General features: G+C 61.7%; 43 protein-coding genes and 1 pseudogene. 14 read left to right on the forward strand and 30 right to left on the reverse strand.

Annotation, left to right across the window (positions count from 1 at the left end; translation table 11 throughout):
* From CKO36_RS05930 to CKO36_RS05940, 3 genes are all read right to left on the reverse strand, one after another.
* On the reverse strand, window positions 1-490 hold a 490-nt coding region (locus CKO36_RS05930; RefSeq protein WP_476705510.1), incomplete at its 3' end, for a transposase.
* A 116-nt stretch (window positions 491-606) separates the two neighbouring features.
* Window positions 607-1,398: a hypothetical protein gene (locus tag CKO36_RS05935; protein ID WP_200281886.1), complete on the reverse strand. Its 792-nt coding sequence runs from the start codon at window positions 1,396-1,398 to the stop codon at window positions 607-609.
* Window positions 1,304-1,927: an AAA family ATPase gene (locus CKO36_RS05940; protein WP_200281887.1), complete on the reverse strand. Its 624-nt coding sequence runs from the start codon at window positions 1,925-1,927 to the stop codon at window positions 1,304-1,306. Before CKO36_RS05940 ends, CKO36_RS05935 begins: the two co-directional genes overlap by 95 nt.
* A gap of 135 nt (window positions 1,928-2,062) precedes the next feature.
* On the opposite strand from CKO36_RS05940, the gene nifL reads away from it, so the two are divergent.
* The 8 genes from nifL to recD all read left to right on the forward strand — a co-directional run bounded on the left by nifL (window position 2,063) and on the right by recD (window position 18,115).
* On the forward strand, window positions 2,063-3,724 hold the full coding sequence (nifL, locus tag CKO36_RS05945) for a nitrogen fixation negative regulator NifL (protein ID WP_200281889.1): 1,662 nt from the start codon (window positions 2,063-2,065) through the stop codon (window positions 3,722-3,724).
* A 52-nt stretch (window positions 3,725-3,776) separates the two neighbouring features.
* The gene (nifA, locus tag CKO36_RS05950) at window positions 3,777-5,306 is read left to right on the forward strand and encodes a nif-specific transcriptional activator NifA (protein WP_200282004.1); all 1,530 of its coding nucleotides are present in this window, start codon (window positions 3,777-3,779) and stop codon (window positions 5,304-5,306) included.
* A 99-nt stretch (window positions 5,307-5,405) separates the two neighbouring features.
* Window positions 5,406-5,705, forward strand: coding sequence for a FeoA family protein (locus CKO36_RS05955; protein ID WP_200281891.1), 300 nt, complete (start codon window positions 5,406-5,408; stop codon window positions 5,703-5,705).
* A gap of 4 nt (window positions 5,706-5,709) precedes the next feature.
* Complete coding sequence (feoB, locus tag CKO36_RS05960) at window positions 5,710-8,130, forward strand: Fe(2+) transporter permease subunit FeoB (RefSeq protein ID WP_200281893.1); 2,421 nt, start codon at window positions 5,710-5,712, stop codon at window positions 8,128-8,130.
* Between the two features lie 25 nt (window positions 8,131-8,155).
* The gene (locus CKO36_RS05965) at window positions 8,156-8,389 is read left to right on the forward strand and encodes a FeoC-like transcriptional regulator (protein ID WP_200281894.1); all 234 of its coding nucleotides are present in this window, start codon (window positions 8,156-8,158) and stop codon (window positions 8,387-8,389) included.
* Window positions 8,386-11,982, forward strand: coding sequence for an exodeoxyribonuclease V subunit gamma (recC, locus tag CKO36_RS05970; RefSeq protein ID WP_200281895.1), 3,597 nt, complete (start codon window positions 8,386-8,388; stop codon window positions 11,980-11,982). Before CKO36_RS05965 ends, recC begins: the two co-directional genes overlap by 4 nt.
* A gap of 11 nt (window positions 11,983-11,993) precedes the next feature.
* Window positions 11,994-15,929 carry an exodeoxyribonuclease V subunit beta gene (gene recB, locus CKO36_RS05975; RefSeq protein WP_200281896.1) on the forward strand — a complete coding sequence of 1,312 codons (3,936 nt, stop codon included), beginning with the start codon at window positions 11,994-11,996 and terminating at the stop codon, window positions 15,927-15,929.
* A complete protein-coding gene (recD, locus tag CKO36_RS05980; RefSeq protein WP_242469417.1) occupies window positions 15,926-18,115 on the forward strand; it encodes an exodeoxyribonuclease V subunit alpha in 2,190 nt (729 codons plus the stop codon). The genes recB and recD overlap by 4 nt, the downstream gene beginning before the upstream one ends.
* 4 nt (window positions 18,116-18,119) lie before the next feature.
* Here the strand turns inward: recD and CKO36_RS05985 are convergent, their stop codons facing one another.
* The 9 genes from CKO36_RS05985 to CKO36_RS06025 form a co-directional block, all read right to left on the reverse strand.
* Window positions 18,120-19,160, reverse strand: a complete 1,041-nt coding sequence (locus CKO36_RS05985) for a succinylglutamate desuccinylase/aspartoacylase family protein (RefSeq protein WP_200281897.1) — start codon at window positions 19,158-19,160, stop codon at window positions 18,120-18,122.
* Between the two features lie 36 nt (window positions 19,161-19,196).
* On the reverse strand, window positions 19,197-22,166 hold the full coding sequence (locus CKO36_RS05990) for a PAS domain-containing hybrid sensor histidine kinase/response regulator (protein ID WP_200281899.1): 2,970 nt from the start codon (window positions 22,164-22,166) through the stop codon (window positions 19,197-19,199).
* Window positions 22,167-22,679: 513 nt separating this feature from the next.
* Window positions 22,680-23,255, reverse strand: coding sequence for a hypothetical protein (locus CKO36_RS05995; RefSeq protein WP_200281901.1), 576 nt, complete (start codon window positions 23,253-23,255; stop codon window positions 22,680-22,682).
* Between the two features lie 173 nt (window positions 23,256-23,428).
* Window positions 23,429-25,561, reverse strand: a complete 2,133-nt coding sequence (locus tag CKO36_RS06000; protein WP_200281903.1) for a TonB-dependent receptor plug domain-containing protein — start codon at window positions 25,559-25,561, stop codon at window positions 23,429-23,431.
* A 32-nt stretch (window positions 25,562-25,593) separates the two neighbouring features.
* On the reverse strand, window positions 25,594-26,838 hold the full coding sequence (locus tag CKO36_RS06005; RefSeq protein WP_338053429.1) for a malic enzyme-like NAD(P)-binding protein: 1,245 nt from the start codon (window positions 26,836-26,838) through the stop codon (window positions 25,594-25,596).
* Between the two features lie 36 nt (window positions 26,839-26,874).
* On the reverse strand, window positions 26,875-27,870 hold the full coding sequence (locus CKO36_RS06010) for a uracil-DNA glycosylase (protein WP_242469418.1): 996 nt from the start codon (window positions 27,868-27,870) through the stop codon (window positions 26,875-26,877).
* 41 nt (window positions 27,871-27,911) lie between these two features.
* Entirely contained in the window at window positions 27,912-29,462 is a 1,551-nt protein-coding gene (locus CKO36_RS06015; protein ID WP_200281905.1) for a 2-isopropylmalate synthase, read from the reverse strand.
* 16 nt (window positions 29,463-29,478) lie between these two features.
* Window positions 29,479-30,816 (reverse strand): HlyD family type I secretion periplasmic adaptor subunit, encoded by a 1,338-nt coding sequence (locus tag CKO36_RS06020; RefSeq protein ID WP_200281907.1) that lies wholly within the window; start codon window positions 30,814-30,816, stop codon window positions 29,479-29,481.
* Between the two features lie 95 nt (window positions 30,817-30,911).
* A complete protein-coding gene (locus CKO36_RS06025; protein WP_200281909.1) occupies window positions 30,912-32,666 on the reverse strand; it encodes a type I secretion system permease/ATPase in 1,755 nt (584 codons plus the stop codon).
* A 426-nt stretch (window positions 32,667-33,092) separates the two neighbouring features.
* Between CKO36_RS06025 and CKO36_RS19595 the strand changes: the two genes are divergently transcribed.
* The 3 genes and pseudogenes from CKO36_RS19595 (at window position 33,093) to CKO36_RS06040 (ending at window position 35,573) form a co-directional block, all read left to right on the forward strand.
* Window positions 33,093-33,722 carry a GDP-mannose 4,6-dehydratase gene (locus CKO36_RS19595; protein ID WP_242469421.1) on the forward strand — a complete coding sequence of 210 codons (630 nt, stop codon included), beginning with the start codon at window positions 33,093-33,095 and terminating at the stop codon, window positions 33,720-33,722.
* Window positions 33,649-34,906, forward strand: a pseudogene (locus tag CKO36_RS06035) (ISL3 family transposase). The gene CKO36_RS19595 and the pseudogene CKO36_RS06035 overlap by 74 nt, the downstream one beginning before the upstream one ends.
* A 4-nt stretch (window positions 34,907-34,910) precedes the next feature.
* Window positions 34,911-35,573, forward strand: coding sequence for a GDP-mannose 4,6-dehydratase (locus tag CKO36_RS06040; RefSeq protein ID WP_242469419.1), 663 nt, complete (start codon window positions 34,911-34,913; stop codon window positions 35,571-35,573).
* A gap of 15 nt (window positions 35,574-35,588) precedes the next feature.
* Here CKO36_RS06040 and mutM read toward each other — a convergent pair whose 3' ends face one another.
* The 7 genes from mutM to rpmB form a co-directional block, all read right to left on the reverse strand.
* Window positions 35,589-36,455, reverse strand: coding sequence for a bifunctional DNA-formamidopyrimidine glycosylase/DNA-(apurinic or apyrimidinic site) lyase (gene mutM / locus CKO36_RS06045; protein ID WP_200281911.1), 867 nt, complete (start codon window positions 36,453-36,455; stop codon window positions 35,589-35,591).
* Window positions 36,439-37,038 (reverse strand): hypothetical protein, encoded by a 600-nt coding sequence (locus CKO36_RS06050; RefSeq protein ID WP_200281913.1) that lies wholly within the window; start codon window positions 37,036-37,038, stop codon window positions 36,439-36,441. The genes mutM and CKO36_RS06050 overlap by 17 nt, the downstream gene beginning before the upstream one ends.
* Before the next feature lie 15 nt (window positions 37,039-37,053).
* Window positions 37,054-38,517, reverse strand: coding sequence for a GldG family protein (locus tag CKO36_RS06055; RefSeq protein WP_200281915.1), 1,464 nt, complete (start codon window positions 38,515-38,517; stop codon window positions 37,054-37,056).
* Complete coding sequence (locus tag CKO36_RS06060) at window positions 38,514-39,266, reverse strand: ABC transporter permease subunit (RefSeq protein WP_200281917.1); 753 nt, start codon at window positions 39,264-39,266, stop codon at window positions 38,514-38,516. The genes CKO36_RS06055 and CKO36_RS06060 overlap by 4 nt, the downstream gene beginning before the upstream one ends.
* Before the next feature lie 11 nt (window positions 39,267-39,277).
* On the reverse strand, window positions 39,278-40,225 hold the full coding sequence (locus CKO36_RS06065) for an ABC transporter ATP-binding protein (RefSeq protein ID WP_200281919.1): 948 nt from the start codon (window positions 40,223-40,225) through the stop codon (window positions 39,278-39,280).
* A gap of 150 nt (window positions 40,226-40,375) precedes the next feature.
* Window positions 40,376-40,543: a 50S ribosomal protein L33 gene (rpmG, locus tag CKO36_RS06070; protein WP_200281922.1), complete on the reverse strand. Its 168-nt coding sequence runs from the start codon at window positions 40,541-40,543 to the stop codon at window positions 40,376-40,378.
* Between the two features lie 52 nt (window positions 40,544-40,595).
* Window positions 40,596-40,832, reverse strand: coding sequence for a 50S ribosomal protein L28 (rpmB, locus tag CKO36_RS06075; RefSeq protein WP_200281925.1), 237 nt, complete (start codon window positions 40,830-40,832; stop codon window positions 40,596-40,598).
* A 321-nt stretch (window positions 40,833-41,153) separates the two neighbouring features.
* Between rpmB and CKO36_RS20395 the strand changes: the two genes are divergently transcribed.
* Together CKO36_RS20395 and CKO36_RS06085 are read left to right on the forward strand one after the other, a co-directional pair.
* Complete coding sequence (locus CKO36_RS20395; RefSeq protein ID WP_200281928.1) at window positions 41,154-44,099, forward strand: methyl-accepting chemotaxis protein; 2,946 nt, start codon at window positions 41,154-41,156, stop codon at window positions 44,097-44,099.
* A 12-nt stretch (window positions 44,100-44,111) separates the two neighbouring features.
* Window positions 44,112-44,663, forward strand: a complete 552-nt coding sequence (locus tag CKO36_RS06085; RefSeq protein ID WP_200281931.1) for a chemotaxis protein CheW — start codon at window positions 44,112-44,114, stop codon at window positions 44,661-44,663.
* A 19-nt stretch (window positions 44,664-44,682) separates the two neighbouring features.
* Here CKO36_RS06085 and CKO36_RS06090 read toward each other — a convergent pair whose 3' ends face one another.
* The 7 genes from CKO36_RS06090 to CKO36_RS06120 all read right to left on the reverse strand — a co-directional run bounded on the left by CKO36_RS06090 (window position 44,683) and on the right by CKO36_RS06120 (window position 52,894).
* Window positions 44,683-46,620: a BatD family protein gene (locus CKO36_RS06090; protein WP_200281933.1), complete on the reverse strand. Its 1,938-nt coding sequence runs from the start codon at window positions 46,618-46,620 to the stop codon at window positions 44,683-44,685.
* A gap of 45 nt (window positions 46,621-46,665) precedes the next feature.
* A complete protein-coding gene (locus CKO36_RS06095) occupies window positions 46,666-48,651 on the reverse strand; it encodes a VWA domain-containing protein (protein ID WP_200281936.1) in 1,986 nt (661 codons plus the stop codon).
* A gap of 70 nt (window positions 48,652-48,721) precedes the next feature.
* Complete coding sequence (locus CKO36_RS06100; protein ID WP_200281939.1) at window positions 48,722-49,714, reverse strand: vWA domain-containing protein; 993 nt, start codon at window positions 49,712-49,714, stop codon at window positions 48,722-48,724.
* A gap of 34 nt (window positions 49,715-49,748) precedes the next feature.
* A complete protein-coding gene (locus tag CKO36_RS06105; protein ID WP_200281942.1) occupies window positions 49,749-50,306 on the reverse strand; it encodes a DUF4381 domain-containing protein in 558 nt (185 codons plus the stop codon).
* Window positions 50,303-51,283: a DUF58 domain-containing protein gene (locus CKO36_RS06110; protein WP_200281945.1), complete on the reverse strand. Its 981-nt coding sequence runs from the start codon at window positions 51,281-51,283 to the stop codon at window positions 50,303-50,305. Before CKO36_RS06110 ends, CKO36_RS06105 begins: the two co-directional genes overlap by 4 nt.
* 39 nt (window positions 51,284-51,322) lie before the next feature.
* Complete coding sequence (locus CKO36_RS06115; protein ID WP_200281948.1) at window positions 51,323-52,390, reverse strand: AAA family ATPase; 1,068 nt, start codon at window positions 52,388-52,390, stop codon at window positions 51,323-51,325.
* A gap of 75 nt (window positions 52,391-52,465) precedes the next feature.
* On the reverse strand, window positions 52,466-52,894 hold the full coding sequence (locus tag CKO36_RS06120; protein ID WP_200281951.1) for a hypothetical protein: 429 nt from the start codon (window positions 52,892-52,894) through the stop codon (window positions 52,466-52,468).
* Between the two features lie 131 nt (window positions 52,895-53,025).
* Here CKO36_RS06120 and mtgA point away from each other — a divergent pair, with 131 nt between their 5' ends.
* A complete protein-coding gene (mtgA, locus tag CKO36_RS06125) occupies window positions 53,026-53,820 on the forward strand; it encodes a monofunctional biosynthetic peptidoglycan transglycosylase (protein ID WP_200281954.1) in 795 nt (264 codons plus the stop codon).
* Here the strand turns inward: mtgA and CKO36_RS06130 are convergent.
* Genes CKO36_RS06130 through miaB form a run of 4 tightly spaced genes read right to left on the reverse strand, consistent with a single transcriptional unit; the run spans window position 53,796 to window position 57,612 of the window.
* Window positions 53,796-54,680 (reverse strand): HlyC/CorC family transporter, encoded by an 885-nt coding sequence (locus CKO36_RS06130; protein WP_200281968.1) that lies wholly within the window; start codon window positions 54,678-54,680, stop codon window positions 53,796-53,798. The genes mtgA and CKO36_RS06130 overlap by 25 nt on opposite strands.
* A complete protein-coding gene (gene ybeY / locus CKO36_RS06135; protein ID WP_200282016.1) occupies window positions 54,670-55,203 on the reverse strand; it encodes an rRNA maturation RNase YbeY in 534 nt (177 codons plus the stop codon). The genes CKO36_RS06130 and ybeY overlap by 11 nt, the downstream gene beginning before the upstream one ends.
* Window positions 55,204-55,219: 16 nt before the next feature.
* Window positions 55,220-56,239 carry a PhoH family protein gene (locus CKO36_RS06140; protein WP_200281970.1) on the reverse strand — a complete coding sequence of 340 codons (1,020 nt, stop codon included), beginning with the start codon at window positions 56,237-56,239 and terminating at the stop codon, window positions 55,220-55,222.
* Window positions 56,236-57,612, reverse strand: coding sequence for a tRNA (N6-isopentenyl adenosine(37)-C2)-methylthiotransferase MiaB (gene miaB, locus CKO36_RS06145; RefSeq protein ID WP_200281972.1), 1,377 nt, complete (start codon window positions 57,610-57,612; stop codon window positions 56,236-56,238). Before miaB ends, CKO36_RS06140 begins: the two co-directional genes overlap by 4 nt.
* Between the last annotated feature and the right edge of the window lie 59 nt (window positions 57,613-57,671).

Genomic DNA, 57,671 nt, shown 5'->3' on the forward strand with positions numbered 1-57,671 from the left:
GAGGGTGAGAACAAGCCGGGCGTACCACAGCGCTTCTTTGTCGCGAGGTGTTCGCGTGCCGGTTGATTTTCAACGGCGGATCGGGGCCATCGCAACCGCTCGCCACAGAGGTCAGCGGGAATTGCTGAGCGATGAACGCCGACAGGCCACTGAGTTCCAAAAACTCAACGATCACCCGAATACCCGCTCCCGCGCGCTCCCCAATGCACCAGTGCGCCGCACTCTCAACCCGGCTCAGCCAGACCACGCCCTCAGGCGTCTCGACAAACCGCGCCAATCCAGCCGGAGCCTTAATCGCTTGACGCCCCGTCCAATGGCGCAGCGTGCTGCGTGCCACACCCGCACTCAGCGCCGCCTCACGTTGACTTTGCCCGCTCTGCTCAGCTTCAGCCACGGCCACGAGCCGTTCGGCACGACGGCGGCGATCATGCATCGGCGTGGAAGAGCGATTTGCGCTAGAGTTGGTCTTGGCAGGAGCTTCTTCGGGCATCGGCGCTGTCCTTGGGTTGGGTTGCACCTCCAAGACTACGCCTTTCCCGGACTCCTGCCGCCCCGTGCCTCGCGCTGATCACCTACTGAAATCGTTGGTTTTGGACCGAGGGATGATCAAGGCCCAATGCAGACCAAGGCATGGGTGCGCAGTTTGAGCTTGTCTCCGTAAAGGCCCTCCAGCGTCTGGCGGTAGCCGGTGAGCTGAGTCTGCGCCTCGCTTAGCAGGCGCGCCACTTCGGGGCGTGCGCGCAGCGCTTCCCTTGGCATGGTCGCCAGCGTCGTGCTGTCGAGGTCGGGCAGGTCACTGATTTTCAGGTGTTTGAATTCGATCAGGTGATCCAGCAGGGCGTATTGGCGCCGATCCGGGCGCACGATCAGCGACAGGTCGCAATAGCCCCGCGCGATGGCGGTCTCCGAGTCCATGATGTAGGCGATGTCGTTGAACAGGGTGATCAGGAAAGCGGTCTTGACCACCAGCTCGTTGGACCAGCGCAGATCGCGGTTATCGAACGCTGGCAGATAGCGTTGCTCAATGAAGTCGCACAGGGGTTCCAGCTCGCCCGCCGCGTAGAAGCGCTCGCTGACGGCGCGCCGTTCGCGATCCAGGTCGTAGCCCGGCAACAGGGCTTCCTGGATGCGCTCGATGTAGAGCTTGCGCACCACCAGGTTGGGAATACTCAGTTGCAGATTGCCCAGCGGGTCGCGACCGCTGTAGGTGAGCACGCCGAAGAAATACAGCAGGGAAGCGAGGAAGCCGTGGGTCTGTGGGGCGTGGAGCATGCGTTCGACGCCGAAGCGCTGCTCCAGGTCGTCAATGGTGATGGGGTGTGTGGAATCCAGGGCGGCGGTTACCAGATCCTCGCCGTGGGGCAGACGGGCGATGTATTCGATGCGGTTGCGATCCATGGTCAGATTGTTGTCCAGCATCGCCCGAGGGTAGGCGCACCGCTCGGTCAGATGTTTGAAGAAATACAGCGCCAGGGTCGGGTTGTAGATCTGCCCGCCCTCGGGTTCGAGGGAGGACAATGTGGCATTCTTCCTCGTGGAAACCGCATAGGTCGGCGTAGTCCGGCTCGCTGGAGATGTCTTCGACCACGTTGTAGCCGCTGGTGATATCCGCTAGCACCAGCGGCGATACCCCAGTGATGAACACCCGATCCAGGCCGCGTCCCTCGGCGGCATCCTTGACCGCTTTGAACAGGGTCTTGATGGCGCCCTCGCCGCCAACCAATTCCTGATAGCGACCTTCGCCCTGCTGGTGGCTGACCAGCACCTCGTTGGCGAAGTTGTCGTATTCGTCGATCAGCAGGTACAGCCGGTGGGGGGTCTCAGTGATGGCGGCCAGCAGGGATCGAAATGAGGCGATGGCGTCTTCTTGCAGATAGCCTTCTTCGACGATGGCCTGGAAGTTGGCGAGACCGTAGGGAAAACGCATGATGCTGACTCATTCCTTACATAATAAGTTTTGTATGCGATAGGATACTAATGCTGGCCTGGAGGTGGCGCGGCATGCGTCTTGCGACAGCCAGAGACCGCACCCATGTAACGATGCACCCTTAGGAGCCCACCCGTGGCTGTAGAAGATTTCGCCCCCGCTAAGCGAGTACCCGTGTCGGAGCAAACGCATGCGCTCTCAAGCGCCATTGGGCGCTTCCTGGCGCAGCCACCGGCTAATACGCCGCCCGAAGTATTGCAGGTGCTTACGCTGATGGTGGGCGATCCCAACGAGCCGCTGCCGCCGCGTCTGTATTTCGAGGCGGTGGAACAGGCGCCAGTGGCCATCTCCATTACCGATGACAAGGCTAATATTCTCTATGTCAACGCGGCTTTCGAGCAGCTGACCGAATACAGTCGCGATGAAGTCATCGGCTGCAATGAGTCGATTTTGTCGAATAATGCCACGCCGAGCTCTATCTATAAGGAGTTGTGGGGCACCATTCAGAACAAACAAACCTGGAAGGGCATCCTGGTCAATCGTGCCAAGGGCGGCGGGGATTATCTAGCTGAACTGATGATTGCTCCGGTGCTGGATGCCAGCGGTAAGATTCGCTTTTTCCTCGGCATGCACCGTGATCTGACCAGTCAGCATCAGCTGAAAATGGATTTGCGCGCGCAAAAGACCCGCATCGAGGCGGTACTGAATGCTGCGCCAGTGCTGGTCGCCTTGCTGGATACCCAGGGTCGGGTGCTGCTTGATAACATGGAGTATAAAAAGCTGCTGGGCGATCTGCGTGGCGAGGAGCCAGTACAGCGGTTATGCCAGGCGCTCATTGAGCAGGCCGGATTCGACCCGCTCGAACGGGTGCTGCATGGCGATGGCTTCAAGGATGTCGAAATCAGCCTGCTGCTGCCGGGTGCCAGCGCGCCGCGCTGGTTTTCCTGCTCCGGGGTGGCGGTGAATGAATCCGACGCCAGCGCGCGCGGCTATTTCGGTGCGGCAGACGCCGCTGAGCATCGCCTGCTGCTGCTGGCGAATGAAGTCACCGCGCGCCGCCGCGAAATCGAACGCGCCCATCTGGAGCATTTACGCGCCCGTCTGGCCGAGCAACAGCTCACCGAGGGCGTGCGTGAGGCGCTGGCGGCGGCCAGCTATCAGATCGAACAGCCTCTGAACCTGATTCGTGCCGCCACCGCCATGTTTGGCGATCAGGACGGCGAGCTGGCGGTCTTTGTTGATCATCTGCGCCAAATCAGTGCAGCCAGCGAGAAAGCCCTGGCGAATCTGCGCGCGGCGCTGCCGAGTGAGTCCCTGGAAGCTGGCGCCATGGTCAATGTCAACGAGTTGCTGCGTCATGTCTTGGAGTTGGAAACGGATCGGCTGCTGGCGGCCGGTGTGGTGGTGGACTGGCAGCCGGCCTTGCAGTTACCGGAGCTGTCCGGACATCGCAATCCGCTGCGCTCGCTGTTCAAATACTTGATCGACAACGCCTTGCAAGCGCTGCATGAAAGCCGGCGCGCGCAGCGTGAGCTGCATCTGTCCACGCGCACGCTGGAGGATTCCGTCGAGGTGATTGTGCAGGACAATGGCCCCGGGCTGCCCGCCGCGCATCGCCTCAAGGCGTTCGAGCCCTTTTTCATCGGTTGGCGGCGCCGGCGCGGGCGCGCGGGTATGGGGCTTGCTTTAGCCCAGGAGATTGTGAATCAGCATGGCGGCACCATTGAGATTGATGAGGCTTTCCATGAGGGCTGCCGGATCAAAGTGATCCTGAGCCACGTCCCGTCACAGGAGTAAGACAGCCACCGTGGTGGAAAAACGATCGCAAACCAGCGCCGGGGATTCGCCCATGCGCGGGCGCCTGGCTCATCTCGAATCCCAGCTTGAGACCCTGTTCGATGTGAGCCGGGTGCTGAGTCGTTCGCTCGACCTGCACGAAACCCTGCGCGCACTGTTGAAGACGCTGCATGAACGCGGCGGATTGGAACTCGGCATTGTATGTCTAATGGACGAAGACAGCGGCGAGTTACAGCTAAACGCCCTGCATGGCGATATTACCGAGCCGTTTGAGTCCATTCGCTACCGTCCAGGTGAGGGGGTGCTCGGGCGCATTCTGGAAACAGATGAGCCGTGGATTCTGCCCCGAGTCGCCGATGAGCCGCGCTTTCTTGATCGCCTCAGTTTGTATGATCGCGATCTGCCGTTTATCGGCGTGCCGGTCCGCTTGGGTGAGGAGGGTGCCATCGGGGTGCTGGCTGTGCAGCCACCGGAGCGCGATGGATTGCTCGAGGAACGCGCGCGCTTTCTGGAGATGGTCGCCAATCTAATTGGCCAGGCCGTGCGACTGGCGCGCACCGTGGCCGCCGAGCAGAGCGCCCTGCGCGAAGAACGCGACAAACTGCGTCGGCATCTGAAGGGCGCGCATGGCTTCGAGAACATCATCGGCCACACCCAACGCATGCGGGTGGTCTTTGACCAGGTGCGTCAGGTCGCCAAATGGAATACTACGGTACTGATCCGTGGCGAATCCGGCACCGGCAAGGAGCTGATCGCCAGCGCCATTCATTACAACTCCCCGCGCGCACGCGGCACCTTCGTCAAGCTCAACTGCGCCGCGCTGCCGGACACTCTGCTGGAATCCGAACTGTTCGGCCATGAAAAAGGCGCCTTCACTGGTGCCAGCGGTCTGCGCAAGGGGCGTTTCGAGCAGGCCGACGGCGGCACCCTGTTTCTGGACGAAATTGGCGAAATCAGTGCGGTCTTTCAGGCCAAATTGCTGCGCGTACTCCAGGAAGGCGAGTTCGAGCGCGTCGGCGGCAGCCGCACGCTTAAGGTCGATGTGCGGGTCATCGCGGCGACCAATCGCAACCTGGAACAGGAAGTCAAAGCCGGTCAGTTTCGCGAGGATCTCTACTACCGACTCAACGTCATGCCGATCTATATGCCGGCCCTGTGCGAGCGCCTGGAGGACATTCCCGATCTGGCACGCTTTCTGGCGGCAAAAATCGGTAAGAATCAGGGGCGCACGCTGGAGATCACCGACTCGGCGGTGCGCGCGCTGATGCGCTATGACTGGCCTGGCAATGTGCGCGAGCTGGAAAACTGCATGGAACGTGCCGCTGTGATGAGCGAGACCGGGGTGATCGACCGCGATGTGATCGACCTCACCGGCCTGCGGCTCGAACCCGGCGCGGATACACCCGCACCGACTCCGACGCTCGACCTGCAAGACCCCGAGCTTGACGAGCGCGAACGGGTGATTGCCGCGCTGGAACAGGCCGGCTGGGTGCAGGCCAAGGCTGCACGCCTGCTTGGCATGACACCGCGCCAGATTGCCTACCGCATCCAGACGCTGAACATTCGCGTCAAGCAGTTTTAAGCACGACTCCAGCCGATCCGTCACTTGATACTGTCAGGTACGGATCTTAATTGATATTGATTCCTGATACGGTTGCCGGCCTGGCATAGAATCCTGCCCATGAACCAAGAAAACACGCTCGCTTCCTGTCTTCCCCCGACGCATCTGACCGATCTGCCGCTCGGCGCCCGAGGGCGCGTCATTGGTATTGATGGCGGCCGTGAACTCAACCGGCGCCTGCTGGCGCTGGGGGTGCGCCTGGGCACTGAGCTGCGGGTGGAGCATCATCGCGGTCGGGGTCGGGTGGTCTCCATTGGCCCGTCTCGTGTGGCGCTGGGCGGCGGAATCGTGGAGAAACTGCGCATTGAACGCCTTGACCCGGTCGCCACCGGCGAGCGCGAGGCCGAGCCGTCGGATTAACATCATGGGTAGGCATTCCAAGATATCGGAGCAGACGCGCGGCATCAAGCGACAGGAAACCGGGGCGAATGGCTCGGACAGCGCCGCCGCACCGGATCGACCACTCACCTTGGCCTTGGCCGGCAATCCCAATTGCGGTAAATCGGCGCTGTTTAATGCCCTGACCGGCATCCGCCAGACCACTGGCAACTGGCCGGGGGTGACGGTGGAGCGCAAGGAAGGGCGCTGCGAACTCGATGGTCGCGCGGTGCGGGTGATCGATCTGCCGGGGATTTATTCGCTCGATGCCAGCTCACTCGATGAGCAGGTCGCGCGCGATTATCTGCTCTCGCGTGAGGCGGATGTGATCGTCAATGTGGTGGATGCAACCAATCTCGAGCGCAATCTGTACATGAGTGTACAGCTGCTGGAGATGGGCGTGCCCATCGTGATTGCGCTCAACATGATGGATCTCGCCCGGCGTCGGGGCCTGGAGATCGATGCGGCCGCACTAGCGCGCGAGCTGGGTTGTCCGGTGGTGCCGGTGGTGGCTGTCAGCAAGGAGGGACTGACGGAACTGAGTGCGCGCGCGCTGGCAGTGGCCTGTGGGCAGGAGTCAGCCGGCTTCGGCCTGGCGCAGGATGAGTGCGTTGAACAAGGCGTAGCGGCGCTCAGCGCGGCCATTCAGGCGGACAAAACCCACGCACCGGATGATCTTCCACCCAATGCGCGCTGGCTGGCACTCAAGCTGCTGGAAGACGACGCCTTTGCCGTCGCCCAGGTGGACAGCTCGGTGCGGGCGCTGGCGGCGCACTGGCGCGCCGCCATTGCCGAGCGCTCCGGCGAGGAGCCGGACATCTATATTGCCGATTCGCGTTTCGGTCATGCCCATGCGCTGGCGGCGCGGGTGCAGCGCTGTCGCGGGCAGGCGGGCGGCACGCTGTCGGATGCCATCGACCGGGTGGTGCTGAGCCGCTTGTGGGGGGTACCGCTGTTTCTGTTGGTGATGTACCTGATGTTTGTCTTCACCATCAACATCGGTGGCGCCTTTATCGACTTTTTCGATGGCGTTGCAGCGGCGCTGTTCGTCGATGGCTTGGGTACGCTGCTGAATCGCTTCGAGACCCCGGATGTGCTGCGGCTGCTGCTGGCGGATGGGATTGGTGGCGGCCTGACGGTGGTGGCCACCTTTATTCCGGTGATTGCCAGCCTGTATATTTTTCTCTCGGCGCTGGAAGATTCCGGCTACATGGCGCGCGCGGCCTTTGTGATGGATCGTTTTATGCGTTCCATCGGGCTGCCGGGCAAGGCTTTCGTACCGCTGATTGTGGGCTTTGGCTGCAATGTGCCAGCGGTCATGGCCACGCGCACGCTGGAGAATGAGCGCGAGCGCAAGCTGACCATTCTGATGAATCCCTTCATGTCCTGCGGCGCGCGGCTGCCGGTGTATGTGCTGTTCGCGGCCGCCTTTTTTCCCCATTCAGGACAAAACGTGGTTTTTGCGCTCTATCTGACCGGCATTGCCGTGGCCCTGCTCACCGGGTTGATCATGAAGCGCACCCTGCTTGCTGGCAGCAGCACCGGCTTCATGATGGAGCTGCCGCCCTACCATCTGCCCACATTGCGCGGGGTGCTGCTGCGCACCTGGGATCGGGTGCGGCTGTTCCTGCGCGAGGCCGGGCGCATCATTGTGGTCATGGTAGTGGTGCTGAATCTGCTGGGCGCTATCGGAACCGATGGCAGCCTTGGCGAGACGGACAGCGATGCCTCGGTGCTCAGTGCCGCGAGCCGCCTGACCACGCCGCTGTTTGCACCTATGGGCATTGAAACGGACAACTGGCCGGCAGTGCTGGGGATTGTCTCGGGCGTGCTGGCCAAGGAAGTCATTGTTGGCACTCTGGATACTGTCTATGGGCAACTGGCGGTTGATGCCTCGCCCGGGGATACGGATGCGGCCGCCCCTTATCATCTGCTGGCGGCTCTGAGCCAGGCTCTGGCCACCATTCCGGCCAATCTCGGCGAGGCCCTGGGCAGTCTGACCGATCCGCTGGGACTTGGCAGCCTGGATGAGGCCGCAAGCGACCCAGGTGTCTCTGCTGGTGCCTTTGGTGCCATGGAGGCCCGCTTTGATGGGCGCGCCGGTGCCTTTGCCTATCTGTTGTTTGTGTTGCTGTATTTCCCTTGCATCGCCACCATCGGGGCCATCGTGCGTGAGGCTGGTGGCGCCTGGGCGGCCTTCGTGGCGGCCTGGACCACGGGGATTGCCTATATCACGGCGACCTTGTTCTATCAGACCGCTACCTTCGCGCGCCATCCCTGGTGGTCGGGCAGCTGGATTGCTGCGGGCGTGCTCGCGCTGATTGTGGTCTTCATTGGCTTGCGCATCTGGGCGCGACGGGGGCGCGAGCCGGGAGCTGACGCGGCTGTGCAAAAAACGCCCGTGTGATGATAACCCGTGTGACCGCCTGCCGATGCTGACTGAGCTGCGAGCCTATCTGCGCGAGCGTCCGTTTGCCAGCCTGAGCGACATTGCCCTGCATCTGCGCGTGACGCCCGAGGTGGCCAGAGACCTGTGTACTGTCTGGATACGCAAGGGCCGGGTCGAGCGCATTGACTGCGGCAGCGGCTGTGCCAACTGTCAGCTCTGCCAGGGACCGCCAGCGGAGTATTATCGCTGGCAGTCGCAGCCGCTGGATAACACATGAATACAACCGCCGAGCTGCAACCCGGTTTTATGCTCATTCAGGGCAATTGCCTGGAGGCCTTGAGTGATGTGATGACCGCCTGGGTGCAAGCGTATCCGTTGCGCCCGCTTGAGAATGAAGTGATTCTGGTGCAGAGCAATGGCATCGGTCAGTGGCTCAAGTTGGCGTTGGCGGCGCCGTTGGAGCCGGGTGGTCAGGGCGGCTGGGGCATTGCGGCGGCTGTGAAGCTGATGCTGCCGGCGAGCTTTGTTTGGCAAAGCTATCGGGCGGTGTTGGGACATTTGCCGCATGCGTCAGCTTACGACAAGGCGCCGTTGACCTGGCGGCTGTATCGGCTGCTGGGCGATCTCGATGCCTTGGCCGAGGGGCCGGAACAGAACAGCTGGCTCGCTGCGCTGCGGGGGTTTCTAAGGACGGATCGGGATCCGCGTCGTCGGCATCAGCTCGCCGAGCGTCTGGCCGATCTGTTCGACCAGTATCAGGTCTATCGCGCCGACTGGCTGGAGGCCTGGGCGCGCGGCGAGGATGTCTTGATTCGCCCAGACGGCAACCGCGAAGCTTTACCGGCATGGCAGCGTTGGCAGCCGCTGCTGTGGCGGCGTCTGCAACAGGACTGTCGTGCGGACTCCCCAGTATCAGCCTCGGCAGTGGCCGCGAAATCACCGCTGGTGGGTGAGAGCAGCCGTGCCGAGATTCATCAGCGCTTTCTGCAGGCTGCCACCGTTCTGCCCAAGCAGGGCCGCCCACCCACGTTGCCACGGCGTGTCATCGTCTTTGGCGTCTCGGCACTGCCGCGCCAGATCATTGAAGTCCTGCATGCCATCTCATCCGTCAGCCAGGTCATGCTCTTTGTACATAACCCCTGCCGGCATTACTGGGGCGATATCATCGAAGGACGCGAGCTGTTTCGTACCGCCTATCGGCGCGACAAAGCGCGCAAGGTGCCAGAGGATGTGGATGAAAATACCCTGCATTTGCACGGACATCCGCTGCTGGCCGCTTGGGGCAAGCAGGGACGCGATTACATCCGCCTGCTGGATGCCCTGGATCAACGCGACACCTACGAAGCCGCCTTTAGCAAGCACGACCTGTCTATTGATCTGTTCGAGGACACAGACAGCCCGGCAACCCTGCTGCAACAGGTGCAGGATGACATCCTGGAACTGCGCCCTCTGGAGGAAAGACGCGCTTTTCAAACCCAGATCGATCCTGACAAAGATCAAAGTGTGCGCTTTTTGATGGCGCATGGCCCTCAGCGGGAAGTTGAAATCCTGCATGATCAGTTGCTGGCAGCCTTTGCCGCTGCGGATGCCGCCGGGCAGCCACTGGCGCCGCGCGATATTCTGGTGATGGTGCCGGACATCGAAACCTATACGCCTCATGTTGAGGCGGTGTTTGGCCGTCTGGCACGGAATGACCGGCGCTTTATTCCCTTTAGTCTGTCTGATCAGGGGCCGCGTCAGCACAGTCCGCTGCTGCTGGGCTTCGAGCGGCTGCTGCAACTGCCGCAGGCCCGCTGCACCGTCACCGAGGTGCTGGATCTGCTCGATATTCCGGCCCTGCGCGCCCGCTTTGGGCTGGATGAGGCCGATCTGCCGGCCTTGCGGCACTGGATCACCGGCGCGCGCGTGCGCTGGGGACTGGATGCCGAGCATCGTGAGCACGGCTTCCACCTGCCGGCCAAGCTGCAGCAAAACACCTGGCATTTTGGCCTGGAACGCATGCTGCTTGGTGTGGCCAGCGGCACCAGCGCAGCCTGGCAGGGGGTGGAGCCTTATGATGAAGTCGCCGGGCTGGATGCGGCACTGATTGGCCCGCTGGCCGAACTGCTGGAGCGCCTGTCGCACAGTTGGCAGCTGTTGCAGGTGTCACGCACGCCGATGCAGTGGAGCGAAACTCTTACCACGCTGTTGGATGATTTTTTCTGTCCTGTTGGAGACGCCGATGAACAGCACCTGACTCAGGTGCGCGACCAACTCGAACAATGGACGTTCGACTGCGCGCGTGGCGGCCTGATAGACGAATGCCTGCCCCTGGAGGTGGTGCGTGTGCCACTGCTCGCCGGCCTGGATGAGCCGAGCTTGAGCCGACGCTTTTTGGCCGGGGCGGTCAACTTTGCCACCCTGATGCCCATGCGCGCCGTCCCCTTCCGGCAGATCTGGCTGCTGGGCATGAACGATGGTGACTACCCGCGCATGCGACGTCAGGCCGACTTCGATCTGATGGTCGGCGACTATCGCCCTGGCGACCGCTCGCGCCGTGAGGACGACCGCTATCTGTTTCTGGAGGCACTGTTGTCAGCGCGCGAGCGCCTGGTGATCAGCTGGGTCGGGCGCAGCCTGCGCGACAACAGCGAGCGCCCGCCCTCGGTGCTGGTCAGCCAGTTGCGCGACCATATCGCCGCCGGCTGGCGGCTGGCCAGTGCCGGAACCCCGGCTGGGCAGGACGGCCAGCAATTATTGCAGGCGCTCAGCACCGAGCATCCACTGCAACCCTTTAGTCGCCAGTATTTTCTGCCGCCATCGGATCCTCAGCACAATTCCGGACTCTTTACCTATGCCCGTGAATGGTCACAACTGACGGCTCCTGATGCCGCGCGCGCAGCATCGCCCCCGGCGCTTGCCCCGCCCCAGTTGGAGGCGCCCATTCGCTGCGCCGATCTGGGGCGGTTTTTGCGCTATCCGCTCAAAACTTTCTACAGTCAGCGTCTAGGCGTGCATTTGGGGCAGGACGTCGAACAAAGCGACGATGAGGAGCCATTCGATCTCGATGGTTTGGGGCGTTGGGCCTTGTATGACGCCATCTTGCAGGATTGCATTCGCCGCCTGGCCGCGCCGGGCCAGGCGGAGGTCAGTGCAGCGGCCTTGCTCAATCAGGCCATTCAGCGCCGCGCCGGTGCCGGTGAGCTGCCCCTGCCACCCTTTGATGAACTCTGGAAAGCCCAGCTCCACGAGACGCTTGAGCCCCCCCTCGCCTGCTATCAGGCGCTGTTACGGGACTACCCGCAGCGTCTTGGCAGCGCCGCGACCCCGGCCGACCAGCGGCTGCGACTGACGCTGGATCAGCTGGTGCTGGAAGATAACCCCGATGCCTTCACCAGCCCCATCCGCGTCAATGCCAAGCATGAGCGTCTGCGCCTGGTGCTGCAAGCCAGCCAGCTGGATGACGGTAACCAAGCCGGCCAGTCCAAGGTGTACAACCTGGTGCGGCATTGGCCGGCACACCTGGCGGCTCAACACCAGGGCCCAACTCACACCCGGCTGCTCGGCCCGTTGAGCGACATTGAACTGCCACCCATGGACTGGAAGGACGCACGCGCGCATCTGCTGACACTGCTGCACATCTATGGCCAGGGACTCACCGAGCCCTTGCCTCTGGCCTGTAAAACCGCTCTGGCGTTTCTGCGCACCGCCGCAAACTCCAAAGCCAAGCCAAGTGCTCGTATCGCCTATGAAGGTGACGGCTATCAGCTCAGCGGCGAAAACAGCGAACATCCTGGCTATCAGCGCTTCTGGCCGAGTTATGACGATCTGGTGGCCGATCAGCGCTTCACAACGCTGGCCACACAGCTGTATCAACCGCTGTTGGATTAGAGATCCCGCTCATGAAGGCCCAGCACACTCAGCACCAGAGCACACTCGATCCGTTAAACTTTCCGCTGCATGGCCGGCGATTGATTGAGGCCAGCGCCGGGACTGGCAAGACCTTTACCCTGGCGCTGCTCTACATCCGGCTGGTGCTCGGGCATGGCCTGCATGGCAACGCCTTCGACCGCCCCCTGACGCCGCCGGAGATTCTGGTGGTGACCTTCACCGATGCCGCCACCAAGGAGCTGCACGCGCGCATTCGTGCCCGGCTGGTTGAAGCCGCCGACTGTTTTGCGACTGTTACCGGCACGGCAGCGGCTGATCCCATGCTGCAACAACTGCGCGCGGATTATCCGCTCGATGACTGGCCCGGCTGCGCCCGGCGTTTGCGCCAAGCGGCCGACTGGATGGATGAGGCCATGATCGCGACCATCCATGGGTTTTGTCAGCGCATGTTGCAGGAACATGCGTTCGCCACTCGGGGACTGTTTCAGCGCGAGCTGGTGACGGATCAGTCCGAGCTGCTGGATGAGGCACTGCGTGACTACTGGCGCCAGCATTTCTACCCGCTGTCTGCACAACAGTCGGCCTGCATTCGCGAATGTGTCGCCTCCCCGGCCGCGCTGAAAACCAAGCTGAGCGATTGGCTGGCGCATCAGGAGGCGCGCATTTCCCACGGCGGCACGCCGGTGCAGTGCGATGATCTGCGCGCGCCTCTGGATATCGCCTGCCAGCAACGCCAGCGCTTTGAGGCGGCAGCCGCCTGCGAAGACCAAGCGCGCGCGCAATGGAAGCAACACCGCCAAGCGGTGGAAAGCCAGCTGCTGGAACTGCGCCCGCATCTCAATGGCACCAAACATCGCAGCACCACCCCGGAGAAGTTTCAGGCGTTACTCGACGAGCTGGCCGCCTGGTCCGAGGGTGAGCCGGCGCCGAAGACGATCCACAACTTCGCCCAGGGTGCTTTCGCGTTCAAAAAAGGCGCCAAGGTGCAGCAGGTCCGCCCGCATGTCGCCTTTGAGGCCATTGCCACCTGGCAGGCGGAGCTTCAGCAGGCGGCCGACAGCGCGGAGACATCGGCTCCACCGCTCGAATCCCAGTTGCTCGCTCATGCCGCTCACTGGCTCACAGAGGAACTGCCACGCCGCCTGGGTCAACGCGCGGAGATGGGCTTTAATGACCTGCTGCGGGATCTCGATGCTGCGCTGAATCCGACCGCGACCGCCGAGCAAACGCGGGCGGACACTCTGGCCGCGACCCTGCGCCGCCAATTTCCCGTGGCCCTCATTGATGAGTTTCAGGACACCGATCCACTGCAATACCGCATCTTTGATCGTGTCTATACCCCGACCCCAGATGTAAGCCCAGATTCAGACTCAGCCCCCCGCACTGGGCTGATCCTGATTGGCGATCCCAAGCAAGCCATCTATGGCTTTCGCGGGGCGGATATTCACGCCTATCTGGCCGCACGGCAACGGTCACAGGGGCCGCTCTATACACTGGAAACAAACTATCGCTCCACAGAGGCGCTGGTTGAGGCCTGCAACCATTGGTTCCTGCACGCCGAACAGCACCCGCGCGGTGCCTTTCGCTTTCATGAGATTCCCTATCTTGAGGCCAGCGCGCGTGGGCAGGCCGAGCAACTGCTAATCCAGAATGAGCCCGCGTCGGCGATGACGCTGTGGTGGCTGGAGAACGCGGACCAGACGCCGGTTGGGAGCACGGCCTATCGCCACACCATGGCTGAGGTGGCGGCGGCCGAGATCGTGCGCTGGCTGCACGGCGCTCGCGCGGGCCACACCGGCTTTCGCTGTTGCCAGTCGTCGGCATTCCGGCCGCTGCGCCCACGCGACATCGCCATTCTGGTGCGCACCGGCACCGAGGCCGCGACCATGCGGCAGGCACTGGCGGCGCGCCAGGTCAACAGCGTCTATGTCTCGGATCGTGAGTCGGTGTTCAATACCACAGAAGCCATGGACGTGCATCAGTGGCTCCAGGCATGCGCCGAGCCCAACAACGAAAGCCTGGTGCGCGCCGCGCTGGGCACCAACACTCTGGATATACCGCTGCACCACTTCGCCGACTGGCAAGGCGACGAGCTGGCCTGGGAGGCGCAACTGGAGTGCTTTCGCCGCTATCGCCAGCTGTGGCAGCACCAGGGTGTGCTGGCGGCGCTGCATCGGCTGATGCACGAGCAGCAGCTGCCCGCGCGCCTGCTGGCGCATCCGGAGGGCGAGCGGCGTCTGACCAATGTGCTGCATCTGGCTGAGTGGCTGCAGCGGGCGGCCACGCAGATGGATGGCGAACAGGCGCTGATTCGGCATCTGGGCGAGCATCTCGGCCAGAGTGAATCCAATGACGAATCCATCGTACGCCTGGAGAGCGATGCGGAGCTGGTACAGGTGGTGACCATTCATAAATCCAAGGGACTGGAATACCCGCTGGTACTGCTGCCCTTTATCTGTAGCTGGCGCGCAATCAATGGCAAGGTGCGTTCCGTCTCCTATCGGCCCGATGCGAGCGCCTGTTCCCACCAGGGCGCGCTGGGGCGCACCATCGAAGTAGCGGGCCAAAAGGCCTTTCCCGAAGCCTGGAAACAGGCGGAGGAGGCGCGCCTGAGCGAGGATATGCGCCTGCTCTATGTCGCCATGACCCGCGCTAGCCATGGCCTCTGGTTGGGTATCGCACCACTGCGCAGCGGCACCAGTAACAGCCCGCAGCTGGAGCACTGCGCCGTCGGCCATGTCCTTAACGGAGGTCAGAGGTTCCCGACCAGCGCGGCGGTGTATCAGTGTTTGGAACAACTCAGCCAGGCCTGTGATGCCATGGCGTTGGTGCCAGCCCCGCCGGCGGATGAACAGGTACTCATGGCCGTTGCCGACACCACCTTGGCGCCGGCCCGCGTGCCCGCGCATCAGCCTTTCGCGCCTTGGTGGATTTCAAGCTACTCGGCCCTGAGCCTGGGCATGACAGCCAGCCGTCGCATGTTCCCCGGGACTCCGTCCGATGACCCTGTCTGGCCGCTGGATGCCGAGACTGCCAAGCAGGAGACAGCCCTGGAGGAATCCAGGCTTGAATCCTCCGAGGTGACTCAGGTAGGCGGGGAATCCCCTCCCCTGCATGACTTCCCGCGTGGCAGCCGCTTTGGCACCTTTCTGCACGGCCTGCTTGAATGGGCCGGACGGGCGGAGCCGGGTGGTTTTGCCACCGCTGCTGCCCATTCAGCATCGCGGCGCGATATGCTGGCGCGCCGCTGCGCTCTGCGCGGGCTGCATCAGTGGATCGATCCGCTGAACGACTGGCTCGGCGCCTTGCTCACACAGTCCTGGTCACTGCATGGCTTGACCCTGCCACCGGCCGATGCGGCGGCGCCAGAGCTATCGGCGCCAGAGCTAAGGCTTACTGACTTAACGCCCAATCAGGTGCAGGTCGAGATGGAGTTCTGGATTCAAACCCGGGGTGTCAGCATTCGCCAGCTCGATGCGCTGATTCGGCAGCATTGTCTGCCGGGCGCAGAGCGCCCGCAACTGCGCGCCGGGATGCTCAATGGTCTGCTGAAAGGCTTCATCGACCTGGTCTTTGAGCATCAAGGGCGCTTTTATGTGCTGGACTGGAAATCCAACTGGCTCGGCACCGAAGATAGTGCCTACAGCGCAACGGCCATGCGCATGGCCATCCTGCATCATCGCTATGATCTGCAATATCTGCTCTATCTGCTCGCCCTGCACCGGCTGCTGAGTGCCCGTCTGCCGGATTATGCGTATGACCGCCACATCGGTGGCGCGGTCTGTGTCTTCCTGCGCGGCGCCAGCGCCACCACCCAGGGACTCTTCACCAACCGACCGCCGCGTGCACTGATCGAAGGATTGGATCAACTCTTTGCCGGCGGCAGTGCCGCTTCTACTACAGCGGCTATAGCGGCTACAGCGGTGACGCCGGAAGTGATGGCATGACTCCATACCCCGCCACCCCGTCCCATCTATCGCCAGATGCCATGCCTGCTTGGCAGCAAAGCTTTGCTGACTGGGTCACGGTTGGCGCGTTGCGGCCGCTGGATCTGGCGCTGACGCGTTTCATCGCTACGCGTGGCCCGGTGCAGGATGAAGCCGTGTTGCTGGCCGTGGCGCTGACCAGCGAGCGTAATGGCCATGGTCATGTGTGTCTGGATCTCGCGGCGACGCTTGCGGCACCGGATGCGGTGCTGGGGCCTTTGCGCGACCAGCCTGCGACCAGTCCAGAGTTGCTTGATAGCGTGCGTCAGTCCCTGCGCGAGCGTTTGCAGGGGCTGGGCAGCGCAACGGTCTGGGCCGAACGCCTGGCCGCAAGCGCCTGTATCAACGACCAACGCCTGCCACCCACCACCAAACCCATCGCCGATGCGGATCAGGATGCGGATGCACGTCCACTGGTGCTGGCTGGCCAGGCTGACCGGCCACTGCTCTATCTGCGCCGCTACTGGCAATACGAGCAGCGCATCCGGCACGGGCTGGAGCAACGTCTCCAGCACGTGCGAACGGTTGATGTCGCCGCCTTGCGCCAGCAGCTCGACCGCTTGTTTCACCCTTCCGACACGTTGGACTGGCAGCGTATTGCCTGCGCACTGGCGACCCGGCACAACTTTTTTATCATCACCGGCGGTCCTGGCACCGGCAAGACCACCACGGTGGTGCGCCTGCTCGCGGTGCTGCAAGCGCTGGTTCCTGCGGGACAGCCGCCGCTGCGCATTGAGCTGGCTGCGCCGACGGGCAAGGCGGCGGCGCGCCTGAACGAATCCATCACCGATCAACGGCGTCATCTACCCGAAGCCTTTGCTACCCCGGAGGCTCAACCGACCCGGGTGAAGACGCTGCATCGATTGCTGGGTGCCATTCCCGGCAGCCGTCATTTTCGCCATCATGCCGCCCAACCACTGCCAGCCGATCTGGTGGTGGTGGATGAGGCCTCAATGGTGGATGTTGAGATGATGGCCAATTTGCTGGATGCCATGCCTGCGGACGCGCGCCTGATTTTGCTCGGCGACAAGGATCAGCTCAGCTCGGTCGAAGCGGGGGCTGTGCTCGGCGATCTGTGCCAGGGCGCCGCCCAGGTGCATTATCGACCGACCACGGTTGACTGGTTGGAGCAGGTGACCGGCTGGCGCCTTCCAACCCACTTTATCGATCCGCACGGCCCTCTGCGAGCGCAGGCGATCGTGATGCTGCGCAACAGCCACCGCTTTAATCCGCAAGGTGGCATTGGCGCCCTGGCAGCCTTGGTTAACCAGACTGAGGCGCCCGCGCGCCTGCATGCCGTGCAACAGTTGTTCCAGCGCGAGGCTACCACCACCGATGCCAGCCTGGGGTGCATCCAAGCCGTGCCACTGCCAACGCCCGATGCCTTGGCACTGGCTGAGTTGGTCTGGGCTGGCTATGGCGGCCCGAACAGCTATCTTGAGGTCATGCGCTGTCGTGCTCCTGAACCTGGCGCGCCGCCCGAGGTGCTGGAGGCCTGGGCGGCCGAGGTGCTGGAGGCACGCAAGGGGTTTCAGTTGCTCACCGCCTTGCGTGCCGGTCCCTGGGGTGTCGAAGGGCTGAATCAATTTATTTTGCGCACCTTGCGGGCGGCTCAGCCACCGGGCCATGCGAGCCCGGCCGGCCTCGGCGAATCCAGTTCCGGTGCGCCCCGTTCCGGTGAGCCCGGTTCCGGCCAATCCGGTGCACTGGCGGGCGGCCAGTGGTTTCCCGGGCGTCCGGTGCTGGTCACGCGGAATGATTATGGGCTGAATCTGATGAACGGCGACATTGGCGTCACCCTGGCGGTGCCGCGCCCTGGGGACAAGGGGGCATCAAGCGCCAGCCGCCAGCCGATGCTGCGCGTCGCCTTTCCCACCGTTGAAGGCGGGGTGCGCTGGATTCTGCCCAGCCGTTTGCAGGCCGTCGAGACGGTGTTTGCCATGACGGTGCATAAATCACAGGGCTCGGAGTTTGACCATGCTGCGCTGGTGCTGCCGGATCACTCCAATCCGGTGCTGACGCGCGAGCTGCTCTACACCGCCATCACCCGTGCCAGCAGCCGCTTTACCCTGCTCTATGGCAGCGAGGTGGTGCTGGGTGAGGCCTTGGCCTGCCGTGTCGAGCGGGTGAGTGGCTTGGCGGTCTGAGGACTCACACAATTGGCGGGTCCAGAATCGCGGCATCGTCCAGGCATTCCTGCTGAAACGCCTCCACGCCTTCGGCAACATCTTCGTGATCGTCGCGAAAGCGCGCGATATGGTATACCGCATCCCCTTCATGTACGGTGGGGATCTGAATCCGGCCAATCACCACACCGCGCGCTTGCGCGCTGACCGGATGCTGTGTGCCGGTGGAGGGATCGCTGATGATGCCGAGCCTGTCACCGCGCTGTACCCTGGCGCCGAGCGGAACCAGCGTGCGCAGCAGACCGCTTTCGGAAGCGCGCACCCAGGTGCTGGAGCGGGCCACGAAGGGCGCGGTTTCATGCGTCTGCCGGCGTGAGCGCCGCAACATCCCCAGTTCGCGCATGACATTCAGCACTCCACTCAGGCCGGCCCGAATACAGAATTCATCAAAGCGCAACCCCTCGCCGGCTTCGTAAAGTAGCATGCGGATGCCCAGGGTCGTGGCCGCTTCACGCAGTGAGCCGTCGCGCAGGGTTGAGTTCAGCAGCACCGGGACGCCGAAAGCGCGCGCCAGCCGCTCGGTGTCCGGGTCATCGAGATTGGCGCGGATCTGCGGCAGATTGGTGCGGTGAATGGCGCCGGTATGCAAGTCGATACCATGGGTGGCACGACGCACGATTTCTTCCATGAAAACATGGGCCACCCGCCCGGCCAGTGAGCCGGATGCGGAGCCGGGAAAGCTGCGATTGAGATCGCGCCGATCCGGCAGATACCGCGACTGATGAATCAAACCATAGACGTTTACCACTGGCACCGCAATCAAGGTGCCCGCCAGATGTTGCAGGGCCTTGGTTTCCAGCAGCCGGCGAATGATCTCCACACCATTGAGTTCATCGCCATGAATGGCGGCTGAAACGAACAGGCAGGGCCCTTCCTTTTTGCCATGCACCAGATGCACAGGCATGGAAAGCAGGGTGTGGGAGTTGAGTTTTGGGAGCGCAAGATCGACCAGTGCGCGCGTGCCAGGCGCGATGAGTTGATCTTGAATGCTAAGCGGGGACTGCATGATGGTGGTGGTACTCGTGCCGGATGAGCGTCGTGCTCAGGATACTTGCAGCGCCGCTTCGAGCCGCTGCAAGGGTTCTTCATACGGCTGGTTGCGGGCGATGGCCTGCTGAAGCGCATGAGCGGCTTTGGCAATGCTCAGAGCCTCAATGTCCTGCGCCGCCGTTCTGACCCGGTGCGCGATGGCAATGGCATCGGCCGCATAGCCTTGCGCGAGGGCCGCACGAATCTTCGCCAGTTGGGGCTGATGGGTGCGAGCAAAGTGGGTGATTGCGTTGGATGATGCGTCGGGGAATGCGCTAAGAGAGGCAGAGTCCTCCGAGTTGCTGCTGTGTGGCAGCCAGCGGCGCAAGACCGCCTGGAGCTGAGCTTCGTCGATGGGTTTGCTCAGACAGTCATTCATGCCAGCAGCGCGGAAGTGCTCAGCATCGCCAATCATGGCATAGGCGGTAATGGCAATCACCGGCAGCTCGGCCCAGCGCGGATCGGCCCGCAGCCGTTGCGTGGTTTCAATGCCGTTCAGACCCGGCATCTGGATGTCCATCAGCACGGCGTCAAAGGTATGCGGCTGTTCGAGGCGCTCGAGTACCGCGTAGCCATCGGCAACGGCTTCCACTTCAAGCCCCTGAGCTCGGAGGAATTGAGTGGCGATGTCGCGATTCAGGGCGTGATCCTCGGCCAGCAGCACCCGGGTGCTCGGCGGGAAAGATGCCGCGGCTTTGGTTTGCGCCGGGCTGGATGCGGTGGTTACCACGTGCTCAGTTCGACCCAGTGCCTGCGTGATGGCTTCCAGCAGTGCCGTGCGATGCACGGGCTTCAGCAGGTGTGCATCAATGCGGGTGCTGGGCTGCGGGTGGGCGCGTGCACCATAGCCCGTTATCAGGACAACAGCCGGGGCACTGGCGGCCAGGTTGTCCATCGAGTCAAGGCTATCGAACCCGCAGGCCGCATCGAGCAGCAGCACCTGGTAGGCTTGGCCACGCTGGCTGGCGGCATCAAGCTGATGGCGTGCTTGCGCGGCTGTGTCGGTCAGAGTGACCCGGTAGCCGGCTTCGCTCAGCAGATCCGCCAGGATGCACTGTGTCAGCGGATGTGCTACCAGCAGCAGGATGGACAGCTGTCGTCGGGCCTGGCGTGCAGCGCCCGAGGTCACTGCGGGGGGCGCTTCCGGTGTGAAGTCAGGCGTCGCCTCTGGTGCTGTTGCGGCCGGGAGACTCAGCTCAGCGGTGAAACTGAAACGGCTGCCGTGCTCAGGGGTGCTGTCAACAGCAAGCCGGCCGCCCATTTGCTCGACCAGGTGCCGACTGATGGCCAGCCCCAGACCGGTGCCGGCGCCACTGCCAATATGATGCGGGCGGCGCGGATCATCGAGCTGCGTGAAAGGCTCAAACAGGCGCCGCCGATCCTGAGGGTTAATACCAATTCCGGTGTCCTCGACCGCAAAGCGCAACATAATACTCTGGTCTGTGGCGCGCAGGCGCTCGACACAGACCAGCACATGCCCGCGCTTGGTGAACTTAATCGCGTTATTGGTCAGATTAAGCAGAATCTGCCCCAGTCGGGTCGCATCGCCGCACAGCTGCTTGGGGATGCCGGGGCCAACGGCCAGCACGAATTCCAGCGCCTTTTCCTCGGCGCGAATGGCGGTCAGGCTCACCAGTTGCGTGAAGACCTGCTCCAGCACAAAGGGTTTCTGCTCCAGCGCCACCTTGCCGGCTTCCATCTTGGAGATATCCAGGATGTCGTTCAGGATGGTCAGCAGATAGTGCCCTGAGGCCAGAATCTGCTGCAAGTGTTGCGTCAGACGCGGCTCTGTCTCCTGTTTCAGCAGTAGTTGCGTCAGGCCGACAATACCAGCCATGGGGGTGCGGATTTCATGGCTGATATTGGCGAGAAAGGCACTCTTGGCGCGGTTGGCACGCTCAGCCTGCTCCTTGGCCTCGCGCAGGGAGTCTTCCAGCGCCTGCTGGGCGGTAACATCACGCGCGATGCCTTCGATGCCTTCGATGGCTTCGGCGGCGCTGGCATCCGGCGACGGTGTTTCGGAGCATTCAAGATGGTGCAGGTTTCCGTCCTGATCGCGCAGGGCGAGACGCACGCGATTGGACGCAACCGGGTCAGATGCCTGCGCCAAATCCAGCTGGTTGAACAGGTCAAGCGGCCGGTCGTGGAACTGTTGGCGGAATGCGGCCGGCGTATACCCCAGCACCTGCTGCACCGAGTCGCTAACAAAATTGATGCGGCCATCAATCGAGCGCGCATAGACGAAGTAGCCCGAGAGATTGTCAAGCAGACGCTGATAGCGCGCCTGATTGTGTTGCAAAGCGCGTTCGGCCTGCTGGCGGCGTGCGCTCTGGCGCTGGATCTGCCTGGTCAGGTTTAGCACGGCAATCCAGGCCAGCAGCAGCAGGATGCCGCCCAGCACTGCCTGGCTCAGCAGGTGGGTGCGGACATTCTGGCGCAGTTGCTGAAACAGGCGATCGTTGATCCAGAAGTGTCCGATGCCGATCAGGTGAAAATCGCGCGGATCCAACAAAGGAATTTCGGTGCGAAAGCAATTGTGGCAGTCTGCTGAACCGGCCTGGAGCCTGGCAGTGGACGTGCGGTCATCACTCGGGGTGGCGCCACCTAACAGCGCAGTGTTGGGAGCCAGTTCCAGTTCCACGCGCACGAAAAAGGGCGTGTCGTGGTTGCGGTTGGTAAAGCTCAGGATTTCATCCAGGGCGTTAGTGAGCCGATCCGGTCGCTGCTGACGTTCTGCGGCCTGCAAGCGCTCGGCCAAACGCTCAGCCTGTGCCTGTGCCATGAGATCGGCCCGATCCTGGGCATCCTGCCGCAAGCCGGGTTCGAGGGCGAAATGCCAATAGCTCAGCGCCAGGGTGGCGAGCCCCAGCGCCAACAGCAGGAAGGCCAGGTTGATCCAGCGATGCAGCTGGTTTATGCGTTGGTTGGCGATATTGGAGTGCCCGTTCGCCTGCACTCCCTGCCCTGGTGTTGTATACGCCATCCCTATGCTGAATCTCTTGAAGTCATGTCAACCGATATCTATATTAGAAGCTGTCTGAAAGCCTAATTCCCCTTTCGATCAAGGGTCAAAGTCTTTGGAACAAAGTCCGAGACGCTTCCAGCTCATGAGGATAGCCGATGAGTTTTCTGGCGAGGGGGATCGAACAAGGTTCCTGGCGGGCCTGGGCGTCCACCGGCCGACTGGCGCCTCATCGTCAACGCCATCGCCTACCAAGCCAAGGCGGGCTGTCAGTGGCGGTTGTTGCTGCACGACGAATATTGCCCGGGTCACTGATGAGCGGCTCAATGGCGCTCTGACTCCCTTCTTGACCAGTGGTCGGCCAGAACTCGACAGCGGTTTCATGCGGCCAGTCTGGAGGGCGATCGCCCGCTGAGCACCGATATCGCCACGCTGGCTGGGGTGCTGCATGAGCAGGAGCTAGTGCTGCCGGGGCTTCCGGAGCTGGATACCACTGTCGCCAACGGATGCTGATGCTGGCTGTGTCGGCTTGAGTCACAGCTCCGAGTCCAGCTGTTTGGCAATACTCAGGAAAAAATTTTGCAGCTCTAGTCCGCTCGCTTGTAGAGCTTTGGCGTTGACGTAAGGCTCGACCCGGGCGCCGATGAATAATCCAGCGGCGACACCCCGTTTAACATCGGCCTCGAACGGAGAAAACAACAGGCAATTATGGCGGATGCTGAAACTTTGTAGTCGTTGCAAGGTTGCCAATGGGAGCCGTGGTTCGGTGATGAAGATGGCCGCTGGCGGCGTGGTGGAAAACTCCGACAGGGTCGGGTTATTACTGAGCACGATATGCAGGGAATACTTCAGCAGCCCGCCGGGTTGGGCAAGATGCTGTCGATAGCGCTTAGCAGCTGAGGCCTCATGGCCATAAAAGAGCACAATCAGCAGATGCTGCTGCGGGTCAAGCTTGCGGCTGAGTTGCTGATCCGCCGCTAGGGTGGCGCGAAAGATTTTCAGGCCAATTTCAACCCGGCGCTGTTCACTGGCGCTGGCGGCCAACACATGCTGTCCGCTGGCCATCAGCCCGCCTCCAAGCAGTACCAACAGGATGATCAGCCGCATCATGGCTGTCATCCGATCACATGAAGCATGCAATGCGCTATGCAGCAGCACGCTGGCTGAATACACAAAAAGGCATCTTATAGGCGACAAAGGCGACAAATAGAGCACGCTTTATAGAACATCCTGTCGAAAGCTTGCAGACACTTGTGGTATTGCGACGGCTGTGCGAACCGCCTTTAGGGAAGAGTGTAAGAAATCTGTGCCCAAAATGCACGGCTTTCCATGACCGGGTAATCCTGCTCGTAAGTGTCCATCGGCGCTGGTGAGCGAATGGAGGCATTGAGCAGATTGGTTGCACCAGCGCGCAGCGTTAGTCCTTTGGCGCCAAGATTAAACCAATTCAGGGTCAGGGAGAGATCGTTGTAGCCACTCAGAGGGTCGGTCCGCGTATCCAGCGGGTCGCGTGCCCGCTCACCGACATAGCGCCAACGCCCGGTCAGTAGCAGGTCTTTGCGGGGATAGTAGAAGACAGCGAGATTACCAAGCCACTGAGTGGAATTAGGGATAGGAGCATTGGTTTCTTTGTTTAGGGTGTCCGCATAGCTCAGGTTGGCCTCGATCTTCAGGTTGCGCCAGAGTCGCTGCTCCCATTCCAATTCGACGCCTTGCAAACGCTCTTTGCCGCGGTTCAGGATGGCATCCGGAGTAGACACGATGACATCAAATAGCTCGGAATAATAGAGCGTCAGGCGGGCAACGGTGTCGGATTGGCGAAAAATGTAACCAAGCTCGGATGTGCGTACCTGTTGCGGGCTGTCAGGATATTCCTGCTCGGCCGGAGGCATGGGAACATAGGTACGCTGAAACAGCGAGGGTGGGAAGAAGGCGCCGGCGACTTGCGCTTTAACCAAGTGCCGGTCATTCAGCCGCCACACAGCCGCCAGTCGAGGAGAAAAACTGTCCCGAACGTCGCTGTAATGATCGTATCGCGCACCAAAGGTTAGATCGAGATTTGCAAGGATGGACCATTCATCCTGGAGGACCAGGCTATGGATGCTGCGCCAGGCATCCGGATCGAGCGGTGCGTATTCCCCGGAATAGCGCTTCATGACCGGCAGGGGTTCTAAAGTGAAGATATCCATGTTATAGGCGCGCCAGGTGTCGAGCACCTTCTCTTTGGCCATGCTCAGTTCGACGCGCCAGCGGTGATGCAACCAGCCGGTCCATTCCAGGAAGGCATCGGCCTCGGTGCGTTGGGATGCGATATAGCGCTCGGCGTCCAAGCCATCCGGTAGTGCTGGACTAACACCTGGTATGGCAGGCGCTCCGGGAGGCCGGAAACATTGGTCTAAATCGGTGGTTCTCTGGTTCCAGTACAGTGTCAGAGCACCATTTAGATGTTCCCGAGGCGAAAAATTGATCTCGCCTTGGACGACCCATTGGGTGGTATCCAAACCGTCTGTTTTGGATCTTGCCACCGGAAGCACCCCGCTGACACCAAAAAACGGATCCTGGTGAATCGACTGATACTGAGCAAACAGCGACGCCTGGGCGGCCTCGACTTTGAGTTGGGCGAAGCCATAGTCACGGCCGTTATCCACCGGGCCGGGGGCATTGGAAACGCTGGTCAGTCCGACCCTATCGAGCACATCGCTTTCGACCCACAGGTCGGCACCGCGAGTGTTCCAGCCGGCCAGATTCAGCCTGACCGACAGATCGCGTTCAGGGGCGTCGAAGCGGTAGACCGCACCGGCTTCGGTGGTGCCATCCTCGCCATAGCGCAGATGAAGCTGCGGTTGTGCGCTGGTGATGATGTTGATTAAACCAGCAAATGCGGATTCACCATACAGTGCTGAACCGGGTCCGCGGATGACCTCAATGCGATCCACCTGCATGATAGGCAGCTCAAAGTAACTCGCGTTTCCGGTGGCTCCTGTATTTAATGGCACAGAGTCAATCATGACGCCGACATCAACATTGCCATTATCCAGGCCGCGAAACGATGTTTTTCTGCGACCATCATTACGCAGATTCACCGTAACTCCTGGTACCAGAGTTAAAGCCTCAGCGACCGTTCGAACCCCCAGGGCCAGCATCTCTTCGCGTCGCAGAATGGTGACAATGCCAGGCACATAGTCGGCATTCATGCGCGTTTTGGTGGCAATCTCTGTGGCGTCAGCAAGCACACCAAGGATTTGGGATTCCAGTGACTGGGGTTCAGGCTCTTGATCTCGCACATTGGCGAGTCTCATGGCCTCACGGCCTGCGGCAGATTCCGGCACCGACAGACCTGCGGCGCCGGTTAGCCCAGCGCACAGCAGGGCGAGCAGGCCATGACTCACTCGGGGCATCCGTCGGGGGCTGTCCATCGTTGCATCTTGACCCTCTGCTCGGTTAGACGTTAGCTCACTGCCGCCACCCCGCTAGCAATGGCGGCCTGAGCCACGGCGGCTGGCACTCGTTCACCCAGACGCGGGTCGAAGGGTTTGGGGATGATGTAATCAGGACCGAATTCCAGTGCTTTGAGGTCATAGGCTTGCAGCACTTCCGCCGGCACGGGTTCGCGCGCCAGGCTGCGCAGGGCTTCCACCGCCGCGATCTGCATCTCCTGATTGATACGCGAGGCACGCACATCGAGCGCACCGCGAAAAATGAAGGGAAAGCCGAGCACATTGTTGACCTGATTGGGATAATCCGAGCGACCGGTCGCCATGATCAGATCATTGCGCACCTTGAATGCCTGGCTGGGGCGAATTTCCGGAATCGGATTGGACAGCGCAAACACAATGGGTTTGGGCGCCATGGAGGCCAGCATAGCATCGCTGATCAGATCGGGACCGGAGACGCCGATGAAGACATCGGCTCCCTGCATGGCATCGCTCAGGGTGCGCTTGTCGGTCGGGTTGGCAATCTCGGCCTTGAACGGATTGAGATCCTTACGATCGGGATGGATCACGCCTTGGCGATCGAGGGTAAAGATGTTCCCAATGTGCGCGCCGAGGCTCAGCAGCAGATGAATGGCCGCGATGCCGGCGGCGCCGGCACCGAGGATGACGATCTTGGCATCACTCAGGGTTTTGCCCTGCAATTCCAACGCATTGAGCAGGCCGGCGGCAATAATAATGGCGGTGCCATGCTGGTCGTCGTGAAACACCGGAATGTCCAGGCGCTCAATTAGGCGTCGTTCAATGTCGAAGCAATGCGGCGCGGCAATGTCTTCCAGATTGATCCCACCAAAGGTGGGCGCGATGTGCGCCACGGTGTCGATAAACTCATCAGGAGTATCGGCCTTGACTTCGATATCGAAGCAATCAATATCAGCGAAACGCTTAAACAACACCGCCTTGCCTTCCATGACCGGCTTGCCGGCCAGAGCGCCAACATTACCCAGACCCAGCACGGCGGTGCCGTCGGTGATCACCGCCACCAGATTGCCCTTGTTGGTGTAGCGGTAGGCCTCGGCCGGGTCGGTATGAATGCGCCGCACCGGCTCAGCGACACCGGGGGTATAGGCCAAAGCGAGTTGATGCTGAGTGCTGGCCGGCTTGGTAATTTCGGTGGCGATTTTGCCGGGCTTGGGCTCGGCATGATAGGTCAGTGCCTCGGCATTCAATCCAGCGTCTTCAGCGGCGGTGTCGGTGGTCACGGTATTCTTCTCCTTTTTGTGTTCAAAAATGACGGTTTAGTGCGGCAGTTTCCGCAAGCGCCGCGCAATCTGCTGTAAATCATCCCAGCCACGCGCCTTCTCGGTTGGGGAACGCAGGTAGTAAGAGGGGTGATAGGTGACCAGCACCGGGATCTGGCTGGGGCCGAATGAGTGCCAGCGCCCACGTAAATCGCGCAGGGAGGCGCTGGTCTGTAATAGCGCCTGTGCCGCAATGCGCCCCAGACAGACCAGCAGGTGCGGTTCAACAAGTTCAATCTGCCGCTCGATAAAGGCGCGACAGGCGGCGATTTCTTCCGGTTGCGGATCGCGGTTATAGGGCGGGCGACACTTGATAATGTTGCCGATATAGACCTGTTCGCGGGGCAGCTCGATGGCTGTTAGCATGCGCGTCAACAATTGACCGGCATTGCCGACGAATGGTTCGCCCTGGCGATCCTCATCCGCTCCCGGCGCCTCACCAACCAGCATCAGGCTGGCTTGGCGGTCACCGCTGCCAAAGACGGTGCGGTTGCGTCGGGTGCAGAGTTGACAGGCCTGACAGTTGGCGACGGCACTTTCGAGTGCCGGCCAATCCAGGTCTGTGACGGGTGTTGCTGGGGGTTGATTGGTGGCTGAGGTGTTCTGTTTAGGCTTGACGCCTGTTTGAGAAGCGGCTGGTGGCGTGGATGCCGGAGGCTTGGCTGGAGTAGTGGTGCGCGGCGAGGCGGGAGCGCCCTGTAAGAGTGCTGCCCGCGCCGCCGCAATACCTGCGTGAGCGCTGGAGCTGGTGGACTTGGCTGACTGAGTGTTGGGTTGCACCCTTGGGCCACTGCCCTGCTCATTGGCTGGATGCTGTGGCGCACGTACATCGCTGGTGTTGGCTACAAAGTGAGGAGACGACGGGGCTGCTGCGTCTTCCAATGCCCAGTCATTCTCAACAGCCACGCTCATGGCATCGGCGTCCGTGCCGCGTTGGCGCCACAGGACCACGCCCATGGCTTTGAGATACTGGCGGCTGCGGGCTCGCTCCATGATGTTCTGAGGCGGTTGAGCGCTGCGCTGACCGGAAAGACTCAGACGTCGCCCTGCTGCGGATGTTCGCGCTTGCGTGGTTGCAGGATCTTGTTCACTGCGTTGATATAAGCCTTGGCCGAAGCGATGACAATGTCGGTATCCGCGCCCTGGCCGTTGGCGATGCGCCCACCCTTCTCAAGCCGTACCGTGACCTCGCCAAGCGCATCGGTGCCGCTGGTGATCGCATTGACCGAATACAGCTTGAGCGTAGTCTGGGTATCAATAACGGATTCGATGGCCTTGAACGTGGCATCCACCGGGCCGCCACCACTGGCGGTGCCCTGGATTTCCTCTCCGTCTAACACCAGGGTAATCTGCGCTTGGGGAATCTCACCTGTCTCCGAACAGACTCGCATGGAACTCAGCTTGAGCCGTTCATTGGTGGCATCCAGCGTGGCATCCGTGACCAGGGCTTGCAGGTCTTCATCGAAAATTTCGTGCTTCTTGTCGGCCAGATCTTTGAAGCGGCTGAAGGCGGCGTTAAGTTCTTCATCAGAGTCAAAGGACACGCCCAGTTCCAGCAAGCGCATGCGAAAGGCGTTGCGGCCCGAATGCTTGCCGAGCACCATGCGGTTTTCGTTCCAGCCAACATCCTGGGCGCGCATGATTTCGTAGGTTTCGCGGTGTTTGAGCACCCCGTCCTGATGAATGCCAGACTCATGCGCAAAAGCATTGGCACCGACGATGGCCTTGTTCGGCTGAATTGGAAAGCCGGTAATGCTGGAGACCAGCCGCGAGCAGGGAACGATCTGGGTGCTGTCGATGCCGGTCTGGCAGTCGAACAGATCCTGGCGTACTTTGACTGTCATCACCACTTCTTCAAGCGATGCGTTGCCGGCACGCTCGCCCAATCCATTGATGGTGCACTCAACCTGGCGTGCGCCATTGCGTACCGCTGTCAGGGAGTTAGCCACCGCCAACCCGAGGTCATTGTGACAATGTACCGAGAAGATTGCCTTGTCGGCATTGGGAATCCGTTCGCGCAGGGTCGCGATGGTCTGACCAAACTGATGTGGAATGGCATAGCCAACGGTGTCGGGGATATTCAGCGTGCGTGCGCCGGCATCGATCACCGCCTCAAGGATGCGGCACAGAAAATCAATGTCCGAACGCCCAGCATCCTCGGGGGAGAATTCCACATCATCGGTGTACTGCCGCGCACGCTTAACTGCATGCACCGCCTGCTCGACGACCTGATCTGGCGTCATGCGCAGCTTCTTTTCCATGTGGATCGGCGAGGTGGCGATGAAGGTATGAATGCGCCCTGAGGTGGCATTGCGCAGCGCTTCACCGGCGCGGTCAATATCCTTGTCCAGTGCCCGTGCCAGCGCGCAGACGGTTGAATCCTTGATGGTTTCCGCTACCGCCTTGACTGCCTCGAAATCTCCGGGGCTTGCAATCGGAAAGCCGGCCTCGATGACATCAACGCGGAGCTTTTCAAGCGCGCGGGCGATGCGCACCTTCTCATCTTTGGTCATGGAGGCGCCGGGGCTTTGCTCACCATCGCGCAGGGTGGTGTCGAAAATAATCAGTCGTTGGTTATCGCTCATATTCGTGCCGAGTAACTTAGCTTTCCTTGAAAGCGGTTGCGAAAATATCCGTGATGGGCTTCATCAGATATTCAATAAAGGTGCGCTCCCCCGTAATGATCATGACCGTTACCGGCATGCCCGGTTGCAGCGTTTTCCCTTCAAGAAGCTCCATCCCCTCGGGCTTGACCTTTACCCGGGCAAGATAATAGGACATGCCAGTGCGCTCGTCGGTCAGGGTGTCGGCTGAAACCGTCAGCACCTTACCTGGAATAACGGGCGTAGTCCGCTGGTTGAACGCGCTCATGCGCAGATCGGCATCCAGGCCGGGAAACACCCGATCAATATCCATCGGCTTGACCTGTGCCTCGACAATCAGATTCTCATTCATGGGAACAATATCGAGCAGGGGTTCACCAGAGCGCACCACACCGCCGATGGTATGCAAATTCACCGAGACGACGCTACCCGAGACCGGTGCGAAGATCTCTGTGCGCTCCAACGTCTTTTTCAGTGCCCGCTGACGCTCGCTGAGATCGCTAAGGCGCGTTTCGACATCGCGCAGTTCGCTGCTGACTTCAGTATTCTGTTTCCGGTCCAGCTGCACAATCTGCAATTCCGTCTCATTGATGCGCACCCGGGTGGCGGCGATGGAGGCCTGGTGCTCGGCGCGCTCGCCTTCGAGTTCCGCCACCATGCGCTCCCATTCACGCAACCGGCTTTTGTCACCCAGCCCCTTCTTGAACAAGGCTTTCAGCCCGTCGATTTCTTCCTGATACAGGTCGATACGCTTCTGCTTAGTGGCCGCTTGGGCTTCGAGCCCGCGAATCTGCTCCTCAAGCTGCACGATGCGTTGCCGCAGTACGTCCTGTTCACCCTGCAGCGCCTTGCGCCGGGCTGCAAAGACCTGCTTTTCGCCGTCGATGGCTTCTTTGATACGGGGATCTTCGCGCGCCTTGAGCAGTTTTTGTGGAAAATCAATGCTTTCTTCACCATCGCGCTCAGCCTTCAAGCGCGCCATGCGTGCGAGCAGGCCAAGATACTCAGTGCGGACAATTTGCAGCTGGGCGCTGGCCTCGGTGTCGTCGAGGCGCACCAGTACCTGCCCTTTCTGGACGGAATCCCCTTCATGCACCAGGATCTCTTTGACAATGCCGCCCTCGAAGTGCTGAACCGTCTTGCGGGTAGACTCCACCGCCAGCACGCCAGGCGCCACGGCCGCGCCGTTAATGGGTGCTACCGAAGCCCACACGGCAAAGGCACCGAAACCCAGCACCAGCACCAGCAGGCCGGCGATCCAGATCGGCTTGTCATCGGTTGGCACCTGGATGTCTGCACCGGATTCGATCCGGTGGGGAGTAACATTGATATCCATAATTGGCTCAAGTGACGGATGTCCGTCTTAGGCGTTAAGAGGGATTAGGCCGCTGGAAAATACAGCGCACCTGGGCGGCGAAAATCGTGCTGCGATCAGCCCGCCGCCTGCTGCCGTGCCTGCAATGCAGGTCGTGGCGCCACGGGGGTTGGTCGTGCAAACTGCGCCAGCACTTTCTCGCGCGAGCCAAAGGCCTCGACTAGCCCCTCGCGTAAGACAACCACCTTATCAACACTGTTCAAAATATTCAGCCGGTGGGTAATCAGCAATACCGATGTGCCTCCGGCTTTGAGCTCCCCGATAGCCTTTACTAGCGCCGCCTCACCCTGGTCATCCAAATTGGAATTCGGCTCGTCGAGTACCACCAGCACCGGATTGCCATACATGGCGCGCGCCAAGCCAATGCGCTGGCGTTGTCCGCCCGAAAGTACCGAACCGGCTTCGCCAATTGGGGTGTCATAGCCCTGCGGCAGGCGCAGAATCATCTCATGCACCTGGGCGCGCTTGGCGGCAGTGACCACCTTTTCAGCATTGACCTCACCAAAGCGGGCGATATTCTCGCCCACAGTACCGGCAAAAAGCTCGATATCCTGGGGCAGATAGCCCACATAGGGCCCCAGTTCGTCGCGGTTCCACTGGCTAATGTCGGCTCCGCTCAGACGTACTTTGCCCGACGCTAGGGGCCACACACCCAGCATTACCCGCGCTAGAGTTGACTTACCTGCCGCACTCGGGCCGATAATACCAACCACATCACCTGGCTCGACATCGAAACGCACGCCGCGCAGCACCGGGAATTGTGCTCCCGGCGGTGCGGCCACCACGTTTTCGACCGTCAGACGCCCGTCCGGGGCTGGCAGGCTCATGGCGCGCTGATGGGCTGGAATCGCTGCCAGCAAATCGCCCAGGCGCCGATAGGATTGCCGTGCTGCCAGAAAGCCCTTCCAGCTGCCGATCAGCAGGTCGATGGGGGCCAGTGCCCGACCCAGGATGATCGACCCGGCAATCATCATGCCTGGGGTAATCTCTTGTTGCACCGCCAGGTAAGCACCCAGGCCTAGGGTCATGGACTGCAAGGCGATGCGTAGCGTCTTACTCAGGCTCGATAAGCCACCCGCGCGATCACTGGCGACGGCTTGCAGGCTGAGCAGTTCATTATGTTGCTTCATCCAGCGCTGGCGAATATTATCGCGCATGCCCATGGCTTCGAGCGCCTCGGCATTGCGCAGATTGCCGTTGATGAAATTGCGTCCGGTAATCGCCAGGCCATTGGCTTTCGCCAGTGGCTTTTGAGTGGATAAATTGTTAGCCACCGCCACTGCAATCAGAATGAGGGCGCCGCCAATGGCCAGGGTACCAATCCAGGGATGCACCAGATAGAGTACTGCAATATAGATCGGCATCCAGGGGGCGTCGAAAAAACCAAACAGCGCATTGCCGGTCATAAATTGGCGCAGACTGGTCAGATCCTCAATCGGTTGCGCCCCCGGCCCGCGTCCGCGCAGATTCGCATCGAACATGGCGTCGAACAGCCGCTGACTCATTAGCACATCCATGCGCGCGCTTACCCGCACCAGAATGCGTGAGCGCAGCGCCTCCAGTATGCCCATAATCAGAAACAGGCCCAACACCAGCAGCGTAAGCATCAGCAGCGTCGATAGGCTGTTGCTCCCCAGCACCCGGTCGTAGAGCTGGAGCATGTAAATGGCCGGGGTGAGCATCAACAGGTTGATAAACATGCTAAAGACACCAGCCACCACAAAGGAATTGCGGCTGAGCTTAAGAATGTCGCGCAGTTCGTTTTCAGGCTTCTGGTGGCCGTGGTGAGGAAGCAAATGAGGAAGACGCATGGCTGTCTTGTGTTCGAGATGGTTAAAATTAACACTAACCCTAGGGTTAATCGGTCAGTCTAGCACTGACCCAGCCAGTTTTCATCAGCCCTGGGTAGTCGCACGACGACATGAATAAAGCTACCGGTGTCCGTATAAAGCTGCATAACTTTGTCTTCAGACAGTAAAATTCAAGGAGATGGGGGACGCAGCGGATTCGCAACGACAAGCCAAAGCGATTAATGCCTCTGCTATTACTCAAATTAGGTTCACCTCATTCAAGGTTCAGCATGAAACGCGCGCTCATTCTTGGCGTCTCCGGACAGGACGGCGCCTACCTTGCCGTATGCGTTTAGCCCCCCTCCGGCAGCAACGAAGAATCAGAAGGTTGCCTGCCAAAAGCGCCCAAAAGGCAGGGGGGCTAAACGGTTACACCTCGCCCAGCGGTTGCTGGAGAAAGGCTATCAGGTCATCGGCAGCTCGCGGGATGCCGAACTGTCGAGTTTCGGCAATCTCAGCCGCTTGGGCATCCGCGACCAGGTGGACTGCATCTCTTTAGCTATCAATGACTTTCGCAGCACACTGAACGGCATCATCCAGGCCGAGCCGGACGAGATCTACAATCTCGCCGGGCAGAGCTCGGTCGGCTTGTCGTTTCAGCAGCCGGCAGAAACGCATGAAAGTATCAATCTTGGCACCCTGAATCTGCTCGAAGCACTGCGCTTTGTGGTCCTCTTACGTTTTCTATGGGTTTCCCGTTTACAAACCCAGCGCCTGGCACCATCTTTCCGCGAAAATTTTCATCCATTTTGTAGTAGGGCCTGTGGGTATGTGGGCGCAAGGCCCGAGAGTGTGGGCAACCCCGGAAGCGCACCGCCCGCCGGTTTGCGAGGATTGCCTCGGTGCTTAAGCGGTGCGATACCGGGGTTGTCCACACGCCCCGTAGGGCTTGGGCCGGTCCGCAGGACGCGTCCACATATCCATAGGCCTCGGAGGTTTGATGATGGAACCGACGTCGCTGTTCTCTGCCGCGCTTGGCTTGTCCACTCCCTGGTCCGTGAAGGACGTGCGCTTTGATCCCGCCACCGGGCGCCTGGAGTTGGAGCTTGGCTATCGGCGCGGGGCGCGCTTTGCCTGCCCGCACTGCGGGGCCGCGCATCAACCGGTGCATGACACCGAGAAACGCCAGTGGCGTCATCTGAACTTCTTTCAGTATGAAGCCTACTTGCAGGCCAAGGTGCCGCGGGTGCGTTGTGCCAGTTGTGGCAAGACCGCGCAGGTGCAGGTGCCTTGGGCGCGTGCCAACAGTGGTTTCACCCAGCTGATGGAGGCGCTGATCGTCACCTTTGCCAAGGCCATGCCGGTGGCGCAGGTGGCGCAATTGCTGCACGTCAGTGATATGCGAATTTGGCGGGTGCTCGACTTCTATGTCGAGGCCGCGCGGGCGTTGGATGATCAATCTCAGGTCAAGGACCTCGGCCTTGATGAAACGGCCGCCCGGCGCGGACATGACTACATCACGGTGGTCCATGACTTGGAGGCTGAACGGTTGGTCTTCGCCACCGAGGGACGCAAAGCCGAGGTGATTGGGCGCTTCGCCGATGATCTTGAAGCCCATGGCGGGTGTGCGGAGAACATCCGTGCGGTCTGCATGGACATGGCGGCAAGCTATCGCAAGGGCGTCGAGACCGAGCTGCCGTGGGCGGAGATTACCTTCGATGAGTTTCATATCATTCAACTGGTCAACAAGGCCGTCGATGAGGTGCGCCGCGCGGAGGTGAAAACCGAGGCCCGCGCTCAAGCGCACCCGCTACCTGTGGCTGAAGGACAAACAGCAATGGAGTCCTCGCGATGGCGCACAGCTCTATGACCTGAAAAAGCTCAATCTCAAAACCCACCGCGCCTGGCGCATCAAGGAAGCACTGCGCGAGATTTTCCGTTCCGCCCCCTCGCGTGAGCAGGCCGAGCCCTTGCTGACGTCCTGGGTCAGTTGGGCGCGTCGCTGCCGGCTCGAGCCGATGAAGAAGGTCGCACAGACCATCAAGGACCATTGGAACGGAGTGCTCAACGCCTTCGATTCGCGTCTCACCAACGGCCGCGTCGAGGCCGTCAATGGCCAGATCCAAGCCGCCAAAGCCAAGGCACGTGGCTACGGAACGACAAAGCATCTGATCACCATGGCTTATCTGATTGCGGGCAAACTGACCAATCTGCCCGCATCACCCTTCGACAATCCCGCGTGTGCTAAGCTGTCAGTTTAACTAAATGTGTTTAAACCTCGCTACCCACACCAAACGTAACAGAGCCCGCTTTGTTGGGCGCCCGATTCGTTTCTACAACGCGTCCTCCAGTGAGTGCTTCGGTAACACCGGCGCCATCCCAGCCACCGAAACCACGCCCTTTCGCCCGCGCAGTCCCTATGCCGTCGCCAAAGCCGCCGCCTTCTGGCAGGTTGCCAACTACCGAGAAGCCTACAATCTGTTTGCCTGCTCGGGGATTCTGTTTAACCACGAATCCCCGCTACGCCCGGCGCGCTTCGTGACCCGCAAAATCATCGCCACCGCCTGCCGCATTGCCGCTGGCTCGGACGAACACTTAAGCATCGGCAACACGGACATCATTCGTGACTGGGGTTGGGCGCCCGAATATATTGATGCCATGTGGCGGATGCTGCAGCAGGATGAGCCGGATGACTATGTCATTGCCACCGGCCATTCATGCAGTCTCAGTGACTTCATTGCCGAAACCTTCGCTGCGCTTGATCTCGACTGGCGCGATCATGTACAGGTCGATCAAAGTCTGTTTCGCCCCACCGACCTGCCACGCAGCCAGGCCGATCCCGGCAAGGCGGCTGAGCGCCTCGACTGGCGCGCGCATATGCGCGTCCCCGATATCGTCCGCGCCATGATCGCGGCCGAATCCAAATAAACGCCGGTGGTGACCTCATGGTTCGCTCATTCCTGTGCGCGCTCCAGGGAGGCAATCCGGGGTGGTTTCACTTTGACAGACGGGACAATAGAAGCTGGAGCGCTGGCCGATGCGCAGGACTTCTATCGGGGTTGCGCACTGATGGCAGGGTTTGTCGGCGCGGTTGTAGACATGCAGGGATTGGGCAAAATAGCCAGGATGGCCATCTTCGCGCAGAAAATCCCGCAGGGTGGTGCCGCCCTGTTCGATGGCGGCACTGAGCACTTGTTTGATTGCAATGGCCAGACGTTGATAGCGTGCTTGGCTGATGCTTCCAGCGGCCTGTGCGGGATGGATGCCGGATAGAAACAGCGCTTCGTTGGCGTAGATGTTACCAACGCCGACCAGCACGCGACTGTCCATAATCAGGTTTTTCACTGCCAGGTGCCGCTTGCGCGCAACCCGGTACAAATAATCACCGTCGCAGGCTTCGGACAGTGGTTCGGGGCCCAGGTTGGCGAGTAGGGGATGTGACGTGACTGGGGTGGGGATCCATTGGAACAGGCCAAAGCGGCGCGGATCGTGCAGCCGCAGACTGAGGCCGGATTCCAGCAGCAAATCAATATGATCGTGCTTTCGATAGTCCGTAATTACGGGAGTCAGGCGCAGGCTGCCGGACATGCCCAGATGGATCAGCACAGCGCCTTCCTCAAGCGTCAGCAGCAGGTATTTGGCGCGGCGGTGCAGGTGCAAAATGCGCTGTCCCGGCAGCAGTGCTTCGGTCTCGTTCGATACCGGCTGACGCAGGCGTCGATCGCGGACCAGCAGACGCTGAATGCGTTGCCCTGTTAGCGCCGGGGCAATGCCGCGTAACGTGGTTTCGACTTCAGGGAGTTCGGGCATGGGGGCGCGATTCGTCGGTAAGCGTCGGAGTTGCCGTCGTGCCAGTCGGCTCGGGGGCGGACAGATAGGCCGCTGGCGCTGCCAGCAGCGGCAGCAGCCAACGATCGTCGATCAGCAGGATGTCATGGCCGGCGCGCAGATAACGGCGTCGGTCAATCGGTTCGGCGCTGCCGGCGTCCAAGCGCCGGTCATTCAACTCCAGCACGAACCAGGGATTATCCAGCCCCAGCTCTGCCAGCTTGGTGGCGCGTGCCTCGCGCCCGCTCAGATCGGTCGGATCGCTTAGGTCGCTCAGAGTAAAGGCCGGATTGGCTGGTGCCCGCAGCAGCGCATCAATGCGTTCACTCATGGCCGGGGTGACAGGTCCGCGCTGTGGCGCGCGCAGCATCCAGCCGGTCGGGCTGGTCTCAAGGACCAGCGCTGGGCGATCACCATGGCGCAGCCGGATATGAGTGACTTCAGTGGGCGTCAAACCGACCCGAGCCGCCAGTCCCGGCGGTGGCGCGGGCTGCCAGCGCGTGAGCCACAGCAGCAGTGCGCAAATCAGCAGCAGCACCCCATTGATCAGCCAGCGTTCCTTCATGCATGGTCTCCTTGATCAGGCATGGCGGCGCCGCCAGTGGGTCAATACCGCCAGCGTCAGCAAGCCGCAGGGTAGCATCACCAGCGCAAACAGGCTGAGTGCGAAGGCGCGCTCTGGGGTCAGGGACAGCGGTGGTTCGGTATTTTGGGTATTGGTTAGCATGAGTTCGACGCCACTGAGCCAGCGCAGCAGACGCAGGCCCAGCGCGCGGTTGGCGCCGCGTTCCAGAGCTGCGTTGCTGAGGAAATCCCCATCGCCGATCAGCACCAGGCGCTGCTCACCCAGAGCGCTACTGTCCATTGCAGCGGCACCACCGGCACGCAGAGCATTGGGCACTGGGCGCGTCAGGATCTGGGCAAAGGTCAGTGGTCCCGGCGCTTCGTCGCGTGATGCATCGCGCGTGATCTGACCACGGATGGGGCCAGTCTCATTCCAGCTTTGTTCGCTGCTGTGCAGGGTGGTGATCGACTGCCAGGCAGGCGCCATGCCAGATGCAAAAGCCAGCGTGCCGGGAAAGAAGGCTGGTGCGCTCAGCCCCTGCCACAGCGGATGCTCCGGCCAGTCGCTGATTACCACCACACTGGGCGTCTCGACATCAAAGGCGTCTCCGCTGGCATCGACGATCTGCCCTGGCAGGCGGCTGATACCCAACGCTTGCGCCAGCGGTTCATAGCCCTGCCAGTCGCCAGGGTCGAGCAGCCACAACAGATTGCCACCGGTGGCAACATATTCGATCAGGGCTTCGACTTCGCCGGGAAACAACTCAATGACCGGGGTACTGAGCAGCAGCACGGCAGTGTTGGAGGGGATGCGGCTCAGGCGCGCGAGATCGACCTGTTGCAGGCGAAATCCGCGTTGCTCAAGCCAGCGCGCCAAGCGGCCAATATCGCGACCGGTCCCGCCGCTGGGACTGCGCTCGCCATGTCCTTCCAGAATGGCGATCCAGGGAGCCTGCGTCAGGCTTAGGCGCGCGATGGCATTGGTCAGGGCGGCTTCGTCGAGCCGGATCAGGCTTTCGCGCCGTCCCTGATACTCCAGCACCAGTTGACCAAGGCGTTGCACATCAAAGTGTCGCGCCTGCTCAGGCGCGTGGATTGGGTCGATATACTCCACCTGCACCTGATCGCTGGCGCGGCGATAGCGCATCAGCACCTGTTCGATCTCCCGCGCCAGCGGATGGTCCGAGGCGACAAAAACGCGCAGCTTCAGGGGCGCCTCCAGTCCGGCCAGTACGTCCAGACTTTCGCGACTCAAGCCATTGCGCCCGGCGCTCGACCAGTCCCAGTAGATGTCATGCCGCGCTAAATGCCAGCCGGCCAGTACCACCACAGCCATCAGCAGGAGCACATAGACGAGATCAGCCAGGCGTCGTCCGAGGGCCTGCCACTGCGCCGAGCGAAGCCCATTGGGGGTGGCGCTGGGGGTGGCGGTAACGGCAGTGCAACCTGAATCCGGTGACGGCGGTGCGGGGGCGCTCATTGGTAGGGTCGATTCGCCAAGCGGCGTTCAGCCAGGGCCAGAAAGCCGGCGCTGAGCAGCACAAAGTAACCAAGATCGCTCAGGCGTACTGCGCCGATTAGGAACCAAAACAGATGCTGGCCCCAGGACAGCCAGTCGAACAGTTCCAGCGCCTGCATGCCGGCGGTGTCGGTGCGGTTGATCACCGACAGTAGAATCAGCAGCCCATAGGCGATCACGGTCGCTGCTCCCGGCTGGGCGCTGAGGCTGGCGGCAAAGAGCCCCACGGCAGCAAACAACAGACCCAGCAGCCAGAGTCCCAGGGTCGCGGACAGGCAGAGCCCGAGATCCACCGGCGCACCCAGCAAGGCGAGCGCCAGGCACAGACATCCAGGCAGAGCGCACAAGGCGAGCAGCACCAGCGCCAGCGCCAGCCATTTGCCGAGCAGAATGTCCAGCGGCCGCAACGGTGCGGCAGCCAGCAGCGCATAGCGCCCGTCGCGCCATTCGCTGCTCAGCAGGCGGCTGGCCAGCAGTGGAGCAATCAGCAGCACCAGCACTGAGGCAGCACCAAAAAGTTCCCGTACCAGACGCAGATTGAGGGCGTTGATTGACAGGGTTTCCAGCCGGTCGCTGTCAACTCCGACGAAAGGATCCAGCACGGTCAGAAAAACCCAGCCGAGAATCAGCGCGCAGGCGGCCAGCAGCAGCCACAGCAGCCCGGTTTGAAATAACGTCAGACTCTCGCGTCGGGCGATCACCCACAGCATGGCGTTCGTCCTCAGGCGGCGCGGTCGCGCACGCCAAAGCCGCTCAGGAACAGCCGTTCCAGATCATTCGGCTCGGGACCCAGCTCGGCCAAGCCAAAGCCACGCTCGACCAGCATGCGGCTGAGCTGCGCCGGGCTGGTGCCCGGATGCAAGTGCAGCCGCATGCGACCATCGTCCAGCGCTTCGGCACTGGCCACTGGCTCCAATGCTGCCAGCGCGGCCGGGCGACTCGGTGGCACTAGGCGTACTCGCAGCGCAACGCTGGCCGCAGGCGTTGCCGGGGCAGTTCCTGCTGGCCCTTGCGGGGCTCCCTGATACAGCGTCTGGCCCTCGCGCAGGATGAGTACGGCCTTGCACAGATGCTGCACCTCATCGAGTCGGTGGCTGGAGAAAATAACCGCGCAGCCGCGTTCCGCACGGCGGCGAATCAGCGCGCGCAGCTCCTGGCTTTGCAAGGGATCAAGCCCATCACCCGGCTCATCGAGCAGTAACAGTGCTGGATTATGCAGCAGAGCCTGTGCAAGGCCGACGCGCTGGCGATAGCCTTTTGACAGATGTCCCAGCAGACGCTGGCGCACGGACTCCAGACCACATTCAGCGATTACCTCATCGACCGCTGCGCGCAACGCCGCCGCGCGCAATCCGTGTAGACGAGCGCAATAGCACAGATAGTCATGCAGGTGCAGATCGGGATACAATGGCGGGCGTTCGGGCAGATAGCCAAGCTGCTGTTTGGCGGCCCGGGGGGCGCGCAACAGATCATGGCCACAGATACGAATGCAGCCCTGATCGGGGGCTAGTTGACCGGCCAGCAGTTGTAGGCAGGTGGTCTTGCCGGCGCCATTGGGGCCAAGCAAGCCCAGAATGTCGCCGCGCTCCAGGTGCAGATGCAAATCCCGCAACGCTTGGCGCGCGCCAAACTGACGGCTCAGTGCCTTAACTTCCAGAACCCTTTCCATGCTGCGATCATTACGCGAGTGCGTGACTCTGGAACTGGCTGCTGGAGCCAGCAGGCTGGAGGGGGCTTTTAGAGCGTGGATGCCCGCAGCAAATCAAAGCTGGGGCTTGGCCTGGCACAGCTGTGCGCACCAAGCCGATACCAGGATAGGCTATTTAATCTTGCCTTCCTTGTACATCACATGCTGACGTACGACGGGATCGTACTTCTTGATTTCCATCTTGCCTGGCTGATTGCGCTTATTTTTGGTGGTCGTGTAAAAATGACCCGTACCGGCGCTGGAATTAAGGCGGATTTTGTCTCGTGCTGCCTTGGCCATGCTGAATCTCCTGGGATCTTAAAGCCCCTGATAGGCTGAATGGGAAAAAGGCTTAGATGTTCTCGCCGCGCGCGCGCAACTCGGCAACGACGGACTCAATGCCCTTTTTATCGATAATGCGCATCCCTTTGGTGCTAACACGCAGACGCACCCAGCGCTTTTCAGCGTCCATCCAGAATCTGTGATAGCGCAGATTCGGCAAAAAACGACGTCGGGTTTTGTTATGAGCGTGGGAAACGTTATTACCGGACAGCGGACGCTTGCCGGTAACCTGACAGACTCGAGACATGGCGGCTGACCTCAATAGAATCTTGTGCCCGGCCGGTGGTGCGGGATTGCTCGACAGTCGCGCGCACGCACCAAACCGATGTGAACCGCGAAGTTTAGCTGGATGGCATCAGCCGGTCAAGGGGTTGCGCTGAGCGCACCGCTGACCGCCATGGGTACAAAGCTTGGTGCAACGCCGCGATAATCTGCATCTGAATGGCTCGGGTTTGCTAGGCTTGGGGTGCACAAGCTCTGAATCTGTACGGCTCGCTCCCGCGTTGCGTCATGACTCGCAGACTTGAGCTGGGGCAGAGATATCAGGCCGTCAATCCGGACCCATGCCATGCTGAACCTGAAAAACATCCGTCTGCAACCCAAACTGATCGGGCTGATGCTGCTTTCCAGCCTGGTTCCCCTGATACTGGTCAGCTTGCAGAGTGTGCAGTCTGCGCAAAATGCTTTGCTGAAGGAAACCAATGCCCGGCTCGAAGCCGTGCGTAGTATCAAAAAAGGGCAGATCGAACGTTATTTTTCCGAGCGGGAGGCTGACATCGGTGTCCTGGCTGATGTAATCAGGAAAATTCAGGCCGATGCGGTCGCTGGTCTGGCCATCGTACATGATGAAAAACGCGGCCAGATCGAGCGCATTATGCACCGCTGGCGCACCGAGCTTGCCGGTTTCGCAGCCGACAAACGTCTGTCCGCCGCCTTGGCTGCTTTAGCCACCCGGTCGCATCAACCGCCACATCAGCTATCCAATCCGAATCCGGATCAGGCTCAGGCGTCGGTCGATGAGCCGGGTTATGAACTGGACCCTGAGCTGGGCCGAACGCGCAGCGAGGTCCTGAATCAGGTGCTGGGCACCGACCTGCGCGCCACGAATGTTCGCCCCACCGAAGCTCGCAGCCTACAGACACCGCCGCCGGTGACGCAGCACGAGCTGTTGGAGGTAACGGCGCAAGCGTTTGGCTGGACTGACCTGCTGCTGCTCGACACCTCCGGGCGAGTGCTCTATACGCTGGCCAGCCCGGCGCGCGTCGGACAACCGGCGCTGGGCGCACTTGCCGCTGGCGTTGAGCAACTCCGTAATGACCCAAGCCTGAGCCTGACCTGCGCCGACTTCCGCCCCGACCCCAGCGCGGACAATGCCCAGACCGCCTTTGTCGTCGCCAGGGTGTCTGCGGCTGGTCGGGGCGCTAGCGGCTTTGTTGCCATTCCCCTCAGTGCGCAGCAGCTGAACCAGGCTGTCCAGACTCGCACCGGCATGGGCGAAACGGGTGAGACCTATCTGGTGGGCCAGCAGGACGGCAAGCGTGCGTTTCGCAGCGACATGCTCACCATGGGCCAGGGGCGCTATGTCATCGGCGCTCCCATTGATACCCCCTATATCAGGCAGGCGTTGCAAGGGGATTTGGTACAGGACATTTATACTGACAGCAGCGGTCAGCCCGTACTCATCCAGGCCGGCCCCCTGGACATCCCGGGGCTGGATTGGGCCATCGTTACCAAAAAGAATCTGGAGGCAGCCCTCACCGAACGCGCCCCCGGCGAACAGCAGGACATCTTCGCGCGCTATATCGAGCAATACGGTTACTATGATCTCTTGTTGATTCACCCGGATGGGCAGGTGTTCTACACGGTGGCCAAGGAGTCCGACTATGGCACCAATCTGATCGACGGAGAATTTCACGATTCCAATCTGGCTGAACTGACACGCGAGGTTCTGCGCACCGGCTCCTTTGGTCTGGCCGATTTTGCCCGCTACGCGCCTTCCAACGGAGCGGCGGCTTTTATCGCCCTTCCTTTAAAGCGCAACAACAAGATCGAGATGGTGGTAGCCCTGCAATTGCCGTTGCAACCCATTAACGCCATCATGCAGCAACGCAGTGGCATGGGCAAAACGGGCGAGACCTATCTGGTCGGCCCGGATAAGCGCATGCGCTCAGATTCCTTCCTCGACCCCGAAAATCGCACGGTGTCCGCCTCCTTTGCCGGCACGGTCGCCAACAATGGCGTCGATACTGCGGCCAGCCGTGCCGCCCTGGCCGGTGAGACCGGCACCCGGATTGTCATCGACTATAATGGCAACCCCGTGTTGTCGAGCTTTACCCCGATCACTGTCGCCGGCATCACCTGGGCGCTGTTGGCAGAAATTGATCGCGCCGAGGTCATGGCACCGGTTTGGCGTCTGATCCGCACCACGACCTGGCTGACGGGTCTTTTTATCGTCCTGGTGATCGTGCTGGCGATCTCGGTTGCACGCAGTCTGAGCAAGCCACTGGTGGAGGCTGTTCAGTTTATTCAGAAGGTTGCGGCTGGCGATCTGCGCGCCGATGTCAGTTCAGAGCGCAAGGATGAAATCGGCGCCATGCTGACCGCCATGCATGTGCTGGTCGAGCAACTGCGCGAGATTGTCGGCGAGGTGCTGGTCGGCGCCGATAACCTCAGCTCCGCCTCCAGCGAGGTCAGCTCCACCGCCCAGGCGCTCAGTCAGAGCGCCACTGAACAAGCCGCCAGTGTTGAGGAAACCACCGCCAGCATTGAGGAACTCAATGCCTCAGTGCAGCAGAATACCGAGCACGGGTGCACCACCAACGGCATCGCCAAAAGCTCGGCCGAGGAAGCGCGTATCGGTGGTGAGGCCGTTACGCGCACGGTCAGTGCGATGAAGGCGATCGCCAGCAAAATCGGTATGATTGAGGAGATTGCTTACAAAACCAATCTGCTTGCACTCAACGCAGCTATTGAGGCGGCACGCGCCGCAGAGCATGGCAAAGGCTTCACCGTGGTGGCCGCCGAGGTGCGCAAGCTGGCTGAAAACAGCGGCGTGACGGCGCAGGACATCAACCAGCTCGCCACCAACAGCCTGTCCATCGCCGAGGAGGCCGGGCGGGTGCTGAAGCACATGGTGCCAAACATCATTAAAACCGCCGACCTGATTGCAGAGATCACCTCGGCCTGCGGCGATCAGGCCTCGGGTATCGGGCAAATCAGCGATGCTATGGGCCAGCTCGACAAGGCCACGCAGCAGAATGCGTCCTCATCCGAAGAGCTGGCCGCGACCGCCGAAGAACTCAGCGGACAGGCGGCGCAGTTGCAGGAAACCATGAGCTTCTTCAAAGTGTCGCAGGGCAGGCCGGTGTCAGACAAGGCACGACGCTCGCCTGGTGGCAGTACCGGCCGCCACACCAGCCCCAAGGTCGCCAAATCTCGTCGTCGGAGCTCGGGGAACTTCGGCCTGGATGGCGATGATGACGACATGCATTCACAAGACTTCGAACGCTTTTAGGCGGAGACCCTGATGACTGAGGCAATAGCATCCCAACAGCCACGCAGTGCCGCGACCGACAGCGCGGATGAAGCCAACCAGTACCTGACTTTCTCGGTCGCGGAAGAATGGCTGGCGATGCCCATCAATGCGGTACAGGAAATCATCGAAACGCCACGGATTACCCAGGTGCCCATGACGCCGGAATATATCCGTGGTGTCATCAACCTGCGTGGCAATGTGGTACCCATTGTTGATTTGGCTGCGCGCCTGAATCGTGGTGCCGCAACCCTGTCCAAGCGCAGTTGCATCGTGGTGGTTGAGGTGGTACTCAATCGCAGCAGCTATGTGTTTGGCATGCTGGTCGATGAGGTCAAAAATATTCTGGATATTCCGCGTGAGAATGTCAGACCGGCCCCCACCTTCGGCTCGGACATCAGCACCGACTTCATCCAGTCGATGGGACGGGTGGAGGATATCTTCGTGATCATCCTCGCTATCAACCATGTGCTGTCGGTGCAGGAGCTGGCTGAACTCAAGCGGATGGCCGAAGGCGCCGGCATCGGTGATACCGAGGTTCAGTAGTCCTGCGCCAAGCCCAGCGCTAGTTTCGCTGAGGATACAGTGGCGCCAGGACGCTGGCTGCGTCCTCTTCGGTGCTTTGTTCCCCGGCCTGTGTCAGCGCGCCGCGCACCTGATCCCAGAATCCCTGCCCCGACCAGCCAGCCCCCGAAGGGGCATAGAGCGCGCGCTCCAACTCCGCAAGAGCGCTTTGCGCGGCTTCGACTGTCGCGTCTAATGGCGCAGTGCGTCCCAAGCGTCGCGCCAGCATGGCGAGATTCAGCGGCGGATCATCGGGCCAGCGCGTGCGCGCCAGCGCCAGCAGCGCCTCGGCAGTGCCGGGCGCATCATGCTGGTCGGCCGCTTGCCGCACGGCTTCGCGCAGGGCGCTCTGACGCGGCGGTGGCGCGGCGGATGCAGCCGTTTGGCTCAGGCGCGGCTGAATCAAGCCCTTTTTTCTGGCGATCATGATCGCTCCAACCCCGGCGGCAGCCAATACCAGTAGTCCGATCAGGGCGCCCAGAATCAGTCTAATATTCGCATTGGAAGCGCTAGTACTTTGGCCGCTGGTGCTTTGGCTACTATTGGTGTCGGGTGCTGCTGCTACATTGGTGGTGCTTTGCGGCGCTGGCTGATCTGCCGATGCAGTGGCATCGGATGGCGCGGCGGCCGCCGCAGCAGGCGATGTCGGCGCCTTGGTTGCCGGCGGCGGTGCGCCAGCAGCGACAGTCAGATTCAGCGCCGGCACTCGTGTCTCACGCTCACGCTCGGCCTTGATATCCCACCAGCGCACATGCAGCTCGGGCAGCTGCAAGGAACCAGCCTGCGTGGGAATCAGCGTCATTGACTGCTTGCTGACCGCGTAGACCGCCTGCCCATCGGTGCGGGTTTCCTTCTTGGTCGGCTCGCGATAGCTGCGCACCGCAGCGGGAATGCGCATGTTCACATCCGGGATCTGGCTGCCGGCCAGCCCCTTGGCAACTAGCGTCAGGGTGCGGGTCACCGGCTCACCCACGCGCAACGCGGGTGGTTGCTGAGCCCAGGAGTCTTCGACACTGAGCGCCTCGGCCGGCAGCCAGTGCTGACCGCTGAAATCCTCCGGTCGCGCCTTGACTTGTAGCGTTAGCGCGCGACTTTGGGCACGCACCGGCTGCCCAGACTCAAACAGCGACAGCGGACCGCTGGTAAAATCCGTCGCAAAGGGAAAATCCTGAAACATCCGATCCAGGCGCGAGCGCTGCGTACCGGCGCCAGCCCCAGCCCCCGAGCCACGACCGGCGCCAGTCATCAGCTCACCTTCGAATATCACCGGCGGAATGCGTAGAGTGCCACTGTGCTCCGGGCTCAGGCTATAGCGCCGTTCAATGACCTGATAGTCGCGCCCGTCGCGGCGGCTGCTATAGCGCCGATCCGCTCCCAGACGCTCCAACACCGCGCCCTCGGCACGCGGATCGCTCAGACTGCCGCCGCGCAGCGGCTGCGCGCTATACAGGCGCACCACCAGCGGCAATTGCTGCTGCACCATCACCGGATCATCGGCGCTCACCCCTTCGGGTCGTTCCAGCGTCAGCTCGACGAAGACATCGTCACCGGGGTGGCCAAGCGCACCCTCGGGCGTCTCGCTCACCTGCACCGACAGCGGCTGGGTGCGCTCGGCACCAACACTGAGCGCTGGAATGCGCAGCTCACCCAGGCGTCGGGGCTTGAGGCTGATGCGCCATTGCTGACTACTGCTGGAGCGGCCATTGATAATGCTGATCTGCGAACCGCGACTGGTGCCCAGGATGTCGAAATCCTGTTCCAGCGGGGTCAAATCCGGTTCAGCAGTCTGTCCCAGGCCACTGGCCTCAATGCTCAGGGTCAGTACTTCGCTCTCATAGAGCTGCTGGCGGTCAAGCGTGGCCGTGACAGCGGCGTTGGCCAGCAGTGGGCACATCAATGTCAGGATCAGCAGGAGTACACATCCTGTTCGGTGGTGCATGGCTTGCCTCATCATGGTCTTATCGCCTCCAGTCAGCCGCTTTGCTTACCAGGGTTTCCCGGCTGCGACATTTTGTTCCGGGCCGACGCGCTGGCTGTATTGATAAAGGAATTTGCGTCGCAGTAGACCGGCCGGGTCATCCGGAATGCGTCTCAGCCATTGCTCGGCGGCCGCGCGGGCTTCCTGCTCCTCAGGTGTACCCTCGGAGTCCGCAGAGGCGGCGGCTGATGCGGGCGTCTGATCAGCCTCAGGTTCAGAGTCATCCGACTGCGCGGCAGCAGCAGCCTCGCGGTAGTCCTCAGCCGCTTGCTGTTCGGCTTGCTGATCGCGTGCCGGTGCGGCCTGGTCATCACGCGCTGAGTCTTGATTGTCTGATTCGTGCTCGTCACCAGAAGGCGACTGTGATGACTGATCCGAAGGCTGGGCGTTTTGCTGCTCGGCTGATTCCTCAGCCGAGGATTCGTCATTCTGGGATGCCTGGGGATTCTGTTCACCGCTGTCCGCAGCCTGATTATCCTCTGAAGAGGAGCCGGACGACTCCTGTTGCTGCGCGTCGTCCGCCGATGAATTGTCCTGATTTTGCTCCTGACCCTGTTGGTCCTGAGTCTGTTCAGAAGAATCCTCGCCTGACTGACCATCCTGATTTTGCTGTTCCTGTTGTTTTTGCTGCTGTTCCAGCAATTTTTTAACCTGTTCGTGATTGTAGCGCGCATCCTCATGATCCGCCTGCAACGCCAGTGTCTCTTCATAAGCCGCCAGGGCATCTTCAAGCGCGCCGGCTCGGGCCAGGGCATTGCCGCGATTGTAGTGGTCAGTGGCCGTATTTCCAGCCGCGAAATTCTCAGCGGCGGCTTGATAATCGCCAGCACGATAGGCAGCTGTGCCGCGACGCTGGGGATCGGGCGCCAGCGCGCGGGCGCGCTCGACATCTCCCTGCGCCAGAGCCTGAGCGGATTGTTGATCCGGGCGCTGCCACAGATCTTTCCAGCCGAATGCCTGGGCCGGCGCTGGTGTTCCTAGCAACAGCGGCGCAACCAACAGTGGCAGGGCGGCCAGCAGCCAGCCACGCCGAAAGGCCAGGGCCGCCAGCGGCAGCAGTGCCAGCGCAATCCAGGGGCCGAGCGGATACCAGGCCTGGGCTTGGTTGTCGGTCAGCTCGGCCGGAAGCGCGCGCCCAGGATCACCTGCACCCAGGGTAGCGTTCAGATCCTCATCATTGGAGGTTAGGGGCGCATAGGCTCCAGCGCCAGCGCGTGCCAGCGCGCGCAGGGCTTGAGTATCCAGCCGGCTAATGACTGGCCCCTCGGCACGACGGATGCCGGGCACCGGTGCGCCTTGCTCAGAGCCGACGCCAATTACCGCCAGGCGATGACCGGCGGCTTGCAAAGCCCGGGCCGCTGCCAGCGCGCGTTCATCGCCGGCATCATCGGTGATCAGCACCACCTCGCCGTGCGTGGCACCGGCTTGCTTCAGCAGGGCGCCAGCCCGTTCTAGCGCCAGATCAGGACGGCTGCCGTCGACCGGCATAATCTCCGGTTGCAAGGCGTCGAGCATGGCGGTGATGGTCGCGGCATCCTGCGTCAGCGGCGCGACCGTGAAGGCGTCACCGGCAAAGGCAATGAGGCCGACGCTGCCGTCTTTGACCTGAGCGAGAATATCCGCCACCTTGTAGCGTGCTCGCGCCAAGCGGGTCGGTGTCAGATCCGTGGCCAGCATGGAGCGGGACAGATCCAGCACCACCACGCGCGCAACACCGCCGCTGAAGGTCGGCACCGGCTTGCGCTCGATGGTTGGATTGGCCAGCGCCACCACCGCGATCAACCAGGCCAGTCCCAGCAGGATGAAAGGCAAACGGGTCGTCAGGCGATTCAGCGCCTGCGGCTCAATGGTCAGCACCGGCAACAGGCGAGGGTCAATCACCCGTCGCCAGGCGCTGTTATCACCCGTGCTCGTCGCACTCAGCCACAGCAGCGGCGCCAGTGGCACCAGCGCGAGCAGCCACCAGGGATTCAGGAAATGAAAATCGCTCATGGTTGAAACCCACTAAAACATGCACAAATCGTTTGAACCCGATTCCGATCCCGATCCCGATCCATATCCCCTATTCATTGAAGGCACTGCGCAGCGATCCGGAGGCACGCCCCACGGCAACCAGGGCGCTCAGCACCAATGCAGCACCGAGCGGCCAGGCGAACAATTCGGCCACTGGGCGGAACCCTTCCTGCTGGGATTCAACTGGTTCCAGTTCGTCGAGCAGGGCATAGATGGATTGCAATTCGCGCAGGTCGCGGGCGCGGAAATAGCGTCCGCCGGTTTGCTCAGCGATCTGTTTGAGGGTGCGTTCATCCAGCGGATTGCGTCCCAGGGACATTCCGAAGGGACCGCGCGGATCGGCGCCAACGCCAATGGTGTAGATACGCACGCCGGCCTCGGCGGCCAGTTCGGCGGCCTTCTCGGGCGTGATGGCTCCGGCGGTGTTGGCGCCGTCGGTCAGCAGAATCAGCACTCGCTGCTCGGCGGGCTGATCGCGCAAGCGCTTCACCGCCAGGCCGATGGCATCGCCAATGGCGGTATCCTTGCCGGCTAGGCCGATGGCGGCTTCAAACAAAAGCGTGCGCGCTGTTTCGCGATCAAAGGTCAGCGGGGTTTGCAAATAGGCCTGCTGACCAAACAGGATTAAGCCGATGCGATCCCCGGCGCGGCGCTCGATAAAATCACCCGCCACCGCTTTCACGGCTGTTAGGCGGTCGGTGACGCGCGCGCCGATGACCATGTCTTCTTCCACCATGGAGCCGGAAATATCCACCGCCAGCATGAGATCGCGCCCGGCCAATGGCAGAGGAATCGGTGCGCCGATCCATTGGGGTCGGGCGGCTGCGATCACCAGCAGCAGCCAGATTAGCAGCGCCAGCCACAGTCGCAGGCTCGCCGGAGCGGAGGTGCCCTGGCTCGCACGCCCCTGCATCAGCGTGGCGTAAAAAGGCACCCGCAGTGCCGCTCCTTCCAGCGCCGGTGCGCGTGGCAGAAAGAGATAAACCAACAGTGGTAAGGGTAAGGCCACAAAGGCCCACAGGTGAGCAAAGCCAAAGGTCATTCCGAGGGCTCCAGGCGTTGCGGATCGTCGCGATTCATAAATTTTTCGTCAGCCAGGTGCGTGCTAATGCCCGCAGTGCCGGGCCGTCACAGGGGGGCGCCAGTGCATAGGGGCCCTGCGCCAGCACTTGGCCGGCACCATCGGCGAATTGCCCACCCCCGCCGGTGTGATCGAGAAATTCCAGCCAGGGCGTTCCGGTCAGATCCGCGACCTGCTCGCGCGGGAAACGCCGCAGCGCCACGCGTTTGAGCAGTGCCGACACTCCGGCAATCAATGCTTGGCAATCATCGGTGGCCGGCAGGGCGGCCAGCTCGCGCAGCACCCGGGCGCGCAGCCGGCGCTGCTGCCACTGGCGCCACAGCACGCGACTGAGTCCAATCAGCAGCGTCAGGAGCATGAGTGCTAGCAGCCACCAGCCAGGCGCCGGTGGCCACAGCGATGGCAGGGCCGGTTCATGGATGTCGCGCAGGTTCAGCCCAGCTGGTAGTGCCTGGGACGCAGCGACTGGCAGCGCTTGGGGCGCCGCAGCGGATGCGACTGGGGCCAGTGCGACTGAGGCCAGACTTGTCAGAATTGCCAACGCCGCTTTCATGCCACCGCCTCCCGGGATCTGGCAGCAGGAGTACTGTTGCGGCTCAGGGCGTGCGTAACCACCGTAGCTGGATCCTCATGGGTCAGGCAGCCGTGCAATCGCAGGCCGCAGCGCTCCAGGCGTGCGCGTATCTGGGCGCGTTGTTCTGCGAGTACTCGTTGATAATCGTTGCGCAGTCCACGGCTGAGGGTGTCGAGCAGGCCGGAGCGGCGCCCGTCGCTGATGCGGTAGCGTCCCGGCGGCGGCGGGGCCAGCTCAAGCGCATCGAGGATTTCAACCGCTAGCACGGTGTTATGCACCCGCAGCTGACTCAGATGGCGTTCGGTCTCGGCATCGGCGCTGGCGAAATCGGACAGTAACCACACCAGGCTGCCGGGGCGAATGACATGGCGCAGCCGCGCCAGCGCGCGGTTCAGTTCCCCGGCCGGTGCCTCATGGGCGGCCAGGCCCAGATTCGGATCGCCCGCGGCCACCAAGGCACGAATCAGCCGCATTTGCCCACGCCGACCGCCCGCTGGCGCGATCTCGCGATGCTGGCCATCAAACAGCAAGGCGCCGATGCGGTCGCCGCGACTGATGGTCGACCAGCCAATGAGGGCTGCCAGGCGCGCGGCCATCACAGACTTGAAGGCGCCCCGGCTGGCAAAGAACATGCTGGGGCCGAAGTCGGCCACCACCACCACCGGACGCTCGCGCTCCTCATCGAACACCTTGACATGGGCATGTCCGGCGCGCGCTGTGATGCGCCAGTCCATGTTGCGGATGTCATCTCCGGCCTGATAGTGGCGCGACTCGCGATAGTCCATGCCGCGTCCGCGAAACCGCGACTGATGCTGGCCTGCCAACACCGAGCGGCTGGCACGCGGCGGCTTGGTGCTGAGCCGCGCCGCGCGCGAGCGCAGAGCGATCAGGTCAGTAGCATCCACCCGCCAGTCAGCATCAGGCGCCGTTGCAGTGGCAGTTGCGGTCGCAGTCATGGGCAACGTCTCCAGCCGGATGAGTCCTTGGTCGAGGACTTAGATAAGCGGGACATGCTTAATCAGTTCCGCCACAAAGCGATCCACCGTGACGCCTTCGGCCTCGGCGGCATAGCTCATCAGCACACGATGGCGCAGCACGTCGAAGACAACACTGTGAATATCCTCGGGCGTCACATAGTCGCTGCCGCGCAACCAGGCGCAGGCGCGGGCGCAGCGGTCGAGCGCAATGGTGGCACGCGGGCTAGCGCCATAATCGACCAGGCGCGCCAATTCGCGGTCGTAAGGCGCCGGATCGCGGGTGGCCAGCACCAGTTGCACCAGGTATTCCTCCAGATTATCCGCCATGTGTAGCGTCATGACCTGATCGCGGGCGGCAAAAATCTGCTCACGACTGACCAGCGGCGTCGGGGCCGGCTCACCGTGCGCGCGTCCGCTGATCTCGGCGCGGGCAATGGCCAGAATCTGGCGTTCGACGCGCGGATCCGGGTAATCGACCCGCACATGCATCAAAAAGCGGTCGAGTTGCGCTTCCGGCAGCGGATAGGTGCCTTCCTGCTCAATGGGGTTTTGCGTGGCCATGACCAGAAAGGGTTCTGGCAGCGGATAGGTGCGTCCGCCGACAGTAATCTGGCGCTCACCCATGGCTTCGAGCAGCGCCGACTGCACCTTGGCCGGAGCGCGGTTGACCTCGTCGGCCAGAATCAGATTGTGAAACAGCGGGCCACGCTGGAAGTGAAATTCGCCGGTCTCCGGGCGATAGATATCGGTGCCGGTCAGGTCGCCCGGCAGCAGATCAGGCGTAAACTGCACGCGCTGGAAGTCGCCGGCGATGCGCGCTGCCAGCGCCTGAATAGCCGAGGTCTTGGCCAGCCCGGGGGCGCCTTCTACCAGCAGATGCCCCGAGGCCAGCAGCGCGATCAGCAGGCGCTCGACCAGGCCCTCCTGCCCGAGAATACGCGCGCGCAACTGCCGGCGCAGCTCGGCAAAGGCGGCAGCGGTCTCCGCCAGATCCGTGGGTGCCTGCGCGGCGGCGACAGGCGTGCCCTTGCTCAGATCGGGGGCGCCCGGTGGTGTCGAAGCACTTGGGCTATGCGTTGCATTCATGCAAAATCTCCCGTCGAAATCATGGTTGGCTGTCCTCAGCGTTGGGTCACACCGCTTGAGAGTTAATTTTGATCGTTAATTCGGCGCCTGATCCGGCATCTGATGGGGCAGCGAACGACTCTGCACCGCATCCGGCCCGGCGCTCGGCCGATAGGCTGGCTGTACCAGCCGGCCGTTGGCCGCGACCTGGGTCAGCCAGGTTTCGGCTGCCTGCCACCAGCGCTGGTTGGGCTGATCAGGCCAGGTCGGCCAGGCGACCTGAGCTACCTTAACAAAGCGCAGAGCGGTCAGGCTGGCGGTTGTGACAAACTGCCGCTGGCGCTGTTGATACTCCGCCGGCTCGACCCGCACCACGGCGGGGATGGCTGCAATGGGTTCACGACGCTGCCACTGCTCATTGAGCAATAAAGCCGTGACAAGAATCCCGGCCAGACAGACTAGCAGCAGCAGTGCCCGGTGCAGTCCTCGGCCAACACGCCGGCGCTTGCTTGCATCATCCACCATTGACGGCTCGCCGTGACAGGTTTGCGGGTGCTTGAGCCGCCCCCTGGCAAGCCCAGCTTTGAGCTTGGAAGCTTAAACGGCTTGGCCTTAACAGCAACGTGCGAAAAGATTACCGAATGGTAAGGTATCCGATGGCGGTGACACCTACAGGACGCAAACGCAAGCGCTCAACCTCTGCTGGCGCCTCAGTCACAACGAGCGGACGCCAGCCGCAGCGCTCCCTGATCACGCGCTGGGCGTGGCGGCTCGCCTGGCTGCTGGCGTGCTGTCTGGTGCTCTCGATCCTGGCGGTGGGTGCCTTGCGCTGGGTCAATCCACCCACGTCAGCCTTTATGCTGCAACATTGGCTGACCCAGCGTCTGGCCGGCGAGGCATCGCCCGCGCTTCACTACCAGTGGACAGACTGGGATGCCATCGCCGCGCCACTGAAACTGGCCGTGATCGCCGCTGAGGATCAACGCTTCCCCAGTCATCATGGCTTTGATCTGGTCGAACTTCAGGATGCCTGGAACAGCTTTCGCGAGGGCGGACGCCTGCGCGGTGCCAGCACCATCAGCCAGCAAACCGCCAAAAATCTGTTTCTGTGGGGCGGGCGGGATTATATGCGCAAGCTGTTTGAGGCCTGGTTTACGCTGCTGCTGGAGACATGGCTGCCGAAAACGCGCATTCTGGAGCTCTATCTGAACATTGCTCAGTTCAGCCCTGACACCTTCGGAGTCGGTGCCGCCAGTTGGCGTTATTTTGACCGGCCGGCCATCGCCATCAGCCCGGCGCAGGCGGCGCGTCTGGCCGCTGTGCTGCCCAATCCCATGTTGTACCGGCTCGATGAAGCGTCATCGGCGCGGGTTCAACGTCGCATGCGCTGGATTCGCCAGCAGATGAAGCAGTTGGGGGGTACGCGTTATCTTGACCGGCTGCCGGACTGATCACCGCCGCGCTCGACGGCTGTGGAGGCCCGAACGCTCATCAGATGCACACGGCGACTGTCGGCACGCAACACGGTGAAACGAAAGCCCTCGACTTCGATCCGCTCGCCGCGCACCGGCAGCTTGCCCAGCGCATGCACCACCAGGCCGCCGATGGTGTCAACATCCTCGCTGCTCAACTCGCTGCCAAAGTAGTCATTGAAATCCTCAATGCTGGTACGCGCCTTAACGGTGTATTCGCCCTTGCCACGCTTGAAGATGAAGGCACCTTCGTCGAAGTCGTGCTCATCCTCGATCTCGCCGACAATCTGCTCCAACACATCCTCAATGGTGGCCAGGCCGGCGGCGGCGCCGTATTCGTCCACCACAATGGCCATGTGATTACGACTGCTGCGGAATTCCTTAAGTAGCACATTCAAGCGCTTGCTCTCGGGCACAAAGATTGCGCTACGCAGGTGATCGCGAATGTTAAACGGACGCGTGTTGGCGCGGCTGCAATAGGCGAGCAAATCCTTGGCCAGCAGAATGCCGAGCACTTCGCCCTTGTCTTCGCCAGTGACCGGAAAGCGCGAATGTGAGGACTCCACGGCGACAGCGAAAATGTCTTCCAGTGCGGCATCACGCCGTACAGTGACCATCTCGGCGCGCGGAATCATAATATCCTCGGCGCGCAGATCCGAGACCTGGAGCACGCCTTCGATCATGCTCAGACCGTCGCGGTCGAGCAATACGCGGCGCTCGGCGTCTCTGAGAATTTCCAGCAGTTGGTTTTTATCGCGCGGCTCGCCACCAAGCAGCCGGCACAAGCGCTTGCGCCAGCCGCTTGGTGCTGGGCCGCGACACGATCGGTCATTGGCCATCGACGCTGTTGCCTGACTCCCCATGGCTGAATTCATACGGCGCGGCAAATCCTAACCCGATTAGAATGCGGGTTTCCAGCGCCTCCATTTGTTCGGCTTGTGTGGCGTCGAGATGATCATAGCCGAGCAGATGCAGGATGCCATGCACTACCATGTGCGCCCAGTGTGCCGCCACCGGCTTGCCCTGCGCCTCGGCTTCGCGGATCACCACTGGCGCGCAGATGACCAGATCCCCCAGGAAGCCGCTGATGGGTACGCCGGGCGGCGGCTCAAAAGGGAAGGACAGCACATTGGTCGGCCCCGAACGCCCGCGATAGTGCTGATTCAGCTCGGCGCTTTCGGGTTCATCCACAATGCGGATAGTGATTTCAGCCAGCTCGGGTGCGCCATCGACGGCGGCGAGCGCGGCCCGAGCCCAGTTCTCCAGTGCCTGCTGGATGGGGCGCGGTGCGATGGTCGCAAATTGCAGGTCCAGCACCAGCGGCGGCTCGGTCCTGGAGGATAATTCGACGGCGATTGGCATGGCAGGCGGCGGTGGTTCAAGCACGGAGTTTTGAAGAGGCATCAGCGACTGTACTGGCATTCTGCTGATCATGATCATCGTAGGCGTTGACGATACGCTGCACCAGCGCATGACGCACCACATCGCGTGAGGTGAAAAAAGTAAAGCTGATGCCGTTCACCGCGCGCAGCACCTCAATGGCGTGCCGCAATCCCGAGGGCTGACCATGCGGCAGGTCGATCTGGGTGACATCGCCCGTGACCACCGCCCTGGAGCCGAAGCCAATGCGGGTCAGAAACATCTTCATCTGCTTGGGGGTGGTGTTCTGAGCTTCGTCGAGAATAATAAAGGCATCATTCAACGTGCGCCCGCGCATGTAGGCCAGGGGCGCAACCTCAATGACATTGCGCTCAATGAGCTTGCTGACCCGCTCGAAGCCGATCATCTCAAAGAGCGCATCATAGAGCGGACGCAGATAGGGGTCGATTTTTTGTGCCAGATCGCCGGGCAAAAAACCCAGGCGCTCGCCGGCCTCGACCGCTGGGCGCACCAGCAGCAGGCGGCGCACCCGCTCGGTCTCCAGCGCCTCGACCGCGCTGGCCACAGCTAGATAGGTCTTGCCGGTGCCGGCCGGGCCGATGCCGAAGCTAATGTCATGCCGCAAAATGGCGTGCAAATATTCCTGCTGGCTGGCCCCTCGCGCACGGATCAGGCCGCGCTTGGTTTTGATGAGAACCTCCGGCAACTCGGCGCTGGCGCGGGCCGCCTCGACACTGGACGGCTGGAGATGCAGGTGCAAAAGTTCAGGGGTCAGGACTTCAGTGTCAGTCAGCGCATAGAGATCGCGCAACAACTGTTCGCCCAGCGGCAGAATCTCGGCCTGGCCAATCAGCCGGAACTGCCCCCCCCGGTTGTTGATTTCGATCCCCAGGCGTCGCTCGATCAGGCGCAGATGCTGATCGAACTGGCCGCACAGATTAGCCAGGCGGACATTGTCCTCGGGGGTCAGCTCGAAATCGAGACTGTCGGCAGGGGCACGCGCGGCGGGACTGCTCAAAGCGTACTGGCCGCGCGGGGCGCGACCCTGATTGGCAGGGGCTGTTCCAGCGCCAGAGCGCGCAGCGAGTTGGGCAGCGCTTCGGTGATGCGCACCTGCATGAAGGAGCCGAGGCGCTCAGCGGGCGCATCAAGATTCACCACCCGGTTGTTTTCGGTGCGTCCGCTTAGCTGGGCCGGATTGCGTCGGGACGGATGCTCCAGCAGGATGCGTTGCACACTGCCGACCATGGACTGGCTGATGGCCTGGGCCTGGGCATTGATCAGGCGTTGCAGGCGCTCCAAGCGCTGCTGTTTCACCGCCTGCGGCGTGCTGTCCGGGTAACCGGCCGCTGGCGTGCCGGGACGGGGGCTGAACAGGAAGCTGAAGGATTGATCAAAGCCGATGTCCTCAATGAGCTGGAGGGTGGCTTCGAAGTCGGCCTCGGTTTCGCCGGGGAAGCCAACAATAAAATCCGATGATAGGCTGATGTTTGGACGCACGGCGCGCAGGCGGCGCACGATGTCGCGATACGCGCTGACGCTGTGGCCGCGCTGCATCCGTGTCAGGATGCGGTCTGAGCCGCTCTGTACCGGCAGGTGCAGGAAATCCACCAGCTCCGGCACCTCGGCATAGGCCTCAATCAGCGCCTCGGAGAACTCGACCGGATGTGAAGTGGTGAAGCGAATCCGCTCAATGCCGTCGATGGCGGCGACTGCATGAATAAGCAAAGCCAGATCAGCCGCTTCGCCGTCATCCATGGTGCCGCAATAGGCATTGACATTTTGCCCAAGCAGATTGACCTCGCGCACGCCCTGTTCGGCCAGGCCAGTCACTTCAGCGATGACATCGTCGAAGGGGCGACTAACTTCGGGGCCGCGGGTATAGGGCACCACGCAGTAGGTGCAGAATTTCGAGCAGCCTTCCATGACCGCCACCCCGGCACTGGGGCCGGTGGCGCGCGGCGGGGGCAGGTGATCGAATTTCTCAATCTCCGGGAAGGAGATGTCGATCTGGGGGAGCGTGCGCGCTCGTGCCCGCGCAGCATCCAGCATTGCGGGCAGGCGGTGCAGCGTTTGGGGGCCGAAGATCAGATCGACGAAGGGGGCACGGGCGCGCAACGCTTCGCCTTCCTGGCTGGCGACACAGCCACCCACGCCGATCAGCAGATGCGGTCGTGCCACCTTGAGCGGGCGCCAGCGCCCGAGCAGGGAAAAGACTTTCTCCTGAGCTTTCTCGCGGATGGAACAGGTGTTGAGCACCAGGACATCGGCGTCCTCGGGGGTTTCGACCCGGATCATGCCGTGGGATGCGTGCAACAAATCCGCAATGCGTGCGGAATCGTAGGCATTCATCTGGCAGCCCTGGGTCTGAATGTAGAGCTTTGCTGTCATCAACTCAATTAAACGTAAACGGCCGGAAATCGCCGTACTGAAATGGCGCATAAGGCTAG

The sequence above is a fragment of the Rhabdochromatium marinum genome (assembly GCF_016583795.1).
GTDB lineage: Bacteria > Pseudomonadota > Gammaproteobacteria > Chromatiales > Chromatiaceae > Rhabdochromatium > Rhabdochromatium marinum.

Coding starts and splice junctions, on each gene's coding strand:
- CKO36_RS05935 (WP_200281886.1), bottom strand. CDS start 1,398: ATGGATCGCAACCGCATCGAATACATCGCCCGTCTGCCCCACGGCGAG.
- CKO36_RS05940 (WP_200281887.1), bottom strand. CDS start 1,927: ATGCGTTTTCCCTACGGTCTCGCCAACTTCCAGGCCATCGTCGAAGAA.
- nifA (WP_200282004.1), top strand. CDS start 3,777: ATGCGCGGGCGCCTGGCTCATCTCGAATCCCAGCTTGAGACCCTGTTC.
- CKO36_RS05955 (WP_200281891.1), top strand. CDS start 5,406: ATGAACCAAGAAAACACGCTCGCTTCCTGTCTTCCCCCGACGCATCTG.
- feoB (WP_200281893.1), top strand. CDS start 5,710: ATGGGTAGGCATTCCAAGATATCGGAGCAGACGCGCGGCATCAAGCGA.
- CKO36_RS05965 (WP_200281894.1), top strand. CDS start 8,156: ATGCTGACTGAGCTGCGAGCCTATCTGCGCGAGCGTCCGTTTGCCAGC.
- recC (WP_200281895.1), top strand. CDS start 8,386: ATGAATACAACCGCCGAGCTGCAACCCGGTTTTATGCTCATTCAGGGC.
- recB (WP_200281896.1), top strand. CDS start 11,994: ATGAAGGCCCAGCACACTCAGCACCAGAGCACACTCGATCCGTTAAAC.
- recD (WP_242469417.1), top strand. CDS start 15,926: ATGACTCCATACCCCGCCACCCCGTCCCATCTATCGCCAGATGCCATG.
- CKO36_RS05985 (WP_200281897.1), bottom strand. CDS start 19,160: ATGCAGTCCCCGCTTAGCATTCAAGATCAACTCATCGCGCCTGGCACG.
- CKO36_RS05990 (WP_200281899.1), bottom strand. CDS start 22,166: ATGGCGTATACAACACCAGGGCAGGGAGTGCAGGCGAACGGGCACTCC.
- CKO36_RS05995 (WP_200281901.1), bottom strand. CDS start 23,255: ATGATGCGGCTGATCATCCTGTTGGTACTGCTTGGAGGCGGGCTGATG.
- CKO36_RS06000 (WP_200281903.1), bottom strand. CDS start 25,561: ATGGACAGCCCCCGACGGATGCCCCGAGTGAGTCATGGCCTGCTCGCC.
- CKO36_RS06010 (WP_242469418.1), bottom strand. CDS start 27,870: ATGGAGCGAGCCCGCAGCCGCCAGTATCTCAAAGCCATGGGCGTGGTC.
- CKO36_RS06015 (WP_200281905.1), bottom strand. CDS start 29,462: ATGAGCGATAACCAACGACTGATTATTTTCGACACCACCCTGCGCGAT.
- CKO36_RS06020 (WP_200281907.1), bottom strand. CDS start 30,816: ATGGATATCAATGTTACTCCCCACCGGATCGAATCCGGTGCAGACATC.
- CKO36_RS06025 (WP_200281909.1), bottom strand. CDS start 32,666: ATGCGTCTTCCTCATTTGCTTCCTCACCACGGCCACCAGAAGCCTGAA.
- CKO36_RS06040 (WP_242469419.1), top strand. CDS start 34,911: ATGTGTTTAAACCTCGCTACCCACACCAAACGTAACAGAGCCCGCTTT.
- mutM (WP_200281911.1), bottom strand. CDS start 36,455: ATGCCCGAACTCCCTGAAGTCGAAACCACGTTACGCGGCATTGCCCCG.
- CKO36_RS06050 (WP_200281913.1), bottom strand. CDS start 37,038: ATGAAGGAACGCTGGCTGATCAATGGGGTGCTGCTGCTGATTTGCGCA.
- CKO36_RS06055 (WP_200281915.1), bottom strand. CDS start 38,517: ATGAGCGCCCCCGCACCGCCGTCACCGGATTCAGGTTGCACTGCCGTT.
- CKO36_RS06060 (WP_200281917.1), bottom strand. CDS start 39,266: ATGCTGTGGGTGATCGCCCGACGCGAGAGTCTGACGTTATTTCAAACC.
- CKO36_RS06065 (WP_200281919.1), bottom strand. CDS start 40,225: ATGGAAAGGGTTCTGGAAGTTAAGGCACTGAGCCGTCAGTTTGGCGCG.
- rpmG (WP_200281922.1), bottom strand. CDS start 40,543: ATGGCCAAGGCAGCACGAGACAAAATCCGCCTTAATTCCAGCGCCGGT.
- rpmB (WP_200281925.1), bottom strand. CDS start 40,832: ATGTCTCGAGTCTGTCAGGTTACCGGCAAGCGTCCGCTGTCCGGTAAT.
- CKO36_RS20395 (WP_200281928.1), top strand. CDS start 41,154: ATGCTGAACCTGAAAAACATCCGTCTGCAACCCAAACTGATCGGGCTG.
- CKO36_RS06085 (WP_200281931.1), top strand. CDS start 44,112: ATGACTGAGGCAATAGCATCCCAACAGCCACGCAGTGCCGCGACCGAC.
- CKO36_RS06090 (WP_200281933.1), bottom strand. CDS start 46,620: ATGCACCACCGAACAGGATGTGTACTCCTGCTGATCCTGACATTGATG.
- CKO36_RS06095 (WP_200281936.1), bottom strand. CDS start 48,651: ATGAGCGATTTTCATTTCCTGAATCCCTGGTGGCTGCTCGCGCTGGTG.
- CKO36_RS06100 (WP_200281939.1), bottom strand. CDS start 49,714: ATGACCTTTGGCTTTGCTCACCTGTGGGCCTTTGTGGCCTTACCCTTA.
- CKO36_RS06105 (WP_200281942.1), bottom strand. CDS start 50,306: ATGAAAGCGGCGTTGGCAATTCTGACAAGTCTGGCCTCAGTCGCACTG.
- CKO36_RS06110 (WP_200281945.1), bottom strand. CDS start 51,283: ATGACTGCGACCGCAACTGCCACTGCAACGGCGCCTGATGCTGACTGG.
- CKO36_RS06115 (WP_200281948.1), bottom strand. CDS start 52,390: ATGAATGCAACGCATAGCCCAAGTGCTTCGACACCACCGGGCGCCCCC.
- CKO36_RS06120 (WP_200281951.1), bottom strand. CDS start 52,894: ATGGTGGATGATGCAAGCAAGCGCCGGCGTGTTGGCCGAGGACTGCAC.
- mtgA (WP_200281954.1), top strand. CDS start 53,026: ATGGCGGTGACACCTACAGGACGCAAACGCAAGCGCTCAACCTCTGCT.
- CKO36_RS06130 (WP_200281968.1), bottom strand. CDS start 54,680: ATGGCCAATGACCGATCGTGTCGCGGCCCAGCACCAAGCGGCTGGCGC.
- ybeY (WP_200282016.1), bottom strand. CDS start 55,203: ATGCCAATCGCCGTCGAATTATCCTCCAGGACCGAGCCGCCGCTGGTG.
- miaB (WP_200281972.1), bottom strand. CDS start 57,612: ATGACAGCAAAGCTCTACATTCAGACCCAGGGCTGCCAGATGAATGCC.